The 46,842-nt window shown below is 42.7% G+C and carries 34 protein-coding genes; 1 reads left to right on the forward strand and 33 read right to left on the reverse strand.

Annotated features, from left to right (window positions below):
* Positions 1-130: 130 nt before the first annotated feature.
* The 19 genes from D2V05_RS19385 to D2V05_RS19470 form a co-directional block, all read right to left on the reverse strand.
* The gene (locus tag D2V05_RS19385; protein ID WP_119649321.1) at positions 131-3,139 is read right to left on the reverse strand and encodes a WD40/YVTN/BNR-like repeat-containing protein; all 3,009 of its coding nucleotides are present in this window, start codon (positions 3,137-3,139) and stop codon (positions 131-133) included.
* 215 nt (positions 3,140-3,354) lie between these two features.
* On the reverse strand, positions 3,355-4,125 hold the full coding sequence (locus tag D2V05_RS19390) for an HlyD family efflux transporter periplasmic adaptor subunit (protein WP_119649323.1): 771 nt from the start codon (positions 4,123-4,125) through the stop codon (positions 3,355-3,357).
* A 2-nt stretch (positions 4,126-4,127) separates the two neighbouring features.
* Entirely contained in the window at positions 4,128-6,320 is a 2,193-nt protein-coding gene (locus D2V05_RS19395) for a peptidase domain-containing ABC transporter (RefSeq protein WP_119649326.1), read from the reverse strand.
* A gap of 100 nt (positions 6,321-6,420) precedes the next feature.
* Positions 6,421-6,552, reverse strand: a complete 132-nt coding sequence (locus D2V05_RS19930; protein WP_262706562.1) for a hypothetical protein — start codon at positions 6,550-6,552, stop codon at positions 6,421-6,423.
* A gap of 188 nt (positions 6,553-6,740) precedes the next feature.
* Positions 6,741-8,360 (reverse strand): vitamin K epoxide reductase family protein, encoded by a 1,620-nt coding sequence (locus D2V05_RS19400; protein WP_119649328.1) that lies wholly within the window; start codon positions 8,358-8,360, stop codon positions 6,741-6,743.
* Positions 8,361-8,721: 361 nt separating this feature from the next.
* Positions 8,722-9,156 carry a lipocalin family protein gene (locus D2V05_RS19405; protein WP_119649330.1) on the reverse strand — a complete coding sequence of 145 codons (435 nt, stop codon included), beginning with the start codon at positions 9,154-9,156 and terminating at the stop codon, positions 8,722-8,724.
* A gap of 82 nt (positions 9,157-9,238) precedes the next feature.
* Positions 9,239-9,910, reverse strand: coding sequence for a TonB-dependent receptor plug domain-containing protein (locus D2V05_RS19410; protein ID WP_119649333.1), 672 nt, complete (start codon positions 9,908-9,910; stop codon positions 9,239-9,241).
* A 150-nt stretch (positions 9,911-10,060) separates the two neighbouring features.
* A complete protein-coding gene (locus D2V05_RS19415; protein ID WP_119649335.1) occupies positions 10,061-12,511 on the reverse strand; it encodes a TonB-dependent receptor plug domain-containing protein in 2,451 nt (816 codons plus the stop codon).
* 693 nt (positions 12,512-13,204) lie between these two features.
* A complete protein-coding gene (locus D2V05_RS19420) occupies positions 13,205-14,245 on the reverse strand; it encodes a sugar kinase (RefSeq protein WP_119649337.1) in 1,041 nt (346 codons plus the stop codon).
* Positions 14,246-14,346: 101 nt separating this feature from the next.
* Positions 14,347-15,360, reverse strand: a complete 1,014-nt coding sequence (locus D2V05_RS19425) for a bile acid:sodium symporter family protein (RefSeq protein ID WP_235855506.1) — start codon at positions 15,358-15,360, stop codon at positions 14,347-14,349.
* Between the two features lie 126 nt (positions 15,361-15,486).
* Positions 15,487-16,152 carry a bifunctional 4-hydroxy-2-oxoglutarate aldolase/2-dehydro-3-deoxy-phosphogluconate aldolase gene (locus tag D2V05_RS19430; RefSeq protein WP_119649341.1) on the reverse strand — a complete coding sequence of 222 codons (666 nt, stop codon included), beginning with the start codon at positions 16,150-16,152 and terminating at the stop codon, positions 15,487-15,489.
* A 171-nt stretch (positions 16,153-16,323) separates the two neighbouring features.
* The gene (locus D2V05_RS19435; RefSeq protein WP_119649342.1) at positions 16,324-17,814 is read right to left on the reverse strand and encodes a hypothetical protein; all 1,491 of its coding nucleotides are present in this window, start codon (positions 17,812-17,814) and stop codon (positions 16,324-16,326) included.
* 4 nt (positions 17,815-17,818) lie between these two features.
* Entirely contained in the window at positions 17,819-20,908 is a 3,090-nt protein-coding gene (locus D2V05_RS19440; protein ID WP_183114870.1) for a glycoside hydrolase family 2 protein, read from the reverse strand.
* A 50-nt stretch (positions 20,909-20,958) separates the two neighbouring features.
* Positions 20,959-22,860, reverse strand: coding sequence for an SMP-30/gluconolactonase/LRE family protein (locus tag D2V05_RS19445; protein ID WP_220473582.1), 1,902 nt, complete (start codon positions 22,858-22,860; stop codon positions 20,959-20,961).
* Between the two features lie 22 nt (positions 22,861-22,882).
* Positions 22,883-24,190, reverse strand: a complete 1,308-nt coding sequence (locus D2V05_RS19450; RefSeq protein ID WP_183114871.1) for a DUF4380 domain-containing protein — start codon at positions 24,188-24,190, stop codon at positions 22,883-22,885.
* A 22-nt stretch (positions 24,191-24,212) separates the two neighbouring features.
* On the reverse strand, positions 24,213-26,399 hold the full coding sequence (locus tag D2V05_RS19455) for an outer membrane protein assembly factor BamB family protein (RefSeq protein ID WP_119649348.1): 2,187 nt from the start codon (positions 26,397-26,399) through the stop codon (positions 24,213-24,215).
* Positions 26,400-26,489: 90 nt separating this feature from the next.
* The gene (locus tag D2V05_RS19460) at positions 26,490-27,983 is read right to left on the reverse strand and encodes a RagB/SusD family nutrient uptake outer membrane protein (protein WP_119649349.1); all 1,494 of its coding nucleotides are present in this window, start codon (positions 27,981-27,983) and stop codon (positions 26,490-26,492) included.
* 24 nt (positions 27,984-28,007) lie between these two features.
* Positions 28,008-31,214 carry a TonB-dependent receptor gene (locus D2V05_RS19465; RefSeq protein WP_183114872.1) on the reverse strand — a complete coding sequence of 1,069 codons (3,207 nt, stop codon included), beginning with the start codon at positions 31,212-31,214 and terminating at the stop codon, positions 28,008-28,010.
* A gap of 295 nt (positions 31,215-31,509) precedes the next feature.
* Positions 31,510-32,667 (reverse strand): FecR family protein, encoded by a 1,158-nt coding sequence (locus tag D2V05_RS19470; RefSeq protein WP_119649353.1) that lies wholly within the window; start codon positions 32,665-32,667, stop codon positions 31,510-31,512.
* 112 nt (positions 32,668-32,779) lie between these two features.
* Here D2V05_RS19470 and D2V05_RS19475 point away from each other — a divergent pair, with 112 nt between their 5' ends.
* Complete coding sequence (locus tag D2V05_RS19475) at positions 32,780-33,400, forward strand: RNA polymerase sigma factor (RefSeq protein WP_119649355.1); 621 nt, start codon at positions 32,780-32,782, stop codon at positions 33,398-33,400.
* A 799-nt stretch (positions 33,401-34,199) separates the two neighbouring features.
* Here the strand turns inward: D2V05_RS19475 and D2V05_RS19485 are convergent.
* From D2V05_RS19485 to D2V05_RS19545, 14 genes are all read right to left on the reverse strand, one after another.
* On the reverse strand, positions 34,200-34,409 hold the full coding sequence (locus D2V05_RS19485) for a heavy-metal-associated domain-containing protein (protein ID WP_051947607.1): 210 nt from the start codon (positions 34,407-34,409) through the stop codon (positions 34,200-34,202).
* 27 nt (positions 34,410-34,436) lie between these two features.
* Positions 34,437-36,695, reverse strand: a complete 2,259-nt coding sequence (locus D2V05_RS19490; RefSeq protein WP_119647235.1) for a heavy metal translocating P-type ATPase — start codon at positions 36,693-36,695, stop codon at positions 34,437-34,439.
* Between the two features lie 297 nt (positions 36,696-36,992).
* Positions 36,993-37,331 carry a DUF305 domain-containing protein gene (locus D2V05_RS19865; protein WP_234414759.1) on the reverse strand — a complete coding sequence of 113 codons (339 nt, stop codon included), beginning with the start codon at positions 37,329-37,331 and terminating at the stop codon, positions 36,993-36,995.
* A gap of 336 nt (positions 37,332-37,667) precedes the next feature.
* Complete coding sequence (locus D2V05_RS19500) at positions 37,668-37,892, reverse strand: heavy-metal-associated domain-containing protein (protein WP_036383512.1); 225 nt, start codon at positions 37,890-37,892, stop codon at positions 37,668-37,670.
* 203 nt (positions 37,893-38,095) lie between these two features.
* Entirely contained in the window at positions 38,096-38,683 is a 588-nt protein-coding gene (locus tag D2V05_RS19505) for a helix-turn-helix domain-containing protein (protein WP_036383511.1), read from the reverse strand.
* A 1-nt stretch (position 38,684) separates the two neighbouring features.
* Positions 38,685-38,867 carry a hypothetical protein gene (locus D2V05_RS19510; RefSeq protein WP_072882342.1) on the reverse strand — a complete coding sequence of 61 codons (183 nt, stop codon included), beginning with the start codon at positions 38,865-38,867 and terminating at the stop codon, positions 38,685-38,687.
* A gap of 77 nt (positions 38,868-38,944) precedes the next feature.
* Positions 38,945-39,646 (reverse strand): PepSY domain-containing protein, encoded by a 702-nt coding sequence (locus D2V05_RS19515; protein WP_119647234.1) that lies wholly within the window; start codon positions 39,644-39,646, stop codon positions 38,945-38,947.
* On the reverse strand, positions 39,646-40,143 hold the full coding sequence (locus tag D2V05_RS19520; RefSeq protein WP_072882341.1) for a YybH family protein: 498 nt from the start codon (positions 40,141-40,143) through the stop codon (positions 39,646-39,648). The genes D2V05_RS19515 and D2V05_RS19520 overlap by 1 nt, the downstream gene beginning before the upstream one ends.
* Before the next feature lie 31 nt (positions 40,144-40,174).
* Positions 40,175-40,300, reverse strand: coding sequence for a hypothetical protein (locus tag D2V05_RS19935; protein ID WP_262706548.1), 126 nt, complete (start codon positions 40,298-40,300; stop codon positions 40,175-40,177).
* Positions 40,301-40,482: 182 nt separating this feature from the next.
* Positions 40,483-40,941: a heme-binding domain-containing protein gene (locus D2V05_RS19525; RefSeq protein ID WP_036385864.1), complete on the reverse strand. Its 459-nt coding sequence runs from the start codon at positions 40,939-40,941 to the stop codon at positions 40,483-40,485.
* The gene (locus tag D2V05_RS19530) at positions 40,942-41,571 is read right to left on the reverse strand and encodes a DUF3347 domain-containing protein (RefSeq protein ID WP_119647252.1); all 630 of its coding nucleotides are present in this window, start codon (positions 41,569-41,571) and stop codon (positions 40,942-40,944) included.
* Positions 41,572-41,702: 131 nt separating this feature from the next.
* A complete protein-coding gene (locus tag D2V05_RS19535) occupies positions 41,703-43,010 on the reverse strand; it encodes an APC family permease (RefSeq protein WP_036385867.1) in 1,308 nt (435 codons plus the stop codon).
* Positions 43,011-45,467, reverse strand: coding sequence for a multicopper oxidase domain-containing protein (locus D2V05_RS19540; RefSeq protein ID WP_036385870.1), 2,457 nt, complete (start codon positions 45,465-45,467; stop codon positions 43,011-43,013).
* Positions 45,468-45,492: 25 nt separating this feature from the next.
* A partial coding sequence (locus D2V05_RS19545) for an efflux RND transporter periplasmic adaptor subunit (RefSeq protein WP_119647233.1) occupies positions 45,493-46,842 on the reverse strand: 1,350 nt, incomplete at its 5' end.

Consider the following 46,842-nt stretch of genomic DNA (forward strand, 5'->3'; position numbering starts at 1 on the left):
TGCTTCCCCAAGCGCAAATCATGAAAAAGAAAACGGCCAAAACCACCGATTAAGGGATTTTGACCGCGCATTTCGTTTTTGGACGATCAGGCCCAACCATCAAAAAAAGTCGGCATCTTGATCTTTTGGGTCAGATGCCCGCTTTTTGTTTCAATTCCGTAAACTGGCTTAACAGCTCGGAATATCTTTCCTTCTCTTCTTGACCCGGTTCCTTATCGGTTCCGGACAAGATGTAATATAAATAAGAGATTTGACCCACCATCATGGGTTGTGGATAGGCACCTTCCTCGTTTTTCAATTGCTTTAAAATCGATTTGTAGTGATCCAATTTGGCATCGCCAATTTTGGATTTTTCAAGCTCCTTGATTTTCTTTTCCAAATTATCCTGGAGCATTTTGGCATCGGACAACAGGTCTATCACCTTGAAAACCAATTGTTGTTGTTCCAAAATGTTGTCCAAGGTCACCCCATCATCCTTCAATCTAGGGTCTATCAAAATTTCGAAAGGTTGTTCAAAAGTAGTTTCCCCTACGGTCAGCTTTACCTTGTACATCCCTGGAGGCACCACAGGACCGCCTTTAAATCTTCTATTCTTGTTTTTGTCCCAAGGCCCTTTTTGGCGAAGGTCCCAAGCAAAACGGTTGATGCCCTTTTTGGTCTCCAATTTTTTATCCAAATACACAAAGGTCATGTTCAACCCCATGTCCTCCACTTCTTCCTTGGTTGATTTTAGCTGTGTAGAATCACTGACAATGGAGGCCACCACCTTGTTTTGAACATCGAGGATATCCAATTGCACCCCGCTTTTCATATCGCTGGGCAAATAGTAATCGATGAGCACGCTGGTAGATGGATAATCAGGGAAGTCCCCTCCTCTTGGACTATCATAACGGATGGTATTGGCAGGTTTGAAAATTGTCGCATGTCCTGGATCAAAATCATTTAAATTTTCAAGGGTTGAAACATTGTCCAGAATCCAAAAACCTCGTCCCATGGTGCTTAAAATCAGATCTCCACGGAACAAGATGATATCGGTAATCGGCACTAAGGGTAGATTTTGCTGGAACTTTTTCCAGTTCTTCCCGTCATCAAAGGAAACGAACATCCCATATTCCGTACCGGCATACAACAACCCTTCACGAACGGGGTCTTCACGGAGTACACGAGCAAAATAATCAGAAGGAATTCCATTGGAATCGGTACTGATCAATTCCCAACTTTCGCCATAATTGTCCGTTTTATAGAAATAGGGCTTATTATCTCCCAACAAATGTCGTTCCACGGCAATGTAGGCCTTTGCAGGATTAAATTGTGAAGGTTCCACGGACTCTACCCTTCCTCCTTTGGGCAATTTTTTAGGCGTGACATTCTTCCAGGTTTTGCCACCATCCTTGGTTACAGAAATGACACCGTCATTGGAACCCGTCCAAATGGTGCCTTTGGCAATCTTGGATTCCCTTATGGAATACAAAGTGCTGTAATACTCTTCCCCAGTGATGTCCCTTGTGATAGGATTACCAGAGATAACCTGTTTATCAGGTTCGTTGGCGGTAAGATCAGGTGAGATGATCTCCCAATTTTTACCTCCGTTGCTTGTTCTATGTAAGAATTGGGAGCCCATGTACACTACTTCTGGGTCGAATGGTGACACATGGATGGGGGCCACCCTTTGAAAGCGATATTTTAAATCCTTCGGATTGTGGCCATAAATATTGGAAGCCCCGATGGAGTATTCACGATCAATTCCCGTCTTTTTGCTGTACACGCTAAAACGCCCTTTACAGTTGTTGTACACCATGTAGTGGTTGCCTGGCATGGGGATTACTGGTCCCGTTTCGCACCCTCCCACGTTCATCATGATCGGTGTTCCCGGAGTGGTGGTGGCGCTAGGTGCCTTGCTTGGAATGGCGATGGTGGTATTGTCTTGCTGTGCGCCATACACCCAATATGGATATTGCTCATCCACTGCCACTTGATAAATTTCAGCAGTTGGTTGGTTAAATTGGGTAGACCAGGTTTTTCCTCCATTATGGGAAACATTGGCACCCCCATCGTTACATTGGATCAACAGATCGGGATTGTTGGGATTGAGCCATATATCGTGGTTGTCGCCATGGGGTACGCTTATCCGTTTCCAAGTTTTACCGCCATCGGTAGATTTTACCAACGGATTGGCATTGGAATAAATGATATCGGGATTGGTGGGATCCAATTCCAAATTGGTATAGTAAAATGGCCTGTTCACCAAATCTTCATTGTCGGAAATATGGGTAAACGATTTTCCTTGATCTACGGATTTATATAGCCCTCTTTCCTTGTCCAGGGCTTCAATGACCGCATATAGAAGACGTGAATCTACGGGAGAAACGGCCAAATCAATCTTACCGATAAGTCCTTTTGGCAAACCTTCCTCCAGTTTCACCCAATCTTTTCCTCCATTCACGGATTTGTAAATGCCCCCATCCTTATTTTCACCACCAGAATCAATGGTCCAAGGGGTTCGGCGAGCTTTCCAAGCCGCGGCGTACACCACATTGGAGTTACCCGGAAGTAGTTCCAAGTCGGCAAAACCTACCTCATCGGAAACGAACAATACTTTTTCCCAAGTCTTGCCGCCATCCGTCGTTTTAAAAATCCCTCTTTCAGGATTGGATTTGAAAGCATTACCAATGGCAGCAACCCAAACAATATTGTTATTGGTCGGGTCGATTTCTACAGCCCCTATTTGACCCACGTTTTCCAGCCCAATGTGTTCCCAAGTTTTTCCGGCATCTATGGATTTGTACATCCCTTTCCCCGCAATGATATTGCTTCGGATACCATCGGAACCGGTGCCCACGTATACAATGTTGGCATCGTTTTGCGCTATCTCGATAGCACCAATGGAAGGCGTATCGAAAAACCCATCGGAAACATTGAACCACGAAGTGCCGTAATCCTCCGTTTTCCATACCCCTCCACCGGAAGCACCCAAATAAAAAGTACCAGGCTCCAGGACGGTTCCCGTAACAGTGGTTACACGACCACCGCGAGCAGGACCTATGGTGCGGTATTGAAAAGCATCAAAATCTTGGGCGAAGATTATGGTAGTCAGAAAAAAAATAAAAAGGAATGGGGAAAAGCGGTAGTTGGTTTGCATGAGTCAGTAGAATAGTTTGGTTTTTACCAAAGCTACTAAATACTGGGGCAATGTGGAATGATTAATGGGTATAAATGCGTATTTAGTGGATTCTGAAGGTGATTACGGAAAGGAATGAAGAATCGACTAAAAAAATATTGGTTTACAACAGATAACTGAATCAATGGACCCGCTCCATCAGTTGATTTTTCATAAAGTTAATCTGGAAGGGAAGCCTACTTATCCGTTATCAATGAACTGAAAATATCCGTTGTTGATGAAAAAAAATGCTCAATAAGTCTAGGATTGCCCACCACTATTTCTGCATGGTATTCATTTTTTGAAACCTTCGTAATATTTTCTAGGTATATGGAATCATTCATATTGTGGAGTTTGATTTGAGCAGTAAATGCCTCATTATCATAAATCGTTTTTGTCACCCTTCCTTCATATTCCGAACCTATATTTTGTTGAACATCCATTTCCGGAATCCATATTTTTACTTCTTGCCCTTCAACAATACTATTGGCATAAGACTGGCCAGATTTGAAATAAGCTTGGTAGCCATTAGTTTTCAAGGGTAAAATTTTGAACAACAGGTCCCCTTTCCGTGCCACCTTTCCTTCAATGAAAAAAGATGATGTATATACTCGTCCTTCGCGAGGTGAGACCAACTCCACGTCTGTACTACCATCAGAAGTTATCACAGTACCCAAAAGAGCTCCCTTGTCTACCATATCGCCATTTTTAACATCCCACCCCATCAATTTGCCCGTAACTGGAGCATAAATCCTATCAATGTTCGAGATAGGAACCAATTCCATCTTTCCTTCCAAAATGATGGGATAACGTACGAAATAGGAAATGAGTAAGGTTCCAATGGCCAGAATAAGGATAATAGTATTTCCCCACCTGATCAGGACATGGGGTACCTTGCCCAAAATTTCCTGGACACTTTCGCTTCTTAAGGGAACATCGGCCTTATGAGGTTCATCGATTTCTGCCATAATTAATTTCCTAATTCCAGTTGATTCTTCACCAGATTATAGTAATTGCCTTTTAGTTTGGTCAGGATGGCATGGTTGCCATATTCAACAATCCTCCCTTTGTCCAACACAACAATATTATGTGCTTTTTTTACCGTACTTAACCTGTGGGCAATAATAACAGAAGTTCTGCCATTGAAGAATTCTTCCAAATTTTCCATTATTATCTTTTCATTATTTGCATCCAAGGCGGATGTGGCTTCATCAAAAAACAAAAACTTAGGGTTTTTATATACGGCCCTTGCAATAAGAAGGCGTTGCTTTTGCCCTGTGCTCAATCCTTTTCCTTCCAGACCGATCTTAGTATTGAAACCTAAGGGCAATTCATCTATATAGGATTGAATATTGGCTATTCTCACTGCTTGATCCAGTCTCTCCTTGTCTATAACATCGGAGCCCACAGCTATGTTCATCGCAATGGTATCATTAAAAATATAGCCCTCTTGCATAACCACACCACAATTGGCACGCCAAGTACTCTGTGAAAAATCGGATATTCTATTTTTGCCAATATAGATTTCTCCTTCATTTGGTTCATAAAACCTAAGCAATAACTTCATCAGGGTGGTTTTGCCACTACCACTTACCCCCACTATTGCCGTTACCTGATTTGCAGGAATGACCAAATCCAAGTTCTTGATGACATCGTCCAATCCCCCAACATATCTAAAGGTAACATTGACCATCCTAAAATCCTGGTCATGGGGGACTTTGGTCAAGGTGTCCGTATCGTATGTATCCTCATTATCCATATTGTGGATTTCCCCGAGCCTTTCCAACGAAATCTTGGCATCTTGAACCTCTCTCAAAAAGATAATCAGTTGGGCTACTGGGGCATTCAATTGGCCTACTATAAAAGAAATTGCCACCAACATACCCAAGGTAATATCTCCTTGAATGACCAGTTTTGCCGAAAGTACGGTAATCAATATGTTTTTCAACTCGTTGATGAAGGAAGACCCAACAGACTGGGTCTGTTCCAATGTAAGGCTCTTCATCTCCACTTTGAACAATCGGGCTTGGACAAACTCCCAGTTCCACCTCATCTTGCGTTCCGCGTTATGAAGTTTTATTTCCTGCATTCCATTAATGAGTTCTATTACCTTGCTTTGCTCTTGGCTGACTTCTGAAAAACGTTTGTAATCCAATATTTTACGCTTTTTAAAAAAGAAAAGCACCCAAACAAAATAGAAGACACTTCCAAAGAAAAAGACCCCAAAAACCTGTAAGCTGTAATAGGCCAATATAATACCGAAAACCACAAAGTTGACCATGGAGAAAATAACGCTCAGAGATGATACGGTAAGTATTTTTTCAATCCGTTCATGGTCATTTATACGCTGTAATAAGTCTCCGGTCATCTTGGCATCAAAAAATGATATGGGGAGGTTCATTAATTTGACAAAAAAGTCGGAGATCAGGGAAATATTTATGCGCGTGCTTAGGTGAAGTAGAATATAGCTTCGCACTACTTCCAATGCGGTACGTCCAAAAAACATGAACAATTGGGCAAGAAGTATCAGATAAATGAAGTTGAGGTCTTGGTTCTTTATCCCTATATCCACTATACTTTGGGTCAAAAATGGCACAAACAATTGAAGTATGCTCCCTGCCAATAATCCAACTGCCAATTGAATTATGAATCCCTTATACTTGATCAGGTATTTGAAAATGAATCTGAAATCGTAATCGGTTCTATCCTCTTTCTCCCCGGCATCTGAATAGAATTTGGGTGTTGGCTCCAAAAGCAGGGCAATCCCCTCTTCAGTTGTTATAGCAGCATTGTTCCCTATCCAGAATTTTAAGAATTCATCCACTTTATAATTGATGAGTCCGTGGGCAGGATCCGCTATATATGCCATTCCTCTTTTAATCTTATATAGTACAACAAAATGATCTTTGTTCCAATGCAGAATGCACGGTAGGGGAACATCCAACAGTTTTTCATAGCTCAACTGCACCCCAATACTATGAAAGCCAATTTTATCGGATGCCTCGGAAAGCCTTAATAGATCACTGCCTTCCCTGGTTGTTTCCGCCGATTCCCTTAGACTTTGAACACTAATATACCTACCATAATGTTTGGCTATCATTTTAAGACAGGTAGGTCCACAATCTTTCTGGTCCGCTTGTCTATAAAATGAAAACTTTGACATTGTTACGTGTATGGGTTATTAAAATAGCCAGAGGAACTCCTCTGGCTAACTTAAATAAATTTTAACTTTTTGATGGAATCATAAAAGACCATCAAAGAATTTAAAACTTATAGAGGCTGACATCCTTGGGAAGTGCAAAGACCCTGAATAAGGTATCCATTACAAAAGTACTTGCATCGTGCACCAATTGTAGAACAGGCAGAACCTGCACAATCTGATGATGACCCTCCATGAATTGATTTTTGCTCCATTTTTCCCAAGACTTTCACTCCAGTTAAATTCGATAATTTTTTCATACTAATAATGATTTTAAATTGAAACTTAACTTGAACATTTAGGGACACTCAAGCCTTGTGTCCACCTTTCGCGAAAAGATATCTTTGTTCAGTGCACCCATCACAAGTTGGACACTGAAATCAGTTAATTCGTTTGAACAAATTCCATTTCCTTCACCGAACGATTTTCGGTCAATTCCATAAGGTCTTCCATAAAAAACAAAAGATCCTCCCTTTTATATTCACTGGGATACTCTTTTCCATTGATGAGCAAAGCGGGGGTAAAATGTATGCTGTTTTCAAAGCACCATTCTTGTTGTTGCATCAATATTTGACCATAGGTTTGTATATCTTTTGGTTCTCCCCATTTTTTCAACCAGCTTTCTAAATTTGCATTTTCCGAATAGGCCTCGCCCAAAGCTTCAATCAGTACATTTAGATGATCTTCATTGTACAATTCCAATAACCTGCAACAAACACTTGGGCCAATTTGGTCAAGATTTTTGGCATTTACATTAAACCTGATCACCAGTCGTATCCCATTCGGATATTTATTTGTTATCTCTTCCATGTCCAAATGGGCCGATTTGCAATAAAAACATTCAGGGTTTGTCAACAACAGCAACTCCAAAGGGGAGTCCTTATCCCCCATGACAATTTCTTCCTTTTCACCCCTCTTGGGAATAGTGGTATCCATCCCCTTTGAACCATTCAATAAGAAAGTGAATACATCAAAATTTCTTTTGAACCTGTAATGATCTATTTTAATCTTTTTCAATGATTGGTTATCCAGAAGCAGAGAACGAACAGGCATCCAAATAGAAGACGCCATCAACAAGCAAAATGACAATACCGCAAAGCCATTTACATGAAAATTGAAAAGATCGCGGTTCAAAACAATACTTATGGCCTGCATCCATAAAACTCCCACTATAGCCAGACAAAGTGGACACCATTTTTTAACCCCATAATATTGGTAATACAAGGAATATATGGTAGCGGGAAGGGAAAGTATGGTCATCATGACCATTGTGGTGCTTCCTATTTCCAAAACTGGATTTAAGAACCAAGCAATGGTAATCCCCGAAAAATATACAATACTCAGGTCGCTCAATTTTAAAAGACCTAATATTCTTGCTCCCTTCGATTGCAGTACAGCATCACAACTGGTCATCTTACTAGCATTACAAATTTTATCCAATGCCTTGGAATTATATCCCAACTCATGTTTTAGAATGAGTATACTGATACCAAGGCCTATGACACCAAGTATGAAATGAGCCATCATGAAAGTGGTAGGGCCTGCATAGATAAAAGAGGCCGTCAACAACAAAAGAACCGTTAAAAGCAATATGTAATTGGGAATCCTGCCAATAGTGATATTCTTTTCTTCTTCCATATCCGGTGATTCTATCCCCAGTAAAACACCATCCCATGTGGCAAGGAATTCTTCATCGGTCAGATTATATTTCTTCCCATCTTCCAAAACTAAATTGAACTTGTCATCCGTCTTTTTTACCAACATATATTGTTCTTCCTTGGAAAGCGCGATGAAATTGTCCGGTAATTGGGCAAGAATATCCACATCACAAGGCAATTCAAGCGCGATGCCCTCTATGTTAAAATGATGGAGAACCCCAGTAATTGAATGTAGACTCGGATAAGATGGATGGCTTAAAAGTTGAAATTGCAATTCATCAGAATTAATCCTATATTTTTCACGCTTAAGGAACGCTTGCAGAAGAGTGTAAACAGAATTTTTCATGTAGGAAAAATATTCAATTAAATATAAGAATATAATTGCTAATTATTATGAAGGTATTGTTATTCCTTGATAATTAACATAATTTTAACTTAAAATCAGAGAATACTTAAATCCTGTACTACATGAAGTTTTAATCAATTGAAATCGCTTTTGTCCACTTTAAAAAATATAGGGATACTCGCTAAAAGACAATGTCGGCAATTGGAAAAAGGGAATGTTTCAACCCTTATATATGGCAATGGTTGATCAAGTGGTAAAGGACCGGGGGAATCCTCTATCCCACAGTTTTGGCAAGTATTTAATATTCAACATGGCAGGCTAAAATCGATAGAGACAATAATTGGTTGTTCAACCGATATATTTATATACCCGTCCTCACATATTTATAGCTACAGCCTTCGTAACAGGCTATGCTTGTGGGAGTCAAAAGAATTTCATTTTTACCGTAATCAACCTTATAGGTAATCAACCCTTCATCGTTTTCCGTGCCCGTCTCGAACCCCTCACAATCGTATTCAAGGGTGAGATTTCCATCATCAACGAGGAATGCACCTGTTGTACATTCGGAATACCTATCGGAAGAAAAATTTCCATTTCCCTGAAATTGGATCTCTTCCCCATCCTCAACATCGGTCCAATACTGTGGGCCACCATCGCTTATAAAGGCTGCGGTCAATTTCCAAGTTCCTTCTATCGGGAACGCATCATAATCGAAATTTTTAAGATCATCCTCGTGATCGCAGGAGATGAGAAAACCAAAAATGATAATGGAGATACCTGAAAACAACTTTTTCATACCAAATCCTTTTTATGACCAAGATGTTTCTTTTTCAATACGTTGCGTAATACAGGAATAAAAAAACTAGTTGACTCCCAATCTATTTTTTCATCTTTATAACAATTACACCATTGGCGCCGCGGGCCCCATATAATGAGGCATTTTCATCACGAATCACCTCAACGGAAGCCACATTTCGGGGCAAGATATACTCTATGGAGCTTACCACTGTGCCGTCTACGATCAATAACGGCTCCTGCCCACTGTTAACTGAGTTTAGTGCATTGCCCCTTAATCGTATTTTGGTCCCGTTCACTTGGGCACCCGGAACTTCTGTAGCAATCAACTGATACATATCCAAGTATTTACTATAATCCTTCGGCTCTCTTTTGCTCCGTACTTTTCCTTTCGTATCGTATCCAAGTTCCGATAATTTATCTTCGGTGACTAAAGGGCCACCTTCAGGAAAAACAATCTGTATTTCTTCGCTTCCATCCAAATCAACGGATTGGATTCCATAAATCGGGGAAAATGCCATGATGACCTTGTTTTCATTGTTCAAGTCAATTTCGAAATGCCCCTTTTTATCGGTTCTAACCCTGGTATTGACCGAGTCCAAATAGATGATGGCTTTTTTGACGGGGTTATGCCCGGGGTCCAATACGGTACCACTTACCCTAACCGATTTGGATTCAACAGTTTGAGCTATAAGTGTACCTACGAACATAAAATAGAGAGTGATAAAATATAATCTTGGCTGTTTTGTTTTCATTTCCGATGACTCTTTAAAGGTTCTACATGGTCAAATTAATTTTCTTATTTAAAAAATAAGGCTTGTACCACATACTTTATTGGATGTAATGTAATTTAATTGATTTTGATCAAGATTGATTTTTCACGTCAATATTTCTCTTACAAGTCTTTATAAACTAACTTCAAAAGTTCTTGACTCATTTACGATTTGCCCATTTTCAGTAATTCCCTTTATTTCAATAACATATTTTCCAATTTGGTTTCCACTGAAAAACTCCATGGAATAAATACCCGATGCGTCCATTTCGATTTTGGGGTCCCAATAAAGTGTGCCCTCATTTTTACCATTTAACCCAAGAGTGGCCGGTTTAAAATCAGTATTTTCATCAAATCCCTGAATTTCCAGCTTTACCATACCAGTATCAGAAGGCCCATAATCTGAACTTAAAAGTGTTCTATTGGTATATACCGCTATTACGCCGGAAGCTGCCCTACTCCCATATAAAGTAGCCGAGGCAAAACGGAGCACGTCGATGAACAACACCTCACTTGCCCGCAATGTATTGAGAAGACCTTTTGCGGGCACCCCATCCACCAAGACCAAAGGTCCTGTCCCATTTTTTATACTGCCGGGACTTCCACCCAACAAACTAATACTTTGATTTGGATAATCCCCTGATATACGGAAGCCTTTGCGAGCCAATAAATCTATGGCACTCATCCCATACCAACCCGGTATGGAATCCCTGAAAACCCGAACATCCGGATGGCTATATGGAACGGAGGAATTGATTTCCTCCATTATGATTTGGTCTATTGTCTTTCTTTTTTCTTTGACCACCACTTCATTTAAATACGTCATACCCGGTTGGTAATCCTCGGATTTGATATGGTCATAGTCCGAATTGTAATCTTTTGAGGTATGATGAGTAGCGATCAGATACGGGTTTTCTGTATTATGAGGCATGTTTTTGGTGATTTTTGGCCATGTCGGATCTACGATGATCGAATCCTTGGGGAAATCATTCTTGTTTTTTAATTGAAGTATTGCCGTGGCCTTGCCATTAAAGACATAGGGGCCAAAACTAAAATGACCGTTCTTGTCCACAACTTGGGTCTCACCATAGGCATTTTCCAAAATACTGAGCGAAACGATCCTTTCGCTCATTTTTTCATTGTTTGCCGAGCAAGTCACTTTTCCACTGATCATGATGCCTTTTTCCGGATTGGATGTGCCGACAGATCTATTATTGTCCTCCAGGTCGTTCAATATAAACCCTTCCCTCTCTTTGGTCAACATGAAGGCATCCATAATAGGTTTCGATAATTCAAAACCTATACGATCTATCGTCAGATTGTTGATTGTGCCAATAAAGTCCGATTCCAATAAAAACCAGTCCTTCATTCCAGAATGGTGTATCTGGTTCTCCAATGGTGTAATGCTTACCGAGAAATCCCCTTTTATCGGTGTTCCCATGGAGTCTTTGATCGATATCGATAAATTGGTCCTTTCATTTTTGAAAGGTTTGTCGGGAGAAATGTTGATGGATAATCTAGGCTCCTTGGTTTTATTATCAACGAAGATGGTTCTTTGGCAAATGGGTTCCCCTTTTTTGTTGTCTAGGGTGAATCGTGCCATCCCATTGGGAAAGTCTTTGGTAGGTATTTTCAGGGCGTAGAAACTTTCTTGACCGGAATCCACTTTATGTTCGATGATTTTTCCACCTCTCATATACCCCTTTACAACCGTACCATCAAGTCCATTCTTCTCGGTACTTTCCATCTGCACAATGATGTTTTCATCACGGTTTTTGACGCTCAAGGAATACCCTTTGGTTGAAACCGGAGGCAGGAAATATTTTCTTTGGGCATCATCATGGATCATGGCATAATATGAGGTGTTGGTCTTAGGTTTAAAATAAACCAGGGCCAGTCCTTCATCACTTTTGAAATGTGCGACTGTTTTTCTGTTAGAATCGAGTATTGCCCCTTCCAAATCAAGTGGATTTCCGTCCGCATCGGTGATTTTCAAGGCCAGGGTTGTTGAGAGTCCAGCCACCAAGGTTCCTCCTTCCGGGAAGAAATGGATTTGGATAGTTCTGTCCTCTTGGTACATTGAAAGGTTTTTGGTCTTAACTGAGTTGTGTACAAGATCATCACTGAACTCCTTTAGAGAGGTATGATCCTGAAATACGGGCAGTACATTCTGAAAATAGGGAACAGCATCATTCAGCATGAATTTGGTGTAGGCCCTTAATCCATAAGAACCATTTTGGATTTTTTTGGGCAAAGGAATTGCGCTGTAACCGCTGATATCTTCAACATATAACCTGCGTTTATCTACAATGCTGTCCCGGGAATCCAAAAGCTCAACATAGACCACTCTACTTTTTGGACTTTTTTTATGGGTAAGGCCATCAAGTAGGTAGGCCTTGAACCAAATGGTGTCCCCGGCCATGTACATATCCTTGTCCGTATGCAAATAGGTTTTTTCCGGAGAATAGAAGTTTATATTATCGGTTAGGGGGATTTCTGTTGTATTTCCATCTTGCCCATGGCTATTGAAAGAAATCAAGCTTATAACAAGTATTACTAGTATTGGAATCGTTTTTCGTTTCATATGATTTTTAAACTAAAACCTTTTAATCCAATTATTTACAATATAATCACTCTTTGGAAATAGAACCCAGTTGATGCTCAGAAACGCCATCAAAAGAGTTGTTCAGGACAACATCCAAATAAAACGTGCTGGAACTCTTGATTTTATGAAATCAGCAAATCTACCCCAGTAAAGCCCCTAATTATGAACAAGATACGTCTTTTAAGCCAACAATTGAATAATCGGCAATGAAATAGATTGTTCTAAGAGCTAACAATCACAAGTTTTAACCGCAAGTAGTGTAATGATATCAAACCAATATTTCTGAACGAAGCGTTATCAAAAATCAACTTACACTTCCTAAACACTTTATCGCCCATCCTGTTTTAAGAAATAAAAAAACCAAGCATGTGCTTGGTTTTTTGGATTGAAATTACAATCATTTGTAATACAGTAATTTACATTGTTATTTTAACCAATAGAGCTCCTCATCGGTCTCTCTTTTACGCTCGTTTTCGCTCATTTTCGTTTTTGTTCTTTAAAAAATAACAAATGATCATATTTGAGGTTTGGACTGCAAAAAGAAGGCGCAGTATACCAATTTGGTTGGACCAAAGTATTGTACTCTAAACACCCTATCCAATGTAGTCGTTTTTATTTTCAATCATCACAATTGTCTTTATGGCTCCTGAATAATCCTTGAAGACTGCTTCTTTATCGAGATACCCTTCCAGAAGCATCCCCGCCCATTAATTTTTCTACTTCAGATACGGTCACAAGGTTGGCATCACCTAAAATTGTATGCTTCAAACAAGAAGCTGCAACCGCAAAATCAAGGGCTTTTTGATCATTATCCGGCCACGTTTTGAGCCCATAGATCAATCCCCCCATAAAACTGTCTCCACCACCGACCCTATCAACAATGTGGGTTATTTGGTATGTATCCGATTTGAACATGGTTTTCCCGTCGTACATTACTCCTGCCCATGTGTTATGGGAAGCACTAATAGATCCTCTAAGGGTAGTAATTACTTTTTTCGCGTTCGGGAATTTCTTCATCATTTGTTGGCAAACCGAAAGAAAAGCCTCTGCGGTCACATCATGTCCTGATTTGTGCACATCCAAACCTTCTGGGTGAATACCAAAATGTTTTTGCGCATCTTCTTCATTGCCTAAAATAATATCGCAATGAGAGACAAGTTGGGGCATGATTTCCTGAGGCTCCTTACCATATTTCCAAAGCTTGGCCCTATAGTTCAAGTCGGTTGAAATCGTGAGTCCCATCTTATCAGCAATCTCAACGGCCTCTAAACAGGCATCTGCCGCCCCTTGTGAAATGGCAGGGGTTATCCCTGTCCAATGAAACCAATCGGCACCATCAAACACACTCTCCCAATCGACCATTCCCGGTTGTATCTCGGACATGGCAGAATGTGCCCTATCATAAACAACCTTACTCCCTCGGCTCACTGCCCCAGTTTCCAAAAAATAAATTCCGAGCCGATCGCCCCCAAAGACCACATGTTCGGTCCCTACGTTGCGCTTGCGCATTTCCATCAGGGCACATTCCCCAATATCATTCTTGGGCAAACGAGTCACAAAATCCACCGGAATCCCATAATTGGCCAAGGATACCGCAACATTGGATTCACCGCCTCCATAAACCACTTCAAAACTGTTTGCTTGGGAAAAGCGTTTAAACCCTTCTGGGGCCAGACGCAACATTATCTCACCAAAGGTGACTACTTTTTTCATTTTTAGTAAAGGTTATATATGATTGATCTAATTTTAAAAAAGGGGAAAAGGGCACGCTACGCTACTATTTACGTGCCCTTTTAAAAACTAACAAACTATTCTTATTCAATATTTTCCGTTATTTCCACATCTCTTTCACCTGAAGAGGCTATTGGTTTTTTGTGCCAATAAGAGGCGAGTATGGAACCCGTTATATTCATTAAGGGTCCAAAAACTGCCGGGGCCAAGCCCATTGTCGCTATTTTTCCAAGTGAATTGGCAATACCCGATGCCAGTCCCCCATTCTGCATGCCTACCTCAATAGCTATGGTCCTTGCATCTCTTTCCGGCATTCGTACCAAGCGGGCAAAGCCATAGCCAAGGAAGTACCCAAAAAGATTGTGAATCAGCACCAAAACGATCAAAACACCTCCAATATCCAAGAGACTGTCCCTGCCCGCTGCGGTTATCACCACAATGATCAAACCAATACCTGCCATGGAAACCAAAGGCATTGCCTTGTCCAGCCATTGGGTTTTCTTTCCCAACAATTTGTTGAACAAAAGTCCCAATCCGATTGGAAGAATGATCATTTTCACTATACTCCACATCATACTGAGCACGTCTATTTCCACAAACTCCCCAGCCAACAATTTCATCAATAATGGAGTGACAAAAGGGGCAAGAAGCGTTGCAATGGATGTAATGGTGATGGACAATGCTAAATTGGCATTAGCCAAATAAGCCATTACATTTGAAGCTACCCCACTAGGTGAGCAACCAATAAGAACAATACCTGCAGCTATTTCAGGTGGCAAGCCACTAAGATTAGCTAAAAGATACCCGATAATGGGCATAATCGCCAATTGGGCCACTACCCCGGCAACTACTCCTTTTGGGGTTTTTACCACTGCCGCAAAGTCCTTCAAACTCATTGAGGTCCCCATTCCGAACATAATGATCTGGATCAACGGTATGATCAGACCTGTGAGTTTGAATCCCCCGACCTCAATAAAATAGTTGGGATAGAACATAGCCAGAGAAACTCCGGCAAAGACCATGGTCGTAAAAATATAGCCCTTAAGCACTTCATATCCGCTAAAAGCAAATGCAAGAACCGCAAACATTCCTATCATCAAAGGTCCTATTTCCGACAATCTGCCCGAAATTATCATTATAAGGCAAATCAAAAAAAGGAGTATTGCCATCCCAAATGCCACAGTATATTTATCTAGTTTTTTCATGAGCTTCAATTATCAGTGTTATTTAAGGTTTTGGATAATGTCAAGCGTTTCCCTGACGGTGGATGACAAGGCATCAAAATTGCCCGTTTCCAATATTTCCTTGGATATCAATTGAGATCCCATGCCCACACAGGTAACACCTGCCTGGAACCAGCTTCTAAGGTTTTCTTCCGTTGGGGACACACCACCTGTGGGCATTACGCTGGTCCATGGACAGGGTCCCTTGATGGCTTTCACAAAGGAAGGGCCATAAATACCCCCGGGGAATAGCTTTACGATCTCGCATCCTAATTCCTCTGCCTTTGCTATTTCGGTCAAAGATCCACAACCTGGAGACCAAAGAACCTTTCTACGATTGCAGACCACCGCAATATCCTCCCTCAGTACAGGGGTAACCACAAAGTTGGCCCCTAATTGCATGTACAATGATGCAGCTGCAGCATCGGTAACCGACCCTACGCCCATAATCATTCCTGGAAGTTCTTTTAAGACATATTGATTGAGTTCCTCAAAAACCATATGGGCAAAATCACCCCTACTCGTAAATTCCAATAACCGTGCACCACCATCGTAACATGCTTTCACTACTTTTTTACCCAATTCGGGGTCTTTGTGAAAGAAGAGGGGGACCAAGCCTGTTTGTTGCATGGCCATGGCCACTTCTATCCGTGTATATTTTGCCATAAATTTTCATTAATGGTCCCAAGACCATCCATTGATATTTGTAAAGCTGTTCGAATCAATATGAAAAAGGGTGCCCAAGGTTTTGGGCACTCCTCTTTCTAACTAAACAACCTATCTATTTCACATTTGTTTTAATTGATTGGAAGAATTAGGTGACAATTGAATTCTCCCTTATTTTAATTTGATGAACGTCATCTTTTGCCTGAGCATGTAATCTGGAATTTCCGCCGTACCGATAACGCTCCTCCGTATTTCATATTCATCCCCATTGACATCCTTATAACCATAGCCATGGGTGTCAAAAACTATAGGCATACCATTGTAGGTCCCAATGAACAATTGACTGTGCCCACTATTGCTCACTTGAATAGTAACAAACGGTTCGTTGGACCCCATGGTTTCCAATTGTGCCTCTTTTCCATCCTCTGGAGATATTGAATCGGGAGAAGCAGTATATAATGAAAGTAAGATGCCGTTGGAGGGCAATTCAAAACCAAAACAACCGAACAAGTCCGTAAGTATGGTGGCGTGGTTACGTCCGTACCAACCTCCCGTCCAATCATAAATCAAATCCAAAAGTTTGGTAGCCTGAGTCATGATGTTTTTTCTGGTATAGGGTAAATAACCTATGGAAACGTCCGCATCTTCCTTTATCCAGGCTTCCTGAATATCCAAAGTACCATCCGTTTTCCTAGTGGGTACAAGTATAATTCTCGGATTCCCTTTCTTGTATGCAACTCGGGTGGACATTCCCATCCAGCCGGAGACCAAATCATTCTTTTCATCGGAATAAAAAGGAGCACTCTCCCCTGTAACAACAAGGAAATCTTTCGAATTGGTCAAACTATTGATATGTTTTTCATCTCCAAAGGCAACCTGCTCGGACCTGACCCAACCAATACCATCGTCGGTAACGACCAATAGAAATCCCCTTGAAGCGGATTTATGGATTACCTGTACTTTTTGACCCAGAGGCAGCGCATTCAAGTTCCAAAGGTCCCAACGTGTTTTACCATTGTTTGTCATCCCTATGTTCTCATCGCGTAACGATGGAATAATCCTAAGCAGTGTCCTGGATACCAATATTCCCGTCATGGGCTTTACTTCTGATGGTAGTTCGGATAATGCCATTTCCGTTCTGAAAGACTCCAGTTCAGCCTGGCCATATTCCACGGCAAGCCTGTTCCCGAAACTTCCTCTTTCCAAAAAGGCAAGCTGTTTTTCCAAGGCCTCTTTGGTCAATTGGGAAACTTGTTTTCCGGACATAGCCGTCACATTGGGCACATAAGGCAATAGTCCTGGTCTGCTCCGCATTTCCCTCTCCAATCTTTTGGAAGAGATACTGTCCAAACCTGTCTCCCAGGCTTTCATCCGTTTTCGGTAACCATCGTTCATTCCTTCTATGCCTTCAAGAGAAAGAATCACCTTGTCAGGGGCATCCATAAGCTTGACCCAATAATCCGCACTTTTCATTTCTGGGAGCGTGCCTTCCAACACATCGGGAGCTCTCCAGTATAGATTACGGGCATGCTTTGGCTTTTCATCCTGGGCTTGTACCATGCCCGCCATGAATACCATCATGATCACAAAAAAACTCTTTTGTGCGGTTAATCTCATGATACCTCCATATGTGGATTTTTTCATCATCATTCCCATGTTCATCAAATCAATAGGTTAATAGATTGACCAGGAGCTTTTTGGCCACCACTGCGTTTGGTTCCTTACTTGAAAGGTGTGGAATCATGTGCAATGTGGAAAGGGTCACTTTTCCTTTTCCCAAGGGTATCCTACCCAATGCGGTCAATATCTGTTTGGATCCCTGATTTCCCAAGGCCACAACAAGGTCCAGTCCTAAATAGTCGAGCATAATACCTTGTACTTGGGCATTCTCCCCCATATGTGCCCCTTTATAGAAGCATTGATATTCCCAACTCATACTTTCTCCTTGGGGAAGTCCTGTGAGGACTGGGTTCAATCCTGTGAAAAGTCGGCCGGAACCGCCCCACCTCTTGATACCTTCGCCATCATAGAACTTGGGTACCCTTTTCAGTCTGTTGTCAATTTGTTCGGCAACCTTGTCCGCTTGTGTGAGTACAATGAGGGACATTCCTTGTTCAACCCGATCCAAAATGTTCTGCATTACATCCGATGCAATTCCTCCCTCTCCTTGGTCACCAATGATCAAGACATCTGTTGAAGCAGCACTTTTTGAAAATGGTGTGGTTTCCTTGTTCATATTTTGTTGAAGGAAATCTGCAACAACCCCATCATTTTCCATAACAGCAATGGAACCTTTCAAGGCCACACCGTCTTTTATATCTACAGAAAATATCTTGTCAAACCCTGTGGCCTTTACCTGCCCATTAGACTGCAATTTTGCGTGCAAGGTATAATACCCTGCTTTGTCAATGGAGGGCAACTGTACCCCTTCGACCAACATCTGCCCAAAATCTTCTCCGCCCTTTACCTTTGTGGAATAACTTTTTTCAAACAAAGTATTTCCGTTTTCATCGGTAAGGGACAATTCCAACTTATGCGTTCCCTTTAGGTTCTCCTCATTGACGAGATAGATATCTGCAATAGGTGACTTGCCTATTGGCACTACCTTGTTCCTAAGTTTAACGGCCACATAAAGGGGTTGTGTATAATACCGTATAATGGACGCGTCAGCAGTTGGGTTTCTGTACATATCCACCACATCTGTACGGGTGGATGCGGATGCCCATCCATTCATGTTATAGGCATCGGCTATGTTGCCCATTCTTATGTTCTCGATATTCCGGGCATGGAAGTAATGTAAATTCCTTCCTAAACTTTTGGTCAGGCTGTCCACATTGGGATAGGCCTTTCTAAATCCTGTCTCATCCAAAAAACGATCATAGTGCTCGAACCAATCCAAGTGTTCCTGTTCCCTGAAACCAGTACTGCTGGTTTTCTCAATTTCTTCCTTTATTTTCTGCAATCGCACCATGGTCCCAAAGGCTCCTTCCTCGCCAAAGAAAACCACCTTTTTCTTATTCAATGGATATAGGGAATCCTTGGCCAAGGGTACCCTCGCGGCATTGATGACCCCTCTTAGATAAAACTTGGGATTCCGGTACATATCATCCGTATAACCCGAATAGGCGTACCAATGGTGTTGATCCCACCAGCCTCCATAAATAAGGCCTGGTTTAAAAGGAAGTGCATGCAGTTCGAAGGGATCATTGGGTTTGTTCCGGTAATATTCGTCACCAGATTTGCCAATATCGCTGCCACTATTGTATGTGACCACTCTTGAAGGATCCAACGCATGAACCATTTCCATATCCTTTATATCCCTGTCATTAGGTGGATTGGTCTCTTCGTTTTTAAGATTGTATATAATCAAAGATGGCAGGGATCGGTCCCTGATCACCATACGACGCAACTTCTCACTCCTCCATGCATAGGCCTGTTCATCTGGTCCTTCTATGCTGTCCCATCTGTTGGGGGTCACCCGATATCCGCCAGGTTCCTCATAGGTAAAAAGTCCTGACTCATCTGCATAATCAAAGACCAAGGGTTGCCCGATAGCCCTATGCATCAACATGGTATTAAGCCCCAAATCGTAGAGTGCTTCTTTATCTCTTTCAGCCATTTCGGGTGTTGGAAAAATACCATTCTTGGGCCAAAAACCACGGGTCATGGCCGCTAGGATAAAGACCCTTTTCCCATTTAGATAAAAACGTTTGTCCCCATTCTTTTCCTTCACATCGAACCATCTGAAACCAAAATGCTGGCTTTGGTTGTCCACCACTTGGTTTCCATCAATAAAGGAAACGGTAGCCTCGTACAATTGCGCATGTCGTTCTGCCACTGGTTTATTGGTGGTAAGTTCCCAAAGTTTTGCCTGGGGCACTGTTGCAGCAACCTCAAAGGTTTTGGAAGCCGTATTGATCTCTGCACTAATTGTCTTGCCCCATACTTCTGCATTGGGTTTCCCTTTTTCATGAAGGGAAATCTCTATTTGCCCTTTTTGGGGTGCTCCCGACCAGTTCTCCACTGTAGTAACAATCTTTACTTTTTTGGGACTGGGTTGGTTCTGTATATAGATGTCGGCAATGTGGACACTCTTGTCCACTGCTTTCAACATTACTTTTCCTGTAATGCCCCCAAAGCCGTGCACCGCAGGGACCAAATTATCCCCCCAACGCATCAACGTATTGTCGTTCCATGAAAAGCTCCCTACTGGATCGGTAATCCGAACATCGAGATAGTTCTTTCCCCCAAAAACAACTGCGTCAGTGGCATCAACATCAAAGGGAGTATTTCCAATAACATCATAGCCTACCAATTTACCATTGACAAACACCTCTGCCCTTAGGTTTGCCGATTGAAATGCCAATAATATACGTTTACCCTTTTGGGACACATCCAGGTCAAAGGTTCGGCTCCACCAAGAAACTCCTTTAAAGTCTCCCCCGGTATCCGGGATGGCACCTCCTATTTCTCCCCAGTAATGCTCTTCAACGGTTCCTGGCACATTGGTTTGGATTGCCATGGGATTGCCATGAAGTTTTTCCCATCCACAGCTAGGTGGATTAACGGGCAATTTGGTAATGTCCACGGGAGGAAGGTAGACCTTGTCATTGTACCATGAGGCACCATGATCTAACCAGAGCTTCCAGGAAACATTGGACAGTTCCTTTTCCCATCTTCCATTTTGTCCAACGGCATGGCCCCCGTACAGGGCCATTACCGCAACTAAGACAAAAAATCTGAACTTATGTATCATTGTATCAATCATATTTTTCTCTGTTAAGATGATTGGTTTCTCCCAACTTCTTAGGACTTTCCTATTTTAGTGGGGATGCTATATATCTTATCGTGGGTTGTAATATATAGGGTCTTCATGTCGGCTCCACCAAAGGTTAAATTCACTGGATAGTCCGGTACGTAAATTATTCCATGGAATTCTCCCTTGTCATTGAACAATTGCACGCCTGCATATGTAGCCACGTATAAATTGCCTTCGGCATCCACTTTCATTCCATCGGCACCTGAAGATTTCTCAAGTTTGTCCAAAATTCCCCTTGTGAGATATAGTTCAGCAAACTTCCTTTCATTGGAAATGGTACCGTCTTCCGCAACGTCGTACGCCCAAATGAAATTTTCCTTATCGCTGTTCACATCCCAAGATTCCCTATCATCAAATGTGTTATTGATATATAAGGTCTTGCCATCGGGGCTTAGGGCTATCCCATTGGGCATGGCATAGGAGTTGGGTTCCAAAAGCCTTTTGACCTCGCCATTTGGGCTTAGATAATATGCACTACGACCGGGCTGGCTCTTAACCGCATCCCCTGTAAATTGCGGGTCTGTAAAGTATATGCCACCCTTACTGTCCATCACCAAGTCGTTGGGTCCATCAAGTGGTTTGCCATCATATTTGTCGGCAAGAACCTTAAGGATGTTTCCTTTGGTATCCATTTTAAGGATTCTATGTCCGAACATATCACATACGGCCAACGTACCATCTTCCAAAGGAATAATTCCGTTGGTCTGCATCTTGTTTTGTACTATGTTCCTATAGGCCCCATTAGGATCCATTTCCACAAGGCTGCTTTTCTTTGGATCTCCGTTGAAGTTTTCATCAAAATACATGTTGGAAAAGTAGAGCTTGCCGTTCTGCCATGCAGGCCCTTCTGTAAAGACAAGGGTTGGTTCACTTTCAGAACCGTTAATGAGCAGTTTTGCCTTGGCTCCCATGGGAACTATCTTGTGGTAACCGTCCAATCTCACTTTGCTATTGGCATCATAATCCGTTCTCGGAGGGAAAAAGACATCCATGGCATCACATCCATAAGGTCCCAAATCTCCTCCATGGACCAAATTTGGGGGAAGGTTCACAATGTCCCCTTCCTTCATTCGAACCACATCGTCCAAAATAATTTCATCTATCCATCCATTGAATGCCAACATTGTTTGCTCCTCTGGATGAATATGTCTTGCAAAGGTCGTATTAGGGTTCATCCGCAAGAAACTCATTTGTACTCCCTTACCTGAGATGATTCGGGAATTGGCCCCAGGCACCAGTTCTGCATACTGCAATTCATCCAGGTTTAGCACAACTCCGGGCTCTACATTGGGCTTAACGGGAAAGCCTTCTATGGAAATAGGGTCTGGAATGCTGCCATAGCCCACGGCATCCAGATAAAAAGTCGATACTGGGCTGAAAATTTCCAGTATTTTGGCCCCGTTGGGACCTGCCTTAATGGCTGTGGGCGCTCCATCCTGCAAATAAACAAATTCATGGACCGGTGCAGCACTGGTTAATGGGCCCTGTTCTTCCCTTTGGCGGGCAATCAGCGTTCTTTTTTCCCCGTTGACCAGCTCCTCGATTTCTCCTTCCCGAACAAAAAGAAATCTTTCCCCTTCAATGACTCTTTCGGGCATGCTGGCTCCAGCTTCCAGTTCCACAACGGCCATGAGTGCACCCATGCCCCAGTAGACCTTGGCATTCACTCCGTCAGCAAGTGAAACCGTTTTCAAATCCTTAAGATTGGTAACCTTGGCATCTTCAAGATTGGAATGTATGCCAGTATCCGGAACATCTGTACGGGTTCGTCCTTTTACCTCATATTCTGCAATAATATTCTCGTTCAAATCAGCCCAAGCAGGCTTTTTATCGGTCTTACAGGCCGATATCACTAAAAGAAGGCCTAATGCCCAAAATGTTTTTTTCATAGTTTCCATCTTTTGTCTAGGTTTATAGTTTAGCCGCTTGTCGCGCCAATAATTTCCAATTTCCGTTCTCCACACGCCATACATAAAGAATTCCGAATTTCAATGTCCCGGTCTTCCCATTTTCGGAGTAATTTGTTGTTAAGACATGTCTCACAACACCAACATCCCCGATAATCCGAACCGTTTGATCTTTGATATCGATGGTTTCAAAGTGAAAGGGGCCTTGGGTCAATCCATAAATAATCTGTTCCTTATTTTCGATGAGGCCACCGGAATGGCCATAACTCAATTCATCTGAAAACAGATTGTTCAAAATTTCCGCATCGGGTTTTAGCATGGTCTTTACCAACAGTGCAGTCGTATTTTCGAGATTTTTTCGCATTTGAATCGATGACCCTGATTTTGTTCCAAGGATGTCTTCGACATATTTTTTCAGTTTCATATTGCCGACTTTAGGTTCGATGGTAGATGGTAGCTTTCGCACATACCATTTCACCTCATAATCCAAGGATTCATTCTTTCCAAGATTTTGGTAGGAACCCTGGTTTTCCAGTTCTACATATGTTTTCTCTTTGTTGACATATAACTCGACATTTGACTCGCCGGGTGCCGAATCGCCCTTATCCACCATTGCGAAGCTTTTAATGAAGAGTACATTATCCCGCACATAGGCTATCCATCCATCACCACCATCCATAAAAAACTTTTGGGGGGATTCCGTATTTGAATCATATGGATACCAAATTGTACCACTGTCATCAACAGTGGGTGGAACAGGGTACATTTTGTTAGGCCTCGGTAGATCATCCTTGTGTCTTTTTGGGATGAAGGCCAATCCGCCAGTGGAAACTCGGGTCACTTCCCAAGGAGCTACTTCTTGAACTTTATCCGAAATGTTCTTGATGATATATTTTACCGTTATGGAAGTATCCTTTTCGTTTATCTGAAATTCCTTTGAAAACTGGAATCCTCGCTTATCATCCGGTAGGCTGACCAAGCGGAGAACATTTGAGCTTTCGGATTGGACGGTGTAGATCCCGTTATCCAAAGCCCCATGTCCTTTCCATTTTCCTTCGGGGGATAACCACAGTGTTGAGCCATAGAAATAAGGGTGCACTTTGTTGGAAGCTATCACTTCTTGGTCATTAATTTTAAAGGATGTAATCCTTGCTCCCTTATTGCCGTCCACAACCATGGAAACATTGGACACGGTCACTTTAAACTGATTATCACCAATATTCACAACCCCATCTTGGGCAATCCCACTAGCGCAAATACCTAATAGTGCAACGCATATTAGAAACTTGTTATATATCCTATTTACTTTCATGCTCAAATTCCTACTTATCGTATTATTCATTCGGAAGTGCAAATGCGATATAGCTACCTCCCGGCTTTTTACCGAAGCGCACCCCTCCCGCCGCAACAACGACATATTGTTTTCCATTGACAGAATATGTTATCGGGGTTGCAAATGCTCCTGCAGGTAGTTGGTATTCCCAAACTATTTTTCCTGTTTTAGTATCAAATGCCCTAAATCGTTCGTCTTGAGTGGCCCCTATGAACACAAGCCCGCCTGCTGTGGCCAGTGGTCCTCCGGTATTCTCTGTCCCCGTTATGGGTATTCCTTTTTCGGTAAGTTCTGGGTGTTCCCCTAGTGGTACTCTCCAAACGTATTCCCCAGTGTTAAGGTCTATGGCATTGAGGGTGCCCCAAGGAGGTTTTATTCCCGGGTATCCGTCAATGTTCACTTTTCCTCCCCTTCCTCTATTATATTCGGGCACATATGGGAAATCCTTGCTCTTTTTGGATACATCCCCCTCATCGGTATGTTCATCCTTCGGTTGGGCTTCTTCTACATTTGTCAGATAGGAAATAATGGCATTTCTTTCTCCATAGGAAAGGTTGGGATATGCCGGCATTCTTCCCCTTCCATTTTGAATGGTATTCGCCAGTTCTTGTTTGGTCAATCTTTCACCAATGTTCACCAAACTGGGAAAATCCGCTCCATCGCCTTTACGGTCCACCCCATGGCATAAGGCACAGTTGGTCACAAACAATCTGTTGCCCAATGAAGTGGTTTCCTTTAGCTGTTCCGCAACATTCACCATTTTGATTTCCCAAGGCATTTCGTTTACGTTTTGGAAAAATATTCCTTCAGGATTTACTGCACTTCCGCCCCATTCAGCTCCGCCGCTCACACCGATATACCAAGACCCTTTAATACTAGGGGGAAGATACTTTTCCCCGCCCCTTGTACTAAGAAAACGTTCCTTGGCCTTTACATGTGCTTCGGGAAACAAGATAGAATCTGGAAGATCGGCCTCCGTAATGACTTGACGGGTCACCAAAGGATCTGGTTTAAGTGGAAATTTTTGTGTTGGATAGGGATGTTCCCCTGGAAGACCATCGGTCCGTACCTCGCGTTCTTCTACCGGAAAAATAGATTCCCCTGTATCGCGATCCAATACATATACTACGCCATCCTTGGATACCTGAACAACCACATCGATCTGTTTTCCCTCATGCTCAATTGTTGTCAGGTTTGGTGGGCTTGCCAAATCAAGGTCCCACAAATCGTGGTGCACTACTTGGTAGTACCATTTTAGCTTTCCTGTTTTTGCCTCAATGGCAAGGATACAATTGGCATATAGATTGGCTCCTTCCCGGTCGCCTCCATAAAAATCAACCGATGGTGAACCTGTGCCCAAGTAGACCACACCTCTTTCCTCATCAAGAGACATCCCTGCCCAGTTATTTACACCTCCTATTTTTTTATAGGCATCCTTTGGCCAAGTATCATATCCAAACTCCCCTGGTCTGGGAACGGTATGGAATACCCATAACAATTTCCCTGTCCTTACATCGAATCCTCTAATGTCTCCAGGCAGTGCATCGCCAGATTCCGATACCGTGGAACCCATCACCAAAACATCGTCGTGAATCACTCCTGGACTTGTAGCGGTCACCACAAGATCATTGATGTCATATCTGTCATTTTCCAAACCGGTATGTAGATCAAGCCTACCCGCGTCGGCAAAGGATTCAACCAATTTTCCAGTATTGGCATCCACCGCCATTAGATATGTCCCCGCGGCATAGAGAACACGTCGGTCTTCCCCATCTTCCCAGTACATGATTCCCCTACTGGAGCTATTATACCCATGGGTGACTGCTTGGGGGTCGAACTTCCAAAGTTCCTCTCCCGTAGCCGCATCCAAGGCAAACAGTTTCAATTTGGGAGTGGTGCCGTATAAAATGCCGTCGACCATAACCGGTTGGCATTGTATTTGTCGAGGCCATTCCCCTTCTTCTATCGGATCAGCGGCATTGTATTCCCAAGCCACTTCGAGCCCAGAAACATTATCCAAATTGATGTTGGATAAGGATGAATATCTATTTCCTGCATAATTCCCTCCATATGTAGGCCAATTATCTGATTCAGCATTTGTTACCGAATCAGTGCAACTAAAAATAGAGAAAAGGGTAGCTGGCACCAAGATTCCTAGGAACCTTGGCACATATTGTTTTTTAAACATTTTAAAGAGCTGGTTTTGTAATCTTAAGGTCTGTTGTTCCCAACATGATGATGTACGTTATCATGTTGGGATTCAACACCTATACTATGTTCAATAACCTGGGTTTTGTTCCAATCCTGTAATTAGATCTACCTCTGTTTGGGGTTTTGGCAACCATCTATGGTGCTCATCTACATTGGGGTATAGTCCTTGATTCACTTCAATCACCATTTCCCTTCTTACCAGATCAAACCATCTTTTTGCTTCAAATGCAAACTCCCAGTTTCTTTCGGCAATGACCGCATCGTCAAATTCTTCCATAGTCATGCTTGTGGTAAGGTCAGGATAGAGCACCGTATCATTTCCACTTGCACGTCTTCTGACTTGGTTAATGGCGTCCACGGCCAAGGCGGATGGTCCCCCTTCTGCCATGTTCGCAGCTTCGGCATATATCAATAAAACTTCTGCGTAACGGCTGAACACAAAGAATCCGTCCCCATTAAAACTGTTCACCGCTCCTTGCTCATACGAAGCACCGGCCCCTGCATCCCGATATTTTGCAATATAGGGTTGACCAATGTTGGAGTCTTGCCAGTTGGTGTTGGCTTCGTCCGCAAAGTCTGTCCAAAAAGTGGCGTCCTTACGAGGACCTTCAGGAAAGACATTGAAAAAACGAGCTTCCGACATTATATCGTTCCAACCGCCTTCCTCACCAGGACGAGACCCTTGGTGCAAATGGCTGGCAGCCCCTGCATTGGTAGACAGTCCATTCAATGAGAAAATGAATTCGCTATTGGTAAGTTTGTTCGCAACCCTCCAAAGATCGGAGAAGTTAGGTTCCAAGCTATATTGCATCATATCCATTACCTCTTTGGCCTTATCCCTAGCAAGGGCATACTTGGAAGCATCCTTAAGCGGCCATCCCGCCATGTTGATGTACACTTCGGCCAACAAAGTCTTGGCGGCACCCTTGGTGGGTCTCCCCACTTCTGAAAAAGTTACGGGAAGATAATTTTCCGCAATGCTAAGATCTTCAACTATAAGGGCATAAATATCGGCAACCGGTGATTGTCCTACTTCATCATTAATGGCTTCCGCTTGGTTATCCTGTGTAATCAGTGGAATTTCCCCAAACCATCTGGTAAGGAAAAAATAGGATAGGGCTCTTAAATATCTAGCCTGGCCTTCATAAGCGTTTCTATTCTCTTCACTGACTCCTTCGGCTGTTCCAATACTTGCGATGATACCATTACTGGCGTTGATGGTGTTATACATACGGGTCCACATACCCAAAGCACCGGAATAATTCAATGTTGGGTTAAATGTATCAAATTGTCTAAGTTCCGGAGATGAAGGCCTGGAAGTAATGTCCTCTGCGCCGGAACACAGGATAAGAGGGGCATTGAAATCAAAACCTCCCCACCCACCATATAGTGGTTTTATGGCACCATTGATCGCTGCCTTGAAATCATCATCAGTTTGATAAAAATTTTGTGGAGTAACCAAACTTGGTGGATTTTCCTCCAAGTCGCTTTCACATCCTATTAGAAGGGCCATCGTCATCAGCCCCATTATAATTCCATTTATATTTTGTGATATTCTCATCGTAACCTGTTTTGATAGTTTCAATTAAAATGTAAGATTTAGTCCGACCGTAAAGGTTCTCTGTGAAGGATAGGGAGCCATATCGATTCCTCCCAAGGTTCCTACATTTGTACTGGCTTCTGGGTCATACCCAGTATAATCCGTGAACGTAAATAGGTTTACACCACCGACATAGATCCGCGCATAACTAATGAACGTGTTTTTCAGGGCATCGGTCAAGTCATATCCGAGCGTAACATTTTTCACCCTTAGGTACGATCCATCTTCCAACCATCTGCTAGACTGCAATTTTTCATATTGATTGGATCCTTCGAAGGACGGTACATTGGTGTTTTGATTATCAGGAGTCCATCGGCTCAAGATTCTTCTGTCCGTTGCATCCGCATCGGAGGAAGTACGTTCGGATCTAACCCTTGTAAGGTTGTACACTTTGTTACCCTCAGTTCCCTGAAGCAAAATGTTAAGGTCAAAATTCTTATATTGGAACGAGTTGTTCCAACCATATGTGAATTTTGGCTGTGTACTCCCCATAACGGCAATATCATCACTATTTATCTGTCCGTCATTGTTTTGGTCAACGTATCTTGGGGCTCCCGGTATTGATCCAAATGACGCGGCCAAATCTGCCTCATCGGTTCCCCAAATGCCATCTTGGATGTATCCCTTGAGCATACCGATAGGTTGGCCAACAATCAAAAAGATGGTATTACCCATGTTCGGAAATCCTGTGGAACCTGCAACGATTTCATCAGTTCCCGAAAGTTCCAAGACCTTGTTCCTGTTTCGGGAAAAGTTAATATCCGTTTTCCACTTAAACTCACCATCAAAAGGAACACCACCTAGATTCAATTCAAATCCTTGGTTTTCCACTTTACCTACGTTCCTAAGAACATTCTGGTATCCTGATATTCTGGGCAAGGGAACATTCAAAAGAAGATCACTTGTTTTCTTGTTATAGTAATCCCCTGTAAAAGTTAGTCTGTTGTTGTACAATCCAACATCGACCCCAACATTGAACTGAGCAGTTTTTTCCCATTTTAGATCAGGATTTCCATAAATTCCCAAACCAACACCTGGAGTCAGATTGGTCCCATCAATAGGATAGGGCAAGTTGGAATTCAGTTGGGAAAGTGAAGAATAAGGCTCAATGGCCTGGCTACCTGTAATACCATAACTTGTTCTGAACTTAAGGTTGTTGATAGCGGTCACCTTGCTCATAAAATCCTCGTTGTTCACCCTCCATGCCAAGGCTGCAGATGGGAAAAAGCCCCATTTATCGTTGGAGAACACGGAAGCACCATCGTATCTTCCATTCAAAGTCAATAAGTATTTATCTGCATAGGAGTAATTGATACGACCTACTACAGATTGGATATCTTTTTGTGTCCTTTCGGATGTCGGTACTTGTGGGGCAGCTCCCAAACCTAGGTTATTATAGGTCAACAAGTCGGTCAAAAATCCTGAAGATCCAGCTTGTGAACTGTTAAAGTTCTCACGTTGCTGCTCATACACTGCAGTAATGTCCAAATTATGGTCCTCCCCAAAGGTGGTACTATAGTTAAGTTGGTTGGTCAACTGATAGACCGCCATCCTACTATTATAGATGGTAGCCTCTTCCAAACCTAAGCCACCGTTGGGTTTGGTATTTAAATAAGTACTGTTCTCATTGTCCACAAACCGGGCACCGAACAATACTCTTGCGGTCAATCCCTTAACAATGTCCATATTCAGGAAACTGTTCAATTCTATTCTTGACCCAAGGTTGTCCCTAATGGGCTCAACAGCTATTCCCAAGGGATTGTTGACCGCCGGTGGTCCATAGCTACTGGAAGGTCTGGTATACCCTCCATCTTCATTATATATAGGCTGGGTTGGAGCCCAGATAAGAGCCGCTTGGACTGGACTGGAATCCTGATTTCCCCCAGTAACTGCTGGATGGTTCTCAGTGCGTGACATGAACATATTGACACCTACTTTAAATTTGGAGCCAATCGCCGATTCCACATTGGAACGGACCGAATAACGCTTAAAAGAAGATCCAACGATTATCCCTTCATTATCAGTTAAATTGCCTGACAGGTAGTATTTGCCTTTTTCCCCGCCCCCAGAAATACTGACCTGATGGTTTTGTTGTATGGCATTCCTAAAAACTACATCCTGCCAATCAGTTCCACCATTGGTTCTGAAACTGGAAATCTGATCCTCAGAAAAAGGCAAGGGTAGTCCAAGGACACTTCTATTGGCATTAACCGTTTCGGCGTATTCCGCTGCATTGAGCAAATCTATCTTCTTGTTGATCGATTGGAAATTGGTATAGCTGTTATACTGTACCACCGTTTTGCCCGTTGCTCCAGCCTTAGTGGTAACAAGGATAACACCATTTGCTCCCCTAGAGCCATAAATCGCTGTTGATGAAGCATCTTTCAACACCTCTATGCTTTGTATATCGTTTGGATTCACTGTGGACAGGTTACCTCCAATAAAACCATCAATGACCACCAAAGGATCATTGGAACCCGTTAAGGAGTTACTTCCCCTGATCCTGATTGTAAAGGTTCCATCGGGGGCAGCTGAATTATTTTGAATCACCAAACCAGAAGTTCTACCTTGAAGTGCCTCGTCGATCCTGGCGGCTGGTTGGGTCTTTACATCGCTAACCGAAACAGAGGCAACAGAACCTGTCACATCACTTCTCTTTACCGAACCATAACCAATTACCACAACTTCTTCCAAAGCCTTGGCATCAACCTCCATTTGTAGATCAATAGTATTTTGACTACCGACTACCTTGGAAACCGTCTTCATCCCTATATAGGAAAAGACCAGGACATCTGTATCTGAATTTACGGAAATGGTATATTTCCCATCAAAATCCGTGGTGGCCCCTGTAGTGGTTCCTTCCACATATATCAATACACCCGGCAAGGGGTCTCCATTTTCATCCAAAACCGTTCCGGTGACCGACCTATCCTGGTTCTGGGCTTCATCTTGTCCGTCCCCTTCCCCATCATCAATGTTACCTCTTGGTTGGCCCTGGGTAAGCACAATTTGTTTGGACAAAAGCTCGTATTTTATCGTAGTTCCTTTAAAAACATCAGCTAAAATTTCGGAAACAGGAGTCTGCACATAATCGACGGACACAACTCTTTTCGTATTTACCTGATTGTTATTGTACAAAATTTTGTACTCAGTGAGCGACTCAATCTCCTTAAAGACTCTTTTAATGCTCACGTTCTCAAGCTTCAGTGTAATCTTATCATCCTGCGAATATGTATCGTTCCCCTTAACCTGGAAAAAAACGACTATGAATAATAATGTGGATATTTTCAACTTTAACTTGTGGGAATTCAGAGTGAAATCCCTTTTTTTCTCTGGGTTTTTCATATTTTTATAGTGCATTTAAGTTTAGTGGTTTAATTTTTTCTGTTAAACCACATATCTCAAATCGGAGAGTGTTCCAGCACTTTCCGATTTTTATATGTGATACATCTTGGTTTAAAATTGTTGCTTCATAAATTTTTCTGATTTAATTGATACTTATTTTATTCCCTTCAATGGAGAAGTCCATGGGATATATTTTTCTAAATGCCTGAAATACTTCTTCTATGGTTTCCTCATCAAAGCTTCCTGTAAAGATTTCGTTGCCCAAATCCTCATTGTCGTTGGTTATGGACACATTATAGTGCCTTTCCAGTTTTAGGAGGATGTTTTTGAAAAGCATTCTATCAAAGATAACCTTACCATCCATCCAGCCTGTGTATAGATCCGTGTCCACCTTCTCAAAATAAAATGTCTTCTGTTCCGGATGCCATACCGCTTTTTGGCTAGGTTGGAGCAATGAAGTATTTTCTGGACAGAACTCTTCGCCATTTTTAAACAATCCCACGGAACCCTCCACAAGAACAGCTTCGAACCCAGGTCCCTCCTTATATGAACTTACCACGAATTCAGTGCCGAAAACACCGACGTTGATTTCATCCGTATTAACAATGAAAGGATGTTCCTTATCCTTGGATACTTCAAAGAAAGCTTCGCCTGACAGATATACATTGCGGTTTTGATCTTTCACAAAATTTACCGGAAATTTTATGGTCGATCCGGAATTTAGATGAACCCTTGTCCCATCGGCCAACAATAATTGGAACCGTTTTCCATTGGGGATCTTAAGGGTATTGTACAGTGCATCATTAAAATTGTCATTTTTATGATAAACAAGCTGATCTCCACTTACCGTGCATATGTTGTTTCCCTTCAAATCCTTTACAAAAGCTCCACTGTATTCCGAAATGGCATGGATGGACCCATCCTGCAGTTCCAAAACAATTTGATCTTCAGCTGAGATTACATTCCCATTTTTTTTGGGTAGATGTAAATTATGATATGTCCCATATCCAACAGCGATTATGAAAACAACCACAGCTGCATATTTTAGATAGGATATGACTTTGATCCTACGCATGGCCTTTCTATCCCGCATGATAGCGTTACGCAAGAATTTTTTTGATTTTTCAATGTCGTATTTCGTCATGTTATGGATAATGGCATAATTGATTTTAGCATATTTGGCAAACTCTCGGGAATTTTTGTCCTTCTCCACCCAAGTAGCCAACTCATCCAATTCATTTGCGGAAATGGAATTCGAAAGGAATTTTGATATTAAGCGTTCTATTTTTGAAATTGGCATACATTGGCTTTCTTAATTACTAAAACGTTTGATATTTACAATACCCTAATATTTTTGTAATTTTTTTTTAATATTGCCTAAATAAACAAGATATTTTACCTATTTCGCAATCATGAAATCAGCCTTTGAAGACCAATTGGAGCTCATCCGACACCTTAAGGAAGGGGATGAATCTGCGTTTAATCATTTAATGGACCTTTACCATCACAAGCTATGTGTTTATGCCCATAGTCTGGCACATGACAAGGATATTGCGGAGGATATTGTACAAAATGTTTTTGTGCGCATTTGGGAAAAAAGAAAGAAACTTAAAGATGATTTTGCCCTTAGTAATTTTTTGTACAAATCCGTTTTCAACGAATTTGTTGATGCCTATAGAACCCGAAAATTTGTCACCAGATTGGACAAAAAGTATTTGGAAGCATTGGATTATGTGATAGAAGAGGACGAAGAAGCAGTAGAAAAGCTTTATAAATTGGTCTTGAAGGAAATTAAAAACCTCCCTCCTAAATGCAGGGAGATTTTCTTAATGAGCAAGAGGGATGGTCTTACCAATATGGAAATCGCGTCCCTGCAAAATGTCTCCCTCAAAACAGTTGAAGCTCACATAACACAAGGCTTTAAACGTATTCGTGAAAATTTACAGTCCGATATGGATATAAACCCAATTTTGTTTCTTTTGTTCAGTCCCTTCTTACATTCAAAAAACAACTTTAAGGTAAGTCTTCCATAAGACCGACAAAAGTCAATTGAAACAAAGTAAACGGAGCTAATGAAGTGGCTCAGGAATCCAAAAACTTGCTAAGCTGATGTACTGAGCGAGACCTATCTATATTAAAATCCTTTTTGTCCATATCTAACCTACGATTTGCTTTACTGAATACGGAGAAGTTCTTTGTATTAGGACAAATACAAAAAGAAAAAAGCACTGTCAATCAGTCAGTTGACAGTGCTTGATACCCACTGAAAAGTGGTTCGTCGGGATGACTGACCTCTTGAAGAGGCGCTAACCCATTAATATCCAGAATATTATGTCGGTTTTCCCAAAATAGGACATCCCATAGGACATCTTCGTGTGAAATAATGATTTTCACAACGTAAATATCGATATTTAAAATCAAACCACACCATCTTGTTTTATTTAATTTTAAATCAAAATAGACAAAGGAATTTTTGTGAGTTCAAAATCTCATCACAAACAAGATGAGTATCTATTCGCCCTATCGACAAGCAGATATAATAAGAACTTTGATTGTCATTTTTAAACTAGCTGTATAAATTACAAGATTTAGATTTTTGCCACCAGTGTTCCAGCCAAGCCATTACTGGTCCACCTTACATGATGGACACAATCAAGTTTAGAGGTTTTGATTGCAGTGATACCTGAATCTTACGATGTTTTCAATACTACCAATGACCATGCCTATACCGAAGTTGTGTAGAAAAATCCAATAAACTTATACAACCCGAATAGGATTAAGGTAACCCCCAACCCTATTCGAACCATTTAATATATTCTTCTGGACATTCCTTTATTTCTTGGTCAAATGATATCCAGCCGATTCAACAGCAGAAGTGATTTCCTCTTCCGTAGCACTTGTAGTCTGTACGGTCAACAATTTGTCTTGGGAGGCAAAGTCAACAGACCAATCGGTCACGCCATCCACCTTATCCAAAAATGGTTTTACGGTATTGGCACACCCACTGCACTTAATATTTGATTTGAATTGTAATGTACTCATGTTCATCGATTTTAAATTAGAAAATTACTATAGTTTAATCGTTTTAAGCCTCAAACTGTTCAATACGACCGATACACTGCTAAAAGCCATAGCGGCACCAGCTATCATCGGATCTAACAAAAATCCATTGATCGGATACAGCAGCCCTGCAGCTATAGGAATTCCAATGATATTGTATATAAAGGCCCAAAAAAGATTTTGCCTTATACCTATAACGGTCTTATGGGAGAGCTTCAACGCTTTGGGAATGGCATTTAAATCAGAGGTGATCAAGGTCATTTTCGCGACATCCATGGCAATGTCGGACCCTTTGCCCATCGCGATACTGACATCTGCTTGGGCAAGTGCCTGCGAATCATTGATACCATCGCCCACCATGGCGACCACCTTTCCACTTTCTTGAAGCCTTTTCACAAAATCAGCTTTCTCTGATGGGAGTACTTCGGCTTCATAGCTTTTGATACCCACCTGTTGTGATACGGCTTCGGCGGTCATCTTGTTATCACCGGTCATCATGTAAACTTCCATACCATTCCCCTGCATTTCCCGTATGGCTTCCTTTGAGGATTCCTTTATACTATCCATAATGGTCAAAATCGCCTTCACCTTGCCTCCACCGCCAAAGTATATGACCGTTTTGGCCTCCTGCTCTAACCCTTCGACCATGTGCCCCAGGTTGTCATCCATGGCGATTCCTTTTTCGACCATCAACTTATGATTGCCCACAAGGTATAGGGTTCCATCCAATGCCTCAGCGCGAACACCTTTTCCTGTAATACTATTGAAGTTCAAAATTTCGACCGGATTTACCTTTCTATTTTTTAAAAAGGAGACCACGGCTTCAGCCAAGGGATGTTCGGACTGTCCTTCCATGGCATATAAAATTTGCTCCAGGGCCCTGTGATCGGTCACATGGTCCGCAAAGACCATATCGGTCACCACAGGCTTTCCTTCAGTTATGGTACCCGTTTTATCCAGGACAATGGCATTCACTTTGTAACCCAACTCCAGGCTTTCCGCATCTTTGATGAGAATATTGTGGTCGGCCCCCTTGCCGATTCCCACCATGATGGCCGTGGGGGTTGCCAAACCCAGCGCACAGGGACAAGCTATTACCAATACGGCAACTGCGGTCAACAGTGCATGGGTAAAAGCGTCCTCACCTCCCAGGAACATCCAGGTGATAAATGTCACCAGTGAAATCGTCATTACCACGGGAACAAAAATACCGGCAATCCTGTCCACCAATTTTTGTACGGGCGCCTTGCTCCCCTGTGCTTCCTGCACCATCTTGATGATCTGGGACAAAAGGGTCTCCCCTCCCACCCGGTCAGCTACAAACTGAAAGCTTCCTTTTTGGTTTACGGTACCGGCAAAAACTTTTTCATCCTTTGTCTTTTCTACAGGGACGGGTTCGCCCGTGATCATACTTTCATCAACATAGGAACTTCCTTTGGACACCGTTCCATCCACAGGGATTTTCTCTCCCGGTCTGACCAAAATCGTTTGACCTACCTTGACCGAAGAAATAGGGATTTCCCTTTCCTCCCCATCTGCTATCACCTTTAAGGTCTTGGGCTGCAACCCTATCAATTTCTTTATGGCGGAGGATGTATTTGATTTCGCCTTTTCTTCCAATAATTTCCCCAATGAAATAAAGGTGATGATCACTGTGGCCGCCTCATAATATACATGGGGTTCCATGCCTTTACTGAGCCAAAATTCAGGAAAAAAGGTATTGAATGCACTGAACAAAAAGGCAATGCCCGTACTGAGTGCGACCAAGGTATCCATATTGGCCTTACCGAATCTGGCCTGTTTGAGGGCATTTATGAAAAAACTTCGGCCAAACCAGAACAGGATAGGAACGGCAAGTACCAACGAAATCCACCTACCCAGGACCCAATCCATAAAAAACATCCCCAGAAGGAAAATGGGAAGTGTCAAAATAGCGGACCAAAGGGTTCGCTTTTTTATGGATACATAATGCTTTTTCGAAAGCTCTTCCTGTACTTCGGTAGGATCCTCGGCATCCACAATTATATCATAACCGATTTGACGTACCGCATTTTGAAGATCGCTTAGGTCCATAGCACTGTCATACTCCACAAGGACCGTACTATTGGCAAAGTTGACACTGGCATTGTAGACCCCTTCCGTATGGCCCAGCATGGATTCCACGCTGGATGCACAGGCAGCACAGGTCATTCCAGTGACCGGGAAAGATTTTTTTGACACCGTCTTCGCTTTCCTTTCGGTGTCCTCAATAATATCGATTGCATCCATTTTCTACTCCGATTTGTATGGTACAAATTTCAGAATAGACCTAAAATGCACTGTTACGTTATTTACTGAAAGAGTTGTAGAATTTTCCGAAAAATCAACCTTTACCTTTCTTCGTCAAGTACTTAACCTTAATTGGTGAGTGGTTTTTAGAATTCGGCAACATCTATGAGATCAGGTTCGCCCACGTCAATCTTTTTTGGAGAATTTGCCCCGATCAGTTTAGAATATATTCGATAGGACAAACCATTGTAGTGAACTTGGGGCAAAACGAAAGCATTGGTAGTAAGTAATCGCCTCTCATTCGGCCAGATTCTTTGTTTCTTCGCTAAGCGATCCCTCGAATTTAGGAATAGGCCGCTTTTCTTTCCCAGCTTCGGTTTCCACTATTCCATTTTCCTTGATGTCGTTTATCAACCATTGCATTTCCATTATCTCCCTGCGTTGTGCCTTGATAATTTCATTGGCAAGCTCCCGTACCCTGACATCTTTTATTTGAGAACGTTCACTGGTCAAAATAGCAATGGAATGATGGGGTATCATTCCTTCCATGTAGTCGACCCCTGATACGGTAACCTGACTCCTGACCAGCCATATCCCACCTGCAATCAACAAAACACCCAAGGCTAATATTGACATGTTCTTGCGTCGGTCTTTATACATCTGTAGCATATATAGCAGCATAATAATGATCATCGATCCCCCCATGATCAAAGTCATGAAAAATCTAGTCTCACTATACCAAAAGTGATCAATGATTTGATATGAGTGGGTGTACATTAAAAAAAACATGGCGACCATTGAAGTACCAATCATCGCAAAAAACTTTAAATAATTATTGGATTTCCTTTGACTATCTTCCATTGTGCAAATTTTATCTGGTTATTGTGATTATTCCTTGACTTTCGAGTATTGTATTGTTCCATTCCAATTATAGGCCTGACAATTTACCTGTCCCAGTTATCGTATATCGGTTTAATTGGCTTTGTTCATCGCTTGTATTTTATATTGACCCCCCTTATTTTCCAATGCCTTTTGTAGATTTTCAAGGGGGACCTCAAATTGCGACTCCACTGTAGCTTCTGCGTTTTTTAGATTGACCGCTACATCGGCTACACCGGCCACATTGAAAAGAGCTTCTTCAACGTGCCCCCTACAGCCATCACAAGTCATTCCTTCTATTTGGTATCTTCTTTTCATGTTGTGATCATTTTTTATTTTAACAATTTTACACCTAGAATCAACAATGTTGGTTCCAACACGTATGGGAAAAGTAACATTTTCTGTATAGGGGCGTTGTTTGAAAAAAACAAACCTTGACCCATTTGCGAAGAAAGGTGTTTTTTAAATAGCGTTTAGGAGGCTGGTTCCTTGGGAAGGTATTGCGCCCTTAATGGTTGAGGTTAAATATCATCAAGCGATATTCTATTTTGAATGGCACTTTTCTTAAATTGTGTAGGTGTCATTCCAGTTACTTTTTTAAATTGGTTGCTTAAATAGGCAACGCTGCTATAGTCCAATTGAAACGCTATTTCCTTTAAGCCCAATTCGTCATAAACAAGAAACTCTTTGATCTTTTCAATCTTTTGGTTGATGATATATTGCTCCAAGGTAATGCTTTCCACCGCGGAAAACAGCGAACTAAGATACTTATAGTCAAGATGCAATCCATCGGAAAGGTATTCGGGCCATTTGACCTTTTCCATGGGTCCGGTGTAATGTATCGCCTCAATCACTAGGTTTTTGATCTGTTCTATCAACTGACCCTTACGATCGTTGATGATCGTAAATCCAATTTTCTCAAGTCGTTCGTTGAGACCTTCCCGTTTTTCAGGCGTGATTTTCCCATTGAGGGTGATTTCACCCAACGACACATTCATATAGGGAATGCCCTCATCGTCCAAAATACCTTTGACGGCCATGATGCATCTCGGACAGACCATGTTTTTGATGTACAACACATCTTTCGATTTACTGGACCCAACTTCCATATCATGCAGTGAATTTCCACAGGGCCTTCAAAAAAATGACGACCACTGCCAATATAACGATCAATATCAAGGCCAATATGCCAAGGATTTTCATTCTTTTTTCCTTTCTATTCTTGGCCGGGTCCCGTTTCCTTTTCGCCAGCCCCCTTTTTTTCTTTCGTCTTTGCCTCCTAAGTTCGCTCATTTTTCCAAAAATGATTCAACTGGTTCAATGGTCAACTATTTGCTCCTCACAGGAGTCCTTTGCCAAATAAGTTTGAACTATCGCCTTTTCCATAATTTTCTGATTGTTGGCGAGCTGACATACCACAACAAGAATCCGCTCAAAACGGTAATCAATCCCATCAGGGAAAAAATCCGTAAAACCATGGTGTTAAAATCGTCCCGTCCCTCATAGTCCATGGTATGGGTCATCCACAAAAAATCGAACCATCTCCAGGACCGATGTCTTACATGTTGAAACGACCCATCGGTCTCTGAGACATACGCTTTAAGGTTTTCATCCGTTTCATAGGTGATCACATAGGCCGGTAATGGACGTCCACGATACTCGTGCTGCCCACCTGTTTGGGTGAGTCTTTCAACACTTTTGACCTTAAGTTCGGGCAACATATAGTGTGAAGCAACGGCCAAGGCCTGTTGTTCATCGATACCCTTTTTGATCTCCCCCGTTTGTGCATCCATCAAAACCCCACCATTGATCCAATAATAGGGACTCCCCCCTATATTTCTCATTTCCAAAGATTTGATTTTAACGTTCCCGTGTCCATTGGGAGCAATTAAATTCCCAAATTCTGACTGGTCCGGATGCTCCTTGATGAATTGATCTCCATGGATCTCGTCAATGTCCGTCCAACTAAAATATAGTCCACTGATGGTCCACATTAGGAACTGGATCCCAATAAATAGGCCAAGATATCTATGTATCTTTCTGACCTTCATCGATGTTTTTCTTCCGACCATTAGTTCTTCCCGTTGTTCCGTGAGGAGTTATGCATCTTTACAATTTTCCAATCCCCATCCGTTTTTTTAAGGATGGTGGTGGCAACCCCTTTTCTGCTGATCGTTTTGCCCTCACCTCCATTTTCCGATTTTAGGCCAATGGTATAGACATAGCTTTCCGTAGTAAAGGCAAAGGGTAGCTCCACCTTCACTTCAATGGTATAATCCGAGAACCTAAAACTGTTGAAATGTCCAAGTTCTGGACCTATATGATGGTCGTGATAATGTTGATAGGTGCCTTCCACGCCCCCGGATTCAAAAACTTCGGAATCTTCCGCAAAAAGCTCCAAGGTACCTTCCGTGGTCAAGTTTTGCAGTGCTTCTTTATAGCTTTCCAATATCCTCAGCACAGCGGCCCTGTCCTGGTCTAGGTTTTCCTTGTTAGGGTTTGTTTGGCCAAAGCTTGTCCCTGTGAGAAATACGGCCATTAGAAAAATCTGTAAAGTAATACGTTTCATTGGTTTGTTTTAGCATTGTTTAGGTTAGTATTTATTGTATGATAAAGGCTCCCAGGGCAATCGAAATGACGATCCCATACAGGATATGGGCCAACCATTTTTTTAAAATGGCCTTTTTCGACTGGACAGGTCCATTGTCACGACAACAATCTTTCATCTTCTTTTCCATTAGTGCCTGACAAGGGAAGGGAACGATTAACTAACTAACTCACCAACCAATCAACTTTGGGTGTTCCCCTCCCTTTCAGGACTTTATTTCCTTATTCATAGTAACCGGACATGACCAACAACAATAGCAATATCGTTTGTCCCGGTTTTAGGGTGATTTCCATGTCATTTTCAATTATCCAATTCTTCCATTAGATCATTTACCAAGGTCAATATCCGTTCTTTCTCTTCCACCGATAATTTTGCATCCTTATGGATCAGGGTATAGGAAGATAGGGGCATCTTATCGTCTTCGATCTGACTTGCGATGGACTTTAGTTTGCTCCTTTTTCTTCGATCCGAATAGTCGCCCCATTCATTGAAATTGAGTTCTTCCTTTCCCTCTTTTATGTGTTCTTCCAAAAACCAGGCGATGGGTTGGACCTTATTGTACCACGGGTATTGGGTGTTGTTACTGTGGCAATCATAGCAAGATACCCGCAAATCGTGTTCGATATCCTTGGCAACCTGGTTCACCGACATGAAGTCCGTATCGGGAACCACATCGCTCAAGTTGGGATCTGTGGGCACAAACTGGATGCCCACAAATCCCAACAGCACTACCAATACTATGATTTTCAGTACTTTCATTTAATTGATTTCCTTTTGCACCTTACCACAGGTCAACATCTTACTTCCAAAAAATGGATTCTGGATTTCGCTGCTTGCGCTGAGCCACGTTCCTCCTTGGTTGTTGTTGTACATGGGGCAGAATTGTTGGTACAAGGTTTTGGAAGTCCCGGTTATGGCAATAAAATCGACCATATCCTTGCCCAGTCCCTCAAAGTGTTCCCGTTGGTGACCGATATCACTTTTGGCGATATGCTCCCCATGTTCCTTGGCCACTTCAATGATATCGGACAGCTCCTTCTGTTGCTGTTCATCGTATCCGCTGATATCAAAGCTGCCCAAGGCACTGGCCAAGGCTTGGCCCGATTTGGCCGCTTCATCCTTATTGTCCGCCACCAGGGCATCCTTCAGTTGGAGGTAGCTATCGATCACAGATGTGCCCTGTGCATCGGACGAACCCATATCATGGTCCATGGTCCCGTGGTCCATTTCCCCCGCAGAGCTCTCATGGTGATGGCCCTCTTCCGTTCCCATCTCCATATGGGCTCCTTCCTTGTCATTTGTTTCCTTCTTACCGTCCTTACAGGAAATCACGGTAATGGTCAAAAGCGCAATGGCAATTGTACTTAATGTAACTGTTGTTCTTTTCATTGTAATTGATTTTAAGATTAATTCCTCATTTTGATTGCCCAGGGTCGGCATATTTGTATTATCCCCCATTATTGTTGCTATTTTAATTTTTTCATCTAATTTTCCATTTCTCCCACGCAGGCACTCTACCCTTATTCTTCCTCGACCGTACGCTTTTTCCCCAAAAACAATCGTTCCCCGAAAAAAATAAGCACCATCAATACCAGGGCAACAATGACCACCAAAAGATCACTACCGGCCTTTGACCAAATAAAGGCGCCCAACACCAGTACATCCAGCACAAGGGCCGTAATGAGGATAATGGGATTTGCACCGATTTCCTTTCGTAGATTGTTTAGGACCCCCCAATGGATCCCGATATCCATGATCAAATAAAAGATGGCCCCCAATGCAGCGATCCGGCTCAGATCGAACAACATGGTGAGCCCTATGGCAATCACCACGGTATACACCAACATATGTTTCTGTATGTCCCCGGGAATCCCAAAATGTCGATGTGGTATCAATTCCTTTTCAGTGAGCATGGTGGTCATCCGGGAAACGGCAAAAATGCTGGCAACGACCCCGGAAACGGTGGATATGATCGCCAGACCAACGGTGAACCAGACCCCATATTTTCCAAAAGCGGGTCTGGATGCCTCGGCCAGCGAATAGTCCTTGGCCGCAATGATTTCCTGGATGGAAAGATTGGAAGAGACCGCAAATGCCACCATGAGATAGACCAGGGTACATATCACCAAAGAAATGACAATGGCCCGTCCCACGTTACGTTTGGGATCGACGATCTCATCCCCACTATTGGTAATGGTGGTAAAACCCTTATAGGCCAATATCGACAGTGCCAATGCCCCCAAATAATCCACCAGGGAATGCTCGGTCAAGGACTGGGAAGGAACGACCTGATCAAAGGTAAATCCAGCTGCCCAAAGGCCACCAATGGCAAAAACCGCTATCCCGCCGATTTTTAGTATGGCCATGACCAAGGACGATCCCCCGATAGCTTTGTTTCCCATCACATTGACAATAAAGGCTGTGATCAACAACAATACCCCAAGGATCGGGGGCCAGAATCCTTTCGACTCCACATCAAAAAGCTCCAATACGTAGGTCCCGAACGTCCGGGCCACCAAACTCTCATTGATGACCATGGAAAGGGCCATCAGCAGTGCACCGGTAGCGGTCCAGGCCGTTTTACCGTAAACCTTTTTGAGGTACATGCCAATGCCCCCGGCAGAGGGGTAGGTATTGGACATTTTGACATAGGTGTAGGAACTGAAACCTGAGATGACTGCCCCGATTAAAAAAGCAAAGGGAAACCATTGGCCGGAGAGTTCGGCAACCTGACCCAAGAGCGCAAAAATTCCCGCACCGATCATCACACCGGTTCCCAAAGCAATGGTATTGGTCAGACTCAGGCTATTTTTTTTGTATTCTGCCATTTAAAAACGGGCTAGCAGGCCTCCGCCCCAACCATATCGGTTGTTGTAATTGGCCTGGATTGAAAAATTACGTGAAAGGATATAGGAGGCCCCTACCAGCCATTGGGTCTCACTTTCATAGGATGAATTCCCCAAATCGTTGACCCATCCAAAATCGGCCCGAAATTCATATTCCCCCTCGAGGAAAATCCTGGGAAAAAGCAATAGTTCCCTATCCAACCTTATTCTTGGACGCAGCTGGTGGTCCATACTCACATCCATATTAAAGCGGTATGGGGTAAAATACTTGACCCCTATCAGTCCCACTGTATTGAAACGGTCATAGGAATCAGGGATGGAGGTTTCCGTGTTTACCCCTGCATAGACCCGTACCCAGTCATTGAGATACCTGTTATAATTGACTTCCACCTCGGCATTTTGGTCGTAGTCAAATTCTGCCCGTACCCCAAATTCATTCCTGATATTACTTGAAACAAGGAAGAGTTCATTAAAATTGGAACCCAATCTGGCAGCACCCCAAGCATAATAATGGTCAGTTTCATCTACCAACTTTTGAACAGGAAAATCCTTCATCCTCAGATCCCTTGGGGTATCATAACTGAAAACCCTGGCCATGCCCCCCATCATGTGGTAGAGGATATGACAGTGGAAAAACCAATCCCCGTACTCTTCATTATAAAATTCGATGACCACTTTCTGCATGGGCGGCACATTGACCGTATGTTTCAAGGGTGACTTTTCACCATTCTCATTGATGACCCTGAAATAATGCCCATGGAGGTGCATCGGATGGTGCATCATGGTCAGGTTGTTGAGGGTGATCCGGGTTACTTCCCCACCTTTGATCTTGATCTTATCGGTTTCTGAAAGTGGCACACCGTTCATACTCCAGATATACCGTTGCATATTTCCCGTCAGGTTCAACAGAATGTCATTGACGGGCAGATCGGCATTATAGGTAGTACTTTCCTTTGCTTTTAAGAAGTCATAGTTGAAATACGTTTTACGGGTATCGTAATCAAAAGCTGAAGTGTCTTTCTGCATCATTGGCATAGTCTGAACCATAGGGTTTTCCATCTTGTCCTTATGTCCGGTGGATTTCATTGACGTTGAATCCTTTTCCATTCCTGCCATATCCCCCATCTTTTTATCCATCTCCATGTGCCTATGATCTTCATTCGCATTCATAGGCCTTTTATCATCCATCTTCGCAATGGGTTTATCCTTTTGACCGCTCATTTCGGTCTTATCCATCGACATCCCATTGTGCATACCCATATCCATGCTGCCATCCTTCATGTCCATCTGCATCCCATACTTTTGCATCAAATATTCGGGTGTATTTTTCTTCTTGTTGCCGGCCATTGCCGGAGCTCCCATTTTCATGTCCATTTGGGCCATTTGTTTCATCATCGCCACTTTGTCGGGCCTATCGATGGTCGTTGCGGGAAAAAGCGTTCCCTGCCCTAAATGCAACGAGGTATGCCCGGAGCCGTCCTGTGCCGTGGCCGTTACCTCCAAAGTGCCTTCAGGAACGGTCACGATGACATCATAGGTCTCGGCAATGCCAAAAAGAAAACGACTTTTGGAAACAGGCTCCACATCGACACCATCCCCGGAAACCACCATGGGGTTACCGCCACCGAAATCCATCCAATAATAGGTGGAGGCAGAGGCATTGACGAACCGGAGCCGCACTTTTTCCCCTGGTTTGAAATCAGGGTATTCGGCCAATGTTTTCCCATTGGTCAAAAATGCGGGGTAGTAGATATCCGCAATATCCGCTCCTTCCATACGATCTCGCCAAAATTTGAGTTGTGCACCTAGTGCACCTTCCTTGATGACCCTGCTCAAGGGCACCGCGGTCCCTTTTTTGACCTGGTACCACTCGTTTCCCCGTTTAAGGTTTCGGAGCACGTTCATGGCCTTTTCGTTCGTCCAATCGGAGAGCACCACGACCAAATCCTTATCGTAGTCCAACGTCTTTTCCTTGGGATGGATCAGTATCGAGCCATACACCCCCTTTTGCTCTTGCAGCATGGTGTGGGAATGGTACCAATAGGTACCTGATTGGTTGATCGGAATCCGATATTGGAAAGTTGTGCCAGGTTCTATGGGCGGTGTGGTCAAATAGGGAACCCCGTCATAAAAATTGGGCAAGATCAATCCATGCCAGTGTACGGAGGTTTCCACATCCATCTTATTGGTCACGTTGATCAGGGCGAAGTCACCCTCGTTGAATTCCAAGACCGGTCCCGGAATACTCCCATTGATGGTCATTGCATCGGCAGTGACCCCACCGAGGGTCAATTTGTTCTGTTCCAGTACAAGATTGTATTCCCGAACGGGTCTACCTTCCTCTTTTCTGTCCTCACCATTTGTCCCCACTTGCCCAAAAACATGGGTCGTCAAGGCAGTTAGGACAAAAAACAAGATTTTAGATTTCAATATTTTCATCATTCATTCATTTACATTTGTTCAATTACATTTCATCGGTGATTTCACCGCAGGTCAACATAGCCTCTCCGAAATAGGGATTTTTGATCTCTTTGGTCGTACTCAACCAATAGGCACCTTTGTTGTTATCGGCCATCGGGCAAAACTGTTCGTATATCTTTTGATCGACCCCAAAAAGCTTGACACCTTTGGATAGATGGGCGGACAGATGTTTAAAATGATCGCGTTGGGCTTTGATATCCGATATCTTTGAAATGGAATTCGCCGAATTGGAGATTTCCTTCGATATCGTCATCCAATGGCCGTGCGCCTTTTTGTCCGTCAATTGTTTCATATCCACATGTTCCAAGGCCGACAACACTTTTTTTGCAGCGGCATTGGACTTGGCGGCATTATCATTGACAAGCGCATCCTTTAACTCCAAGTAGGCGCTCAACACCTGTTTTAATTGGTTTTTAAAAGTCGCTGTCGCCGTCATTCGCTGGTTCATATCAGAATGGTCTGTTTTGTTTTCCAAGCCGGGATCCCCCATATCCATTTCCGAATGATCGCTACCGCCTGTACCCTTGTCATCCCCCATCTTCATGCCTCCGTGGTTATGTCCCGTCATGGCGGGCCCACCTTCAGGATTCATCATGCTCGGTTTCCCGGCCAATTGGGCCGCCGCGTCGATACTAAAGGTCCCGTTTACCGCGATCTCATCCCCTTCTTGCAGCCCCTCCTTGACAATGAAACCATTTCCCAACGATGGTCCCAAGGTGACATCGCGCAACACAAAATTCACCCCATTGGACGTGGTATTCTTGATGTATACCACAGAACGTTCCCCGGTCCACATCACTGCCGACTTAGGAATGGTTATCGCTTCTGATGCAATGGGCTGTTTTGCTTTTACGGTTCCGGAAGCGAACATTTCCGGCTTTAACCTTAAACCGGCGTTCCCGATCTCGATTCTGGCCTTGGCAACCCTAGTCATGGGATTGATCACCGGGTCGATATAGGAAATCCTGCCTTTGAAGTTTTCGCCCGGGAGCGAGGGTATGGTAAAGACCACTTCATCGCCTTTTCTTACCCAGGGCATGTCGGACTCATAAATATCGAACAGTACCCAAACGCTGTTCAGGTTGGCAATTTGATATAATGCCTTGCCCTTGTTGACATAGTCGCCAAGGTTTACCATTTTTTCGGTAACGTAGCCTGAAACATCGGCATGTATCGGCAATTCCTCCTTAACGGTCCCGGATTGAAGTATCTGTGCGATTTGGTTGTCGGAAAGCTTCCAGTTTTTTAATTTTTCCTTGGCGGCATTAAAAAACTGCGGTTGGGTGTCCGCCACCTTTCTTGCTTCAAAAAGTTCCTCTTGTGCAGTGACCAG

This window comes from Flagellimonas pelagia (assembly GCF_003584135.1).
GTDB classification, from domain to species: Bacteria; Bacteroidota; Bacteroidia; order Flavobacteriales; family Flavobacteriaceae; genus Flagellimonas; species Flagellimonas pelagia.

Bases quoted from the DNA above. Each gene is read 5' to 3' on its own strand.
- D2V05_RS19435 (WP_119649342.1), bottom strand. From the start codon at position 17,814: ATGAACATGGGAATGATGATGAAAAAATCCACATATGGAGGTATCATG.
- D2V05_RS19475 (WP_119649355.1), top strand. From the start codon at position 32,780: ATGAAATCAGCCTTTGAAGACCAATTGGAGCTCATCCGACACCTTAAG.
- D2V05_RS19540 (WP_036385870.1), bottom strand. From the start codon at position 45,467: ATGAAAATATTGAAATCTAAAATCTTGTTTTTTGTCCTAACTGCCTTG.
- D2V05_RS19420 (WP_119649337.1), bottom strand. From the start codon at position 14,245: ATGAAAAAAGTAGTCACCTTTGGTGAGATAATGTTGCGTCTGGCCCCA.
- D2V05_RS19415 (WP_119649335.1), bottom strand. From the start codon at position 12,511: ATGAAACGAAAAACGATTCCAATACTAGTAATACTTGTTATAAGCTTG.
- D2V05_RS19385 (WP_119649321.1), bottom strand. From the start codon at position 3,139: ATGCAAACCAACTACCGCTTTTCCCCATTCCTTTTTATTTTTTTTCTG.
- D2V05_RS19935 (WP_262706548.1), bottom strand. From the start codon at position 40,300: ATGAAAGATTGTTGTCGTGACAATGGACCTGTCCAGTCGAAAAAGGCC.
- D2V05_RS19535 (WP_036385867.1), bottom strand. From the start codon at position 43,010: ATGGCAGAATACAAAAAAAATAGCCTGAGTCTGACCAATACCATTGCT.
- D2V05_RS19410 (WP_119649333.1), bottom strand. From the start codon at position 9,910: ATGAAAACAAAACAGCCAAGATTATATTTTATCACTCTCTATTTTATG.
- D2V05_RS19505 (WP_036383511.1), bottom strand. From the start codon at position 38,683: ATGGAAGTTGGGTCCAGTAAATCGAAAGATGTGTTGTACATCAAAAAC.
- D2V05_RS19400 (WP_119649328.1), bottom strand. From the start codon at position 8,360: ATGAAAAATTCTGTTTACACTCTTCTGCAAGCGTTCCTTAAGCGTGAA.
- D2V05_RS19450 (WP_183114871.1), bottom strand. From the start codon at position 24,190: ATGAAAGTAAATAGGATATATAACAAGTTTCTAATATGCGTTGCACTA.
- D2V05_RS19445 (WP_220473582.1), bottom strand. From the start codon at position 22,860: ATGAAAAAAACATTTTGGGCATTAGGCCTTCTTTTAGTGATATCGGCC.
- D2V05_RS19515 (WP_119647234.1), bottom strand. From the start codon at position 39,646: ATGGTCGGAAGAAAAACATCGATGAAGGTCAGAAAGATACATAGATAT.
- D2V05_RS19440 (WP_183114870.1), bottom strand. From the start codon at position 20,908: ATGATACATAAGTTCAGATTTTTTGTCTTAGTTGCGGTAATGGCCCTG.
- D2V05_RS19425 (WP_235855506.1), bottom strand. From the start codon at position 15,360: ATGATAGGAATGTTTGCGGTTCTTGCATTTGCTTTTAGCGGATATGAA.
- D2V05_RS19395 (WP_119649326.1), bottom strand. From the start codon at position 6,320: ATGTCAAAGTTTTCATTTTATAGACAAGCGGACCAGAAAGATTGTGGA.
- D2V05_RS19500 (WP_036383512.1), bottom strand. From the start codon at position 37,892: ATGAAAAGAAGATACCAAATAGAAGGAATGACTTGTGATGGCTGTAGG.
- D2V05_RS19865 (WP_234414759.1), bottom strand. From the start codon at position 37,331: ATGTCAATATTAGCCTTGGGTGTTTTGTTGATTGCAGGTGGGATATGG.
- D2V05_RS19930 (WP_262706562.1), bottom strand. From the start codon at position 6,552: ATGGAGGGTCATCATCAGATTGTGCAGGTTCTGCCTGTTCTACAATTG.
- D2V05_RS19520 (WP_072882341.1), bottom strand. From the start codon at position 40,143: ATGAAACGTATTACTTTACAGATTTTTCTAATGGCCGTATTTCTCACA.
- D2V05_RS19510 (WP_072882342.1), bottom strand. From the start codon at position 38,867: ATGAGCGAACTTAGGAGGCAAAGACGAAAGAAAAAAAGGGGGCTGGCG.
- D2V05_RS19405 (WP_119649330.1), bottom strand. From the start codon at position 9,156: ATGAAAAAGTTGTTTTCAGGTATCTCCATTATCATTTTTGGTTTTCTC.
- D2V05_RS19390 (WP_119649323.1), bottom strand. From the start codon at position 4,125: ATGGCAGAAATCGATGAACCTCATAAGGCCGATGTTCCCTTAAGAAGC.
- D2V05_RS19530 (WP_119647252.1), bottom strand. From the start codon at position 41,571: ATGAAAAGAACAACAGTTACATTAAGTACAATTGCCATTGCGCTTTTG.
- D2V05_RS19470 (WP_119649353.1), bottom strand. From the start codon at position 32,667: ATGCCAATTTCAAAAATAGAACGCTTAATATCAAAATTCCTTTCGAAT.
- D2V05_RS19525 (WP_036385864.1), bottom strand. From the start codon at position 40,941: ATGAAAGTACTGAAAATCATAGTATTGGTAGTGCTGTTGGGATTTGTG.
- D2V05_RS19430 (WP_119649341.1), bottom strand. From the start codon at position 16,152: ATGGCAAAATATACACGGATAGAAGTGGCCATGGCCATGCAACAAACA.
- D2V05_RS19490 (WP_119647235.1), bottom strand. From the start codon at position 36,695: ATGGATGCAATCGATATTATTGAGGACACCGAAAGGAAAGCGAAGACG.
- D2V05_RS19460 (WP_119649349.1), bottom strand. From the start codon at position 27,983: ATGAGAATATCACAAAATATAAATGGAATTATAATGGGGCTGATGACG.
- D2V05_RS19455 (WP_119649348.1), bottom strand. From the start codon at position 26,399: ATGTTTAAAAAACAATATGTGCCAAGGTTCCTAGGAATCTTGGTGCCA.
- D2V05_RS19485 (WP_051947607.1), bottom strand. From the start codon at position 34,409: ATGAGTACATTACAATTCAAATCAAATATTAAGTGCAGTGGGTGTGCC.